Here is a 57,671-nt window from a genome sequence, read left to right as displayed (position 1 = left end):
TGCGCGAGGCGGGTCTTGGCGAGGCGCAGATCGCCGCGCTGCAGGCCAGCGGTGCCTGCATGCAGGCTTCATCATCCAACGATAAAAGAGAGACAGACATATGCCCCGCTATCTGATCCGCGAGCAGGACGTACAGGGCTACAGCCCCGCCAACCACCACGGCACGGTGAATCGGCGCCTCGTCAGCCAGGCCAATGTCGGCGCCCAGCATATGGAAGTGGTGCTCGGAACGCTGGGAAAAGGCGGTGGCGCGCTGCCGCATGCCCACCCGGGCATGGAGCAGGCCTGCTATCTGCTGGACGGCACGGCCGAGGTGGAGGTGCAAAGCCAGGGCCAGACCGAGCGCTTTGCCATGCAGGCGGGCGACACCTGCTTTTTCCCCGAAGACTGCATGCATGTGTTTCGCGTCACCAGCGACACACCCGTGCGTCTGCTGGTCATCTACAGCCCGCCCTATGGCGAGAACCCGGCGCGCGTGCGCCGACCTGATTGATAAAAAACAATAGCTGATAGCGCTTGTGAGACAGGCGCTTGAGGCGGATTTCATTGAAATTCAACCGATAGAGAGAAGCCGCCATGGATTTTTTATGGAGCGCCGAGCAGGAACAGATCCGGGACGCCGTGCAGCGGGTCTGCGCGCCTTTCGATGATGACTACTGGCTGAAGAAGGACAGGGCCGGCGGCTTTCCGCACGACTTCCACCAAGCCCTGGCCGAAGCCGGCTGGCTGGGCATTGCCATGCCTGAGGAGTTCGGCGGTGCGGGTCTTGGAATCACCGAAGCGGCGCTGATGATGCACACCATCTCGGCCACGGGTGCGGGCCTGTCGGGCGCCTCGGCCGTGCACATGAACATCTTCGGCCTGCACCCGGCCGTGGTCTTCGGCACGGATGAACAAAGACAGCGCTGGCTGCCGCCGCTGATCGCTGGCCGGGACAAGGCCTGTTTCGGCGTGACCGAGCCCAATGCCGGACTCAACACCCTCAAGCTGCAGACCCGTGCCGTGCGCGACGGCGATGTCTATGTGGTGCACGGGCAGAAGGTCTTCATCTCCACGGCCCAGGTGGCCAACAAGATATTGCTGCTGGCCCGCACCAGGCCCGTGGAGGAGTGCCAGGGCACCGAGGGCCTGTCGCTGTTCTACACCGACCTGGACCGCAGCCGCATCGCCGTGACCGAGATCGAGAAGATGGGCCGCAAGTGCGTGGACACCAATCAGCTCTTCATCGACGGCCTACGCATCCCGGTGCAGGACCGTATCGGTGAGGAGGGCAAGGGCTTTTCGTACATCTTGCACGGCCTCAACCCCGAGCGCATCCTGATTGCGGCCGAAGCCGTGGGCCTGGGCCGTGCGGCCCTGGCGCGCGCCACTCAGTACGCGAACGAACGCGTGGTCTTCGACCGGCCCATAGGCCAGAACCAGGGCGTGCAGCACCCGTTGGCCCAGGCCTGGATGGGGCTAGAGGCCGCACACCTGATGGTGCAGAAGGCCGCTTTCCTCTATGACAAGGGCCTGCCCTGCGGCGCCGAGGCCAATGCCGCCAAGTACCTGGCCGCCGAAGCCTGTGCCAAGGCCTGCGAGACCGCCATCTTCACGCACGGCGGCATGGGCTATGCCAAGGAGTTCCATGTGGAGCGCTATATGCGCGAGTCGTGGATTCCGCGGCTGGCACCTGTGAGTCCGCAGCTCATCATGTGCTTTATCGCCGAGAAGGTGCTGGGCTTGCCCAAGTCGTATTGATCGGCCTAGCGGCAGGGGATGGTAGGTCAAGCAAACGAAGTGGTGCTGTTTCTGATAGCTACTTGCGCTTTCTGTGATTGGGCTAGAGGCTGATTTGCCTTGAAATCTGTGTTGCGCCTGCCTGGCAAGAGGAGATGGTGAGCGAAGCTAATGACCTGCTTGGTTTGTTTGCAGAGGGCGGGTCTCGGCCCGCCTGCCGCCTCACTTTCTTGCTTGTGCAAGAAAGTAAGCAAAGAACACAGTCCCTGCTGCCCCCGTCCCGCCGGCTGTGCCTGCGGGCAACCTGCGTCGTCAAGCTCTTGCGGCTGTGCGGCCCAACTCACTTCGCGGCAAGCCGCTTCGCTCAGACAAACGGCCGCAAATTTGATGACGATGCAGCTGCACTCTGCGGTGCAACTGCGCGCCACAAGAACTTGCCGCCGCAGGCGTGGGCACAAGGGGCAAGACCGGATGCGGGATAGCTTCTTTGGAAAACTAGTAGGTGCTATCGCAATCTTTAAAGCGCCAGAGGCCGGCTTCGTCGCAACTCATGCAGGCCGCCCGTATCTACCCGTGTGTCTGCGCCTGCGGCACGCGGTTCGGGCTGCGGGCAACGCTGCCGTAGGACAGCGTTGCATCGTGAACGGACTTGCCGCCGTCTGTCTGAGCGAAGCGGCGTGCCGCGCAGCGAGTTGGGCGGCAGAGCAGCCCGAATGGCGTGACGCAGGTTTGCCCGTAGCGAAGCGCAGGGACGCGGACAGTCGGGGCGTGTTCTTTTGCCTTCTTTGCTTGCACGAGCAAGAAAAGAAGGTCGCCCGCCGGGGCGAAATCCCGGCGTGGCCGGCAAGGCCTCTGTCGCTGGCGACAAAGCAATGCGGTTTTTGATAGCTGCTTACACTTTCTGTAATTGGGATAGAGGCTTATTTCACATGAAGTTTTTGTTGCTACGGCCTGCGGTGGAAGATGGAGGCCGAAGCAAATGATCGGCTAGGGTATGGTCTTGGCCAAACTTAGCGAAACATGATGAAAACCCATTTGCTGCGTTACTTTGTGGTCCTGGCCGAGGAGCTGCACTTCGGCCGGGCCGCCCAGCGCCTGTGCATCACCCAGCCGCCGCTGAGCATGGCACTCAAGGCGCTGGAGCAGGATCTGGGCACGGTACTCATGGAGCGCGATGCCAAGAACGTGAAGCTCACGCCGGCAGGCGAGGCCTTTTTGCATGAGGCGCGCAAGGTGCTGGCTCAGCTCCAGCATGCGGCCGAGGTGGTGCGTGGCGTGGCCCAAGGGCTGCAGGGGCGGCTGGACATCGGCATCACGGGGTCCATGGTTTACCGCCAGGTGCCGGGGTTCTGCCGGGCCTTTCGCGCCGAGCGCCCGCTGGTCGAGCTATGCCTGCACGAGATGTCCACGCGCGATCAGCTGCAGGCCATTGCCAGGGGGCAGATCGACTGCGGCTTTCTCAACATCGGCACGCCCCAGGACGATATACGCACGCTGTCCATAGGCGAGGAGGCTTTTGTCTGCTGCCTGCCCAGCGACCATGCGCTGGCCCAGCGCGGCGAAATCGACCTGCGCGAACTGGCCCAGGATACCTTTGTCATGTTTGCGCGCGAGGTGGCGCCGGCCAACTACGACAACGTTATCGCCTGTCTGCAGCAAGCCGGCATCCATCCCCATACACGGCATGCCGCGCGCCAGTGGCTGACCGTCATGGCCCTGGTCTCTGCCGGTCAGGGCGTGGCCCTGGTGCCGGCCTGCATGCAGACCGTGGGCATGAACGGCGTGCGCTTTGCGGCGCTGCGCGGCAGCCGGGTGACCACGCCGGCAGTTCTGGCCTGGCGGCCACGGGGCATGCCGGCCGTGCTCGAAGCCTTTGTGGCCAGCGTGCAGAACCTGGTGGAAGCCGGGCAGCGAACACTTCCAGCCGCAGGCAGCTAAGCCCGCAACGGTGGCGCCTCTTCGGCTGCTGAGCGAGAAAACCTGTTCCTTAAGGGTCGGCGCTCCTTGGTCATCAAGAATGGCAATGCCTGTGGCTCAGCCGAACTGAATGCCCTGGGCCAGCGGCAGCTCGCGCGAGTAGTTGATGGTGTTGGTCGTGCGGCGCATGTATTGCTTCCAGGCGTCGGAGCCGCTCTCGCGGTCGCCGCCAGTCTCCTTTTCTCCGCCAAAGGCGCCGCCGATCTCGGCACCGCTGGGGCCGATGTTGACATTGGCCATGCCGCAGTCCGAGCCGGCCGCGCTCAGAAAGACTTCCACCTCGCGCAGATCGTTGGAGAAGATGCAGGATGACAGGCCCTGAGGCACATCGTTGTTGAGCGCAATGGCCTGCTCCAGCTCGTCGTAGCTCAGCACATAGAGCAGCGGGGCAAAGGTCTCGTGTCGCACGATGCTGGTCTGGGCCGGCATGTCCACAATGGCCGGTGCCACATAAAAGCCCTGCGGAAACTGATGCTCCAGCTGGCGCTGGCCGCCCGTCAGCAAATTACCTCCGTCTTTCAGTGCCTGACTCAGCGAGTGCTGCAGCGCCTCGAACGATGCCTGGTTGATCAGCGGGCCGACCAGCGTATCCGGCTGCAGCGGGTTGCCGATGCGCAGGCTGCGATAGGCGGGCAGCAGCCTGTCCAGCAGCGGCTGTTTGACATCGCGGTGCACGATCAGGCGGCGCAGCGAGGTGCAGCGCTGGCCGGCCGTACCCACGGCGCTGAAGACGATGGCGCGCACGGCCAGATCCAGATCGGCTGCTGGCGTGACCACCATGGCATTGTTGCCGCCCAGCTCCAGAATGCGCTTGCCAAAGCGCGCCGCCACCTTGGGGCCCACGGTGCGGCCCATGCGGCTCGATCCCGTGGCCGATACCAGCGCAATCCGGGGGCTGTCCACCAGGGCCTCGGCGGCAGCCGCGCCGCCCAGCACGATCTGCGCCAGACCTGCCGGAGCCCGGTCGCCAAACCGGGCAATGGCGCGCTCCAGCGCCTTGAAGGTGGCCAGGCCCGACAGCGGCGCCTTGTCGGATGGCTTGAAGATCACCGGGTTGCCGCAGACCAGGGCAATCGCCGCGTTCCACGCGAAGACGGCGCTGGGAAAGTTGAAGGCCGTAATGACGGCCACCGGCCCCAGCGGGTGGTATTGCTCCATGATGCGGTGGCCGGGACGCTCGGAAACAATGGTCTTGCCATGCAGCTGACGCGACAGGCCCAGCGCGAATTCGCATATGTCCACGCCTTCCTGCACCTCGCCCAGGCCTTCCTGAGCTATCTTGCCGACCTCGCAGCAAATCACATGGCCTATATCGGCCTTGGCGCGGCGCAGCTCCTCGCCCCAGAGCCGCACCAGCTCGCCACGCACCGGGGCGGGTACCAGGCGCCACTGCTTGAAAGCCTGCACCGCATGGTCTATGACCTGAGGCACCTGGGCACCGGGCAGGGCGGCCAGACTGGCCAGTTCCGTGCCGTCGATGGGCGAGTGCACGCTGATGTCCTTGCCCTCAAGGGCCTGCAGCTCTATGCCGCAGCGGCTCAGCACGGTCTGGAAGTCGGTTGCGGAGATGGCGGTCATGGCATTCCCTCCTGATTGGTGTGAGATACAGGCCTCAGCCGAGCAGGCTGTCGAAGTAGGAGGCCACGCGGGTGTTCGAGAGTGCGGCCAGCGTGCATTGCTCCTGGCGCACAAAGCCCTGCTGCGGCAGCTGGCCTGTGGCGAACAGCTCCACGGCGGCCAGCATGCCGGCCGAGGTTGTCAGCTCAATGGCCGTGCGCTGTCTGCCGCGCAGTGTGGCGCCAAAGATGCGGGTGCCGCGCATCAGCTGCTCCAGCCGGCCGGCACGCATGCCGCTGGCCATGGCGGCAATCACCACCATGTCTTCGCGGCTGTGAGGCACCGCGCCTTCCAGCACCTGGCGCAGCAGGTCGCGGCGCTCTATCAGGCGCAGGCCGTGCAGCAGCAAATGCATGGCATCGCGGTGGCCGGGGTGGCGTATGGTCTTGTAATTGAGGTTGCGCACCCGGCCTTGCAGCGTCTCGCACAGCGTGCCCAGACCGCCCGAGGTGTTGAAGGCCTCGAAGTTCTCGCCGTCCAGGATCAGCGGCTCGACCCCCTCCAGCGGCGGCACCAGCATGGGCTGTCCATTGACGATGGTGTTGCAGGGCTTGCAGTACTCGTTGATGACGCCGTCCACGCTCCAGGTGAAGTGGTAGCGCAGCGCATTCGTCGCATGGCGCGTGAGCGCGCCCACGCGTAGTTGCAGATCGAACAGCTCGTCGAACTGCTGGGCCAGATGGCCGCCCAGCATGCCGATCAGGCCCGGTGCCAGTCCGCACTGCGGCATCAGCACCGAGCGCGCCTGAGCCGCCATGTCCTGTATGGCGCGCATGGCCGCCACATCCTCGGTCAGATCGAAGTAATGCACGCCCTGCCGCGCCGCAGCCCGGGCCACGCGCTCGGCACAGAAGAATGGCAGTGCATTGATGACCAGCGAGTGCTGCTGCAGCGTGTGGGTCAGCGCCGCATCGTCGTCGATGTCCAGCTGCAGCGGGCGGATCTGCGGGTCGTTGCCGGGCGGGGGCTGCATATCGGCCAGCGTGACGGTGGCTTCATGCAGCTCGGCAGCCATGTCGGCGATCGTTGAGCCGATCTTGCCGGCGCCGAGGATGAGAATGTTCTGTCCAGTCAGCTTCATCATGGAGAACTCCTTGAGAGCAACGCAGCGATCACTTCCTCTGGGGCCATCTTAAACACAGGGCAGCGATTTGCACCACTGAGAAAAGCGTCAGCAGGAGTCGATTTGCGTGGGCAGACAAGGAGTCTTCAGCAGGAGCAGTCCGCTTCGGAAAGAATAGCTGTCAGCGCTTGCGGAGTCAGAGCTGACAGCTTGACAGGCTTCAAGCCCGGAGGCCAGCTGTGACACCCGCTGCAGCAGAGCGGGGTCAGCTGGCCGGTGACCGGGTCTGGTGGTTAGTGCTTGTGCAGCACGATGGTGATCAGGGCCGAGGAGTCGTCCTCGGCCTCGACCTCATGCATGGTTTGGGCGGGAAGAAACAGCAGCTGCCCCGCGCTCAGTGTCTGGCGGCTTGCGCCCTGGATGACGGCGAGCCGTCCCTCCAGACATTGAATCGTCAGTTCGCCCTGCACCTGATGCGCAGGCAGGCGCTTGCCTGCCGTCAACACCAGACGGATCACTTCCAGAGTGTCGGACTTGAACAGTGCAGCGGTCTTCTGGTTTCCCAGCGAAGTGCCGTAGGGCTGCACTTCGACGGGAACCCCGGGTTGGGCGTGGGGCAGGGCCATGGTCTCAGGCCTTTTTCTGCAGCATCTTGATGATGCTGGAAAAGTCTTCGCCGCCATGGCCGGACAGGCTGTGCGCCGCATAGATGGAACGCGCCATGCCGCCCAGCGGCGTGCTGGCGCGGTTGGCCGTGGCGTTGTCCTGCGCCAGGCCCAGATCCTTGAGCATCAGGTCCGTGCCGAAGCCGCCTGCATAGCCCTTGCTGGCCGGCGCGTTCTCATGCACGCCGGGAAAGGGGTTGTATTTTTCAAGGGCCCAGTTGCCGCCCGAGCTGCGACGCATGATTTCGGACAGCACCTTGGGGTCCAGGCCGTTGGCCACGCCCAGAGCGATTGCTTCGCTGGTGCCCACCATCAGAATGCCCAGCAGCATGTTGTTGCAGATCTTGGCCGTCTGGCCCGCGCCGACACCGCCCGCGTGGAAGATATTGGCGCCCATTTTTTCGAGCAATGGCTGGGCGCGTGCCAGCTGCGCGTCGCTGCCGCCCACCATGAAGGTCAGCGTGCCGGCAATGGCACCGCCGGTGCCGCCCGAGACCGGGGCGTCGATGAAGTCTATGCCCGCTGCCTGGGCCGCCTTGGCCACCTTCTGGCTGGTGGCCGCGGCGATGGTGGAGCTGTCGATCACCAGCGTGCCCTTGGCGATGTGCGCGAGCAGACCGGCCGCGCCGTCGCGGCCCAGGAACAGGCTCTCTACATGCTGGCTTGCGGGCAGCATGGTGATGACGGCTTCGGCGCCTTGCACGGCTTCCTGGGCACTGGAGGCCGCCTGTGCCCCGGCGGCCACGACCTTGGCGATGGCCTCCTGGCTCAGGTCGAAGGCTTTGACACTGTGGCCGGCTTTGGCCAGATTGACGGCCATGGGCGCACCCATATTGCCCAGACCGATAAAAGCGATTTGCATGTCTGTCTCCTTGCTGTTGTTGAATTGATAGCGTCTAGCGATTTATCCATAAGCGATTGATTGGTTTTTCGCTTAATTCTTGAGAATGGCACCCTTGTCAGCGAGCAGGCTGCGCAAGATGCTGCGGTGGCAATGCGCCTCGTCGTCGCAGTAGCAGCCCAGAGAAAAGGCGGAGCTGTGCGACAAGGCTGCGAGCAGGCCTAGGGTGCGATCGGCGGCGGGCTCGCTCAGTTGCTTGCGGAACTGCTTCTCAAACTGCTTCCAGAGCTTGTCGGCCTGTGCCTCCTGGCCGGCCGTGCGCAGCTTGATGGCCTCCAGGGCCTGCTGCATCAACTCCACCTCGGGCGAGAGCTCGGGATACCAGCAGTCGTAGTAGTTGCGGCTTGCGAACTCGGCCTTGGGCACGCCGCGCGGCGGTCTGCGCACCGTACCTATGCGCAGACCCTCGTCGGGGGCGCGTTCGCTGCCTAGCTGGACTATGCGTATGGCCATGAGGTCAGTCCTTTGTGCTTATTCGCTGTCGAAAATAGGATGTTTTCTGGGGGCGTCTGCATCAGCCGGTTTCGGGGCAGCCCTGGTGCGCTTGCGCCCGCTGCCGGTGCCTTGGCCGGCAGGACTTTCTCCCTCGCCCGGCTTCTTGCTATCGGTCTCGCTGCTGGCCTTGCTGCCGGTCTTGCGTTTTGGTGTGGCCTTTGCCAGCGGATTGAAGGCCAGGGCTTCGCTGATCCAGTGCTGCCACTGTTCACGCCTGGCGTAGGCCGTGGGGCCGACGAGAAAATAGCCGTCCATCAGTCCGCGCGAGGACAGCGGACGCACGCCCGGCATCTCCGCAATCTGCGCATGACTGGCGGGGGGCAGGCGCACCAGCAACTCGTCGTTTTCCACGCCCAGGCACATCTTGCCGTCGACCATGAACACATGGCAGCCAAACATGGTCTTCTCTTCCACGGCTGTGCAATCCTGCAGCGCATCGCGCACGGCATCTATGAGCTGCAGGGTTTCAGGGGCGATGGGCTTGGCGGGCATGACGATCCTTGCGTTGCGTGATGGCAGCAGCTTAGCGAATGACCTCCGGAGCATCGCCCTCCAGCATGCGCCTGGCAATGATGACGCGCATGATTTCGTTCGTGCCTTCCAGAATTTGGTGCACGCGGGCATCGCGCATCAGGCGCTCCAGCGGGTACTCGCGGATATAGCCATAACCGCCATGCAGCTGCAGGGCTTCGTTGCAGACCATGAAGCCGGCATCGGTGGCAAAGCGTTTGGCCATGGCGCAGTAGGTCGATGCATCACGCGCACCGGCGTCCAGTTTGGAGGCTGCCAGGCGCACCATCTGGCGTGCCGCGACCAGCTCGGTCGCCATGTCGGCGAGCTTGAACTGCAGGGCCTGGAAGCTCGCAATGGACTTGCCGAACTGCTTGCGCTCTTGCATATAGCTTTGTGCCTGGGTCAGTGCCCCCTGGGCCGCGCCCACCGAGCAGGTGGCGATATTGATGCGCCCGCCGTCCAGGCCCTTCATGGCGATCTTGAAGCCTTCGCCTTCGCGGCCCAGCAGGTTGTGCGCGGGAATGCGCACATTGTCGAAGCTGATGACGCGCGTGGGCTGGCTGTTCCAGCCCATCTTCTCTTCCTTTTTGCCATAGCTCACGCCGGCCGCATCGGCAGGCACGGCAAAGGCCGAGATGCCCGAAGCCCCGGAGCCGGCATCGCCGGTTCTTGCCATCAGCACCAGCACATCGGTGCTGCCCGCGCCGCTGATGAAGGCCTTGCTGCCGTTGACGATGTACTCGTTGCCGACCAGCTCGGCCCGGGTCTTGAGCGAGGCCGCGTCCGAACCCGCGCCGGGCTCGGTCAGGCAGTAGCTGGCCAGCTTGCTGCCGCTGGTGAGCTGCTCGCCCCATTCGGCGCGCACGGCGTCGGTGGCCCAGGTTCCCAGCATCCAGGTCGCCATATTGTGGATGGTGATGAAGGCCGTGGTCGATGGATCGACGGCCGCCATTTCTTCGAAGACCAGCGTGGCATCAAGTCGTGGCAGGGCCAGGCCGCCAATGCTTTCCGGAGCATAGAGGCCGCAGAAGCCCAGCTCGCCGGCCTTGGCAATCGCATCGCGCGGGAAGATGTGCTCGCGGTCCCATTCGGCCGCATGCGGCGCCAGCTCGGCCTGCGCAAAAGCACGGGCGGTATCGGCAAAAGCGCGTTGATCTTCGCTGAGTTCAAAGTCCATTTCATGTCTCCTTTTTTGTTCTATTCGTCTTCTGGCCCCTGACGGCTTTGCAGCTCAGTCCGGCGGCCCCTGGTGCAGCCAGCGCTTGAGCACCGCATTGCGGGTCGTGATCTGCTGCACCAGACAGCCGTGGTAGCGGCTGGGCCAGTCGGGCTGCGCTTCAAAGGCCTTCGTGGCCTGCTTGCACTGGGTGATGCGATGGCGGCTCCATTCGCCTTGCTCCTTGCGCAGAGCGGGGCGCTCATGAGCCGATAGCGCGCGCATCACATCGCCGTAGAGGATCTGGTGGTCGGTGTCGGCTTGTTGGAAATCCTTGATGGCGCAGGCATTGGTCTGGGCCGTGGTGCCGCCGGGCACGCAGTCGGCTCCGGCCTGGGCCAGTGCCTGTTGGCTCAAGCTTGCTGCAATAAGAAGAGCGGCAAGCGATTTGGTGTCAATGGTCGCAGGCCTAGCTTGCCTGAATTTCTGGATGCGGATCGTCATGCCCGCATCATCGCAGTCTGTGGTGGCCTGCAGGCGCAATCGGTGTGGGGTGAGCCTGTTCATGGCTGTTTTTCACCTTGAGCCTGTTTCGCCAGCGGAGACCAGTTGTTCTTGAAGTCCTTGACCCGGCTCAGCGCCATGCCGATGCGGCAAGCCGCCATGTCTTCGGCTTCATGGACATAGCCATTGGGCTGGCAGCGCCGGTCGCGCCGCTGTGTCCAGTCGTCTTGCTCGGTTTGCAGGGCCTGGGCGCTGGCCTGCGGCAGTTGGCGCTGCAGGTACAGGTAGAGCACCTGCATGCCCCGTTCCAGGACCTGGGCCTGTTGCTCAAGGCAGGCAAGAGACAGTGGCTGATCTGAGGGGCAGTGCAACGGGGTCGGTTCGTTGTCCTGGGCCGAGGCCACAGGCAGATGGGCAATCAGCAGACTGCCGGCTGCCAGAGCGCACAGACGAGCCAGCCGCCGTGCGGGGCTGTGAGATGTGTTTGCGGCTGGGCGCAGGGGCGAGGAGCGTGACAATTCGTACATGCCTGCCATCATCGGCAAAGCCGCACAGTGCGGCCCGGGCCTGGCAAGAGGCAGGGCTGCACTGTCGGGTTTCATGGCCGGCTTACTTGAGGCTGATGGTGGTGTTCACGCCGTGGCTGGTGGTGCTGTCGTCGAACCAGCGTGCCGTGATGGTCTTGGTCTGGGTGTAGAACATGACCACCTGCTTGCCGTAGGGGCCCAGGTCGCCCAGCTTGGAGGCCCGGCTGCCCGTGAACGAGAACAGCGGCACGGGAACGGGGATGGGCACATTGATGCCGACCTGGCCCACATCGATATCTTCCTGGAACTTGCGCGCGGCCGCACCCGATTGGGTGAAGATGGCCGTGCCGTTGCCATTGGGGTTGGCGTTGATGAACTCGATGGCCTGATCGATGTCCTCGGCCGCGACCAGGCACAGCACGGGGCCGAAGATTTCCTGCTCGTAGATGCTCATGCCGGGCTTGACGCCGCTGAAGATGGTTGGGCCGACAAAATTGCCCTTGGCATAGGCTGCCACCTCGGGTTTGCGACCGTCCAGCTCCAGCGTGGCGCCGTCGGCCAGACCGCGTTCGATCAGGCCTTCGACACGCGACAGGGCTGCGCAGCTCACCAGGGGGCCGACATCGGTGCCGGGCTCGGTACCTCCATTGACCTTGAGGGTCTTGGACTTGGCCACCAGGTCGGGAATCCAGTTGCGGGCCTCTCCCACCAGAACGGCCACGGAGACCGCCATGCAGCGCTGGCCGGCCGCACCGAAGGCAGCGCCCAGCAGGGCGTTGAGCGACTGCTCCTTGTTGGCGTCGGGCATGACGATGGCGTGATTCTTGGCGCCCATCATGCATTGAACGCGCTTGCCGTTGAGGCTGGCGCGGTTGTAGACATGGGTGCCGACCTTGGTCGAGCCCACAAAGCTGATGGCCTTGATATCGGGGTGGTCGCAGATGGCGTTGACCACGTCTTCGCCGCCGTGGATGACGTTGAGCACGCCAGGAGGCACGCCGGCTTCCAGTGCCAGCTCGGCCAGGCGCATGGTGACGATGGGGTCCTGCTCGGAAGGCTTGAGGATGAAGGTATTGCCCGTAGCGATCGCCATGGGGAACATCCACAGCGGAATCATGGCTGGGAAGTTGAAGGGCGTGATGCCTGCACACACGCCCAGCGGCTGATTCAGCGTATAGGTATCGACACCGTTGGCCACATTGTTGGCCAGCTCGCCCAGTTGCAGATTGCCGATGCTGGCCGCGTGCTCCACGACTTCCAGGCCGCGGAAGACATCGCCTTCGGCGTCGGGCAGGGTCTTGCCCTGTTCGGCCGTCAGCAGGGCGGCCAGCTCCTTCATGTTTTCGCGGATCAGCTGCTGCAGCTTCAGAAAGATGCGGGCGCGTGCGCCGATGGGCGTCTTTTTCCAGGTCTTGAACGCTTGCTTGGCATTGGCCACGGCGGCGTTGACCTCGTCGGGCGTGGCGAACGGTACGCGCGCCAGCACTTCCTGCGTCGCGGGGTTGACCACATCGCGCCACTGGGTGGTTTTGGATTCGACCATCTGCCCGTTGATGAGCAGCTTGACCGTGGGCGCCAGAACCTTGGCGGAAGTCGGTGCGTTCATGAGGTGTCTCCGTTGGTGAATTCGTTCCTCATGGTATGTGTGCGGATTTGCTGTAGCAATAGCAAACACTGCACATAGGGTGTGCAAATGTGCACAAGTGGGTGCTATGTCTGCCAGCGCTTTGGAGCTTGTCGTGCAGGCATGACTGCAGTACCTGCGGCGGCAAAATGCAAAAGGGCCCACCCGGGCCCTTTTGCCGTTCTCAGGTGCTCTTAGAGCTCGCTGAACATCTCGTCAAAGGCTTCGCTCGCGAAGTCGTTGCGCCAGGCCTTGTCCTTGTCCTTGGGCACCATGCCCAGGGAAAGTACGCCCTCGTAGGTGTAGCTGGCGGGGGCTGAGTATGCTGCTTGCAGCTTCTTGAGTTCGCCCTGCACCTGATCCAGGCTGAGCTTGTTGCGCACCATGCGTTGAATGCCCTCGGCCCAGGTCTCAGGGGTCTTGACCAACTGGCAGCTGAACTTCACATCGGTATTGAGCACGCCATGCTTGTCGAGCTTGGGCTTGGTGGCCGAGACGGTCTTGCACTGCGATTGCTGACGCGCCTGTTGCACCGTGCTCATCAGGCTTTCCACGGGCGCACGCAGGGCGCTGCGCTGTGCCTCGGGGAACAGGGGCAGGGCCACGTCGGTGACTTCACGTGGGAAGTCCTTGTCGGCTTGCTTGAGTTCGGCGGCGTTGGCGTAGTCCGCGCTGCGGCCCGAGCGCAGGCGGTCCGGGCGCAGATAGTCATTGAGCTGGCTAATGGCCTGCTCGTCGTGATTGACCAGGGTGCGGATGTACAGCTCGGCAGCAGCAATGGGCGAAGGCGGCTCGGCTGCCTGCGAAGCTGCGGCCAGGGGAAGCAGCAAAAAAGCGACGGCAGTCTTGATGGAATTGTTCATATTTTTATAACGATTTGAAGGGGCTGAATCACGTGGAGTCACGTGAACACAGCATGGGGCCCTGGCAGACAGACGGCGCTGCGGCTTGGGCGGGAAGCTGCCGAACAGCCCTGGCGCTTATCAGCGGGGGCTCATGGCATGCGGGCGTTCTAGAGGTGGGATGGAGATCCGGAGAAACGCCTCGCAACAAGTGTAACCCCTGGTCGAGGTCGTTTTTGCGCGCTTTGGGAGCTCTGCTGTCTTCGTGCAGCTCCTCTTGATCTGGAGCGCAGATAGGCATTGCATCAATGAAAAAAGCCCCGTGCAGCCTGTGCTGACGGGGCTTTGCCGGCTGCGGGCGTATGCCTGTGCCGTGATCTATTTGATGGCCGCAAGCGGCTCTCAATCCAGGCTGATCTGGGCTTTTTCAATCAGCAGCTTGTATTGCTCGGACTTCTTCTTGGCAAATTGCTGCATCTCGGGCACGGTGAAGCTCATGGGCTGGAAGGCGAAGGTGGAGAACTTCTCTTTGACCTGCGGGTCCTGCAGCACGGCCACCACATCGCTGCGGATCTTGTCGCGCACGGCGGCGTCCACGCCCTTGGGGCTGAGCAGGGAGACAAAGGAGTTCACATCCAGCTCGGCTGGGCCGCCGGCTTCGGCGACCGTGGGCACGTCCGGCATTTGCGCAATGCGCTTGGGTGCGGCCACGGCCAGATAGCGAATCTTGCCGCTTTTGTAGATGCCCTGGCTGGAGGGCAGGCTGGCAAAGCTCCAGCTCGGGTCGCCGTTGGCCACCGAGGTGAACAGCTGGCTGACCTCGCGGTAAGGCACATGGGTCATCTTGCTGCCCGTCAGATAGTCCAGCCATTCGCCGCCCAGGTGGCCGGGACTGCCCACGCCCCAGGAGCCGTAGCTGATCTTGCCGGGCTCGGCCTTGGCGGACTTGATCAGGTCGCCCATGTTCTTCCACGGCGAATTCGTGGGTACGGCCACAAAGAAGGGTGTCAGGAACAGTGGGGCCACAGGGTCGAAGTGGCTCAGCGTGTTGAAGTTCTTGTTCTTGTAGAGATAGGGCAGGGCCGAGATATGCTCGCTGTCCAGTTGCAGCAGGGTATAGCCGTCGGGCTTGGCGCGGCGCGCGTACTCAATGGCGACAAAGCCGCCGCCACCGGGGCGGTTGTCCACGGTCACGCCCTGCTTCCAGCGCTGGGCCAGCTTTTCGCCCACGATGCGCAGCACGGCATCGGGGCCGCTGCCCACCGCAAAGGCCGTGACCACGGTCACGGGACGGTTGGGATAGCTGGAGGCATCACCCTGGGCCAGAGCCTGGCCGGCTGCGGCCAGCATAGCGGCTGCGGAAACTATTGTTTTAATAGCTGCTAGCGTATGTGTGGATTGGTTTTGGTCCTGATTTTGCTCGTATTTCACAGTTTGTCTCCGGTGGGTGTTTTTAGGGACTGCAAAGCGTTGCTGGGCAGCCGCGTCCGGGGCGGCTGCAGTGGCGGGTCTATTGCGGAGCGTCGGGCTGGGCCAGAGGCGCAGCCTGGGCAAAGGCGGGCAGGGCGCTGCATGCCGCATCGACGGCGCTGATCAGCGGCCAGCGGGCCAGATCCACGCCAAAGCGGCGTGCGCTCTCGACCTGCGGAATCAGATAGATATCGGCAAGGCTCGGTGCATGGCCAAAGCAGAAGTGCCCGCGTGTGTCGTCCCGGGCCAGCAAGGCTTCGATGGCGTCAAAGCCGGCCGTGATCCAGGTGGCGCACCAGGCGTTGATGGAGGCCTCGTCGGCACCGAACTGCTGGCGCAGGGTCTGCAGGATGCGGCGGTTGTTGATGGGGTGCACATCACAGCCCACGATGGCCGCCAGGGCGCGCACATGGGCGCGTGCCTCGGGGTCGGCAGGCAGCAGTGCAGGCGTGGGGTAGCGCTCTTCCAGCCATTCGATGATGGCCGGCGACTGGATCAGCGTCTCTCCGCTGTCCAACACCAGCGCGGGCACCAGGCCTTGAGGGTTGATACGCTTGAACGGCGCTTCGGCCTGCTCGTCCACGCGCAGATCGACAGGGAGGTAGTCGGGCGTGAGGCCCTTGAGATTGAGAGCAATGCGCAGGCGGTGCGAGGTGCCGCTGCGAAAAAAGCTGTAGAGCTTCATGGTCTGTGCGCCTTACTCGGGCTGGCCCACGTTCAGGGCAATCTCGCCCACGCCTTCCACACGACCTGTGATCCGGTCGCCGGGCAGCACGGCGCCCACGCCTTCGGGCGTGCCCGTGTAGATCAGATCACCGGCTTGCAGGTGATAGAACAGCGACAGGTCGGCAATGATTTCGCGGATGTTCCAGATCAGCTTGTTCACATCGGACTGCTGCTTGACCTGACCGTTGACGCTCAGCTCGATCAGCCCGGACTCGATCACCTTGCCGGGCATGGGCACAATTTCGCTGGCGATGGAGGACTGCTCCACATCCTTGCCCAGATCCCAGGGGCGACCCTTGTCGCGTGCCACCAACTGCAGATCGCGGCGTGTCATATCAAGGCCGCAGGCATAGCCGTAGATATGTTCATGGGCCTGGCTGGCAGGAATGCGAAAGCCCGGTTTGCCGATGGCCACGACCAGCTCCATCTCGAAGTGGTAGTTGGCGGTTTCAGGGGGATAGGCCACGGTGGCGCCCGATTCGGTCAGCGTCTGCGGAGCCTTGGTGAAGTAGAAGGGACGCTCTGTGCTTTTGTCCACGGGGCGGCCCATCTCCAGCGCATGGGCGTGGTAGTTGCGGCCCACAAAGAACAGGCGGTTGACGGGCAGGCGCTGCTCGCTGCCGCGCACGGGCAGGGACTGCACGGGGGACGGAGCCCAGAGATAGTTGTCGTTGTAGTTGGCTTGGGTCATATGTGATTCCTGATGGGTATCGGTGACTAGGTGCTTGAAAAAGAGGCGTTCCATGTGTGAGGCAGCCAGCAAGGGCCTAGGCGGCCCCGCCGCCCTGCAGCAAAGGCTGTCGTCCCCTTTGAGGGGGAAGACACGAAGCGGCTCAGGGGGTATCCGCCCTGTACGCGTGGACGGCCTCGAAAATCGGCGTATCGGCAAAACGGAACAGATCTAGCTGCGGTTGGTCGGCATCGCATTGCGCGCTGAACAGCTGCCAGGAGGGCGCGACAAACATATCGCCGCGCCGCACCTGCCATTGGCGCTCGCCCACAGTCACCGTTCCCTGGCCGTCAAAGACCTGGAAGACGGCAGAGCCCACTTCGCGCTTTGGCCGGGTGCTGGCGCCACAAGCCACGCGGTGCATTTCGCAGCGAATGGTGGGCAGCACGTCGCGGCCATTGCTGGGGTTGGTGTAGCGCACGGCGGCATGGCCGGGGCTGACGGTGGCGGCATGGCCTTCGGCTTCGAGCGCCAGTTGCTCGCTCAGCGCGCGGTCGGTATCCACCCAGCGGTAGGCCAGCAAAGGCGTGCTCGGGCTGTTCTGCAGATGCGCCACAGGGCTCAGCCCGGGATGGCCCCAGAGGCGCTCGGAGCGCGAGAACTCGGGCGTGGCCCGCTCCTGCGGGTCCAGATGCAGGCGGCCATGCTCGAAGAACTGGGACTCGGTGTAGTAGGCAAACGGAATATCCAGCCCGTCTATCCAGGCCATGGGCTGGCTGGCCGCATTGTGGTGGGCGTGCCAGTTCCAGCCGCCCTGGGGTAGAAAGTCGCCGCGCGACATGCGGATCGAGTCGCCGTTGACCACGGTCCACACGCCTTCGCCTTCGACCACAAAGCGGAAGGCATGCTGGGTGTGACGGTGCTCGGGCGCATCTTCGCCGGGCATCAGGTACTGGATGGCAGCCCACAGCGTGGGCGTGGCAAACGGGCGGCCGCCCAGCGCCGGATTGGCCAGGGCAATCGCGCGGCGCTCGCCGCCCCGGCCCACGGGGACGATGCGGCCGGCTTCATCCGCCAGCTTGAGCAGATTCTCCCAACGCCACAGATGAGCGGCGGCCTGGCTTTTGGGGTGGGCAGGCATCAGGCCGCCGATCTCCGTCCACAGCGGCACCAGCATTTCCTGCTCGAAACCTCGGTACAGCTGCTCAAGAGCAGCTGTGGGCTCGGGTTGGCCGGGGGCTTCAAGGGCCGTGAGCTTTACCGGTGAGGGCTGGGCTTGCACAAGGCTCATGGTTTGTCTCTTTCTTTGGTATCTGCTTGGCAGTGCGTTGCTGCCTTGTCTGTCGGCTTGCGGCCTGAGATGGGGGCAAAGAGAGGCTGTGAACTAAATCAACAGCACACTGATGATTAGCATAATGTTGATCTGCATCAGCGATGATTGGGTTAAACCCGGTAGCAGGCCTGATTCGAATAGGGGTGGCAGTCGTGCGAATATCGGGGTCTTTCAGTCATGGCCCTTCAACTGCTGCGCGGCAGGGCGGGCCAGGCACCGGCCCTCAAGACATGCAATACCAACCCGCAGAACTAGAAAACTATCCCGGCTATCACATCCGCAGGCTGCAGCAGATCGCCGTAGCCGTGTTCATGGAAGAGACCGAGGAATTCGGCGTGACGCCCGTGCAGTACGCGGCCCTGTCGGCCGTGCTGCGTCAGCCGGGCATCGACCAGCGCACGCTGGCACGCAATATCGGCTTCGACACCTCCACCATAGGCAGCGTGATCGACCGCCTGGAAGCACGCGGCCTGATGGCGCGTAACGCCAGCCCTGCCGATCGACGCGTGCGTTTGCTGAGCCTGACCGACGAGGGGCGCAGCTTGCTGGTGGCGGCCGAGCCTTCGGTGCTGCGAGCCCAGCGCCGCATGCTGGAGCCTCTTCCTGACGACAAACGGGCACAGTTCATGGAAATGCTGTCGCTGCTGATTCACGAGAACGACGAGTTCGCGCGCGCCCCGAGTGCGGTGGCCCAGCGCAGTGCCGAGCGCAAGCGCAGTGCTGCCGTCAAGGCGGTCAAGGGCCTCACGGGCAAGGCGCAGGACAGCGTGAACGACTGAACCACAAACCGAGACCGCAAGGAAAGACATTGGACTGGGACCATCTGCGTTTTTTTGGCGAACTGGCTCGCAGCGGAAGCATGGCGGCGGCTGCGCGGCGCATGGGGGTCGAGCACACCACGGTGTCGCGGCGCATTCAGGCGCTGGAAAAGCAGCTCGGTGCCGTGCTGTTTGCGCGCGAAGGCGGCCAGTGGCGGCTGACCGAGGCCGGGCGGCAGCTGCAGGAAGTGACCAACACCATGCAAAGCGCGGTCGACGGGCTGGAGCGGGGCCCCCTGGCGCATGCAGCGACCGCCGAGGGGCTGGCCGGGCTGGTGCGGGTGGGTGCCACCGAAGGCTTTGGCACGCAGATGCTGGCCTCCGAGCTCGCCAGGCTCACGCTGCGCTATCCGCTGCTCAGTGTTGACCTGCTGGCGCTGCCGCGCATGCTGCATCTGTCCAGCCGCGAGGCCGATATCGTCATCTCGCTGGAGCGGCCCAAGCGGGGCTCGGTCGTGGTCACCAAGCTGACCGACTATCGGCTCTATCTGTACGGCCAGCGTGAATATCTGGCGCGCAAGCCCTTGGTGGCCAGAACCGAGGATCTGCGCCATCACAGCTTTGTGCACTATGTGGACGATCTGCTGTTCACGCGCGAGCTGCAATTGCTGGATACCTTGCACCGGCCCGAGCGCTTTGCGCTGCGCAGCACCAGCATCACCGCTCAATACGAGGCCGTGCGTGCCGGTGCGGGTCTGGCCGTGCTGCCGGCATTTGTGGCCGACAAGGACCCGATACTGAGCCGCGTGCTGCCCGAGCAGGCTTGTTTCACTCGCACCTTCTGGATGAGCATGCCCGTGGAGTCGCGCCAGATTCCGCGCATAGCCACGACCTGGAGCTTTCTGCGCGATGCCGTGCAAGGCATGCAGAAGCTGCTATTGCCGGATGCATGATTTTTGATGGCGTCTTGCGCTTCATGAGGGGCGGCCTGACTTCTGATTTGACCCTGCATCTTGCGCTGCATGGAGGCTGATCTGCGCTGCCAGACCCGTTGGGAGTCAGTCATGAGACGCCCTGAGCGCCGATGGATGCCGCCGCCATCGCCTTGATAACAGCGCGGATTGCACGCATATACTGGTCCGACCGAATGACTCGGCGCCTGCGGCAAGGTCAGGCCTGTATCTGCCTCTGCCGCGCGCAGCGCTATGACCAGAGCGTATGGCGGCCAGTCTCCTTGCGCTGATTTTTAAGAAAGCAAAGCATGATCGTCACAACCACTCCCTCCATCGAAGGCAAGCGCATCACCCGTTATTGCGGCGTGGTGGCAGGCGAGGCCATTCTGGGCGCCAATGTGTTCAAGGACTTCTTTGCCGGAATTCGCGACATCGTGGGCGGGCGTTCTGGAACCTATGAGCGCGAGCTGCAAAAAGCGCGTGAAATTGCCCTCAAGGAACTGGAGCAACGCGCTGCCGAAGCGGGAGCCAATGCGGTGGTCGGCGTGGACCTTGACTTTGAGGTGCTGGGCCAGGGCAATGGCATGCTCATGGTCTCGGCCAGCGGCACGGCTGTCGTCGTGGAATAGGCAGCTCAGCGACTGAGCTGGCTTGACGCCAGGAAGGCTGCAAACCTATTCCATGTGCAATTGCACATTTTTGGACTACTTCGAAATTTATAGCGAAAAGTCGTTGTAGAATTCGTTCCATCGTAGGGGAGTCGCCAAGCTGGTTAAGGCACTGGATTTTGATTCCAGCATGCGAAGGTTCGAATCCTTCCTCCCCTGCCAAAATCCAAAACCCTGCTCATTGCAATGAGCAGGGTTTTTTGTTTGTGAGCTTGGGGTGCATGCAAGCGAGCCCAAAGCTTTCAGTCATGCGCGATTGGGGCACTCAGGGTGCGTTATCGTGCATTCAGTCTTGCTGGGCAGCACAAGGCGCAGTTGTCGGTGATTGGAGGCTGCTTGCAGTCTGGTGGCTCAGGCTTTGCCGAAAGCGACGCACCAGGTCAAGGGATGACCTAGGGTAAGCACTTACCTTTTGCAGATATTTGCAGCAAACCAGCCAAACTTACCGAGTGTTTTCGCCGTATCGTCGGTGGCATCGATGGGTGCGGGAAAACAACCATTAGACTCTTCGCTCTTTTGTGTCGCTGTTACTCGACGAGCGCGCTTGGGTCCTTGTGAACGAGTTTGACTGCTCACTCGCAACAGAGGCCTGGTTTCGGCCGGGTCCACTCTGATGTACCGCAGTGCACCCTTGCCATGGTCACAAGCGCAGGCAAGTGCAGATATGTTGATATATCTTGCCTGATTGAAACAAATGTATACATATTTGCCATCTGAAAAGACAAGCTCACTACCAGGCTGGGTTAGCTGACACAATGATTGGCTGTTAGGTGTCGCTGAGGTTCGCTCCACGCGTTTGGCTGAGGGCGAACAGCATCAGAAGTCGCTCGGCGCAAGGCATGGCTGCAGGTGGTGGCAGAGAGTTCTTGGGGTTTGTGTTTAACGCAGCGTTTGCGTAAGTGCACGGCAAGATTTGGATAGACAAGGTATGGAATATCGACTGGATGAAACGGACCGCCAGCTGCTGCGCCTGCTGCAGACCAACGCGCGTGCCTCGACCGCGCATTTGGCTCGGCAGATGAATCTGGCTCGGACCACGGTGGTCGCTCGCATCGCCAAGCTGGAGCAAGAGGGCGTGATCGCCGGCTATGGCGTTCGCCTTGGCTCGCGCATGGAGCAGTCTGCCGTGCGCGCCTATTGCGGTATCCGTGTTCAGCCCAAGACGGCAACTTCGGTGATGCAGGCGCTCAACCGCTTCACCGAGGTGGAAGAGGTGTCGGCCGTCAGCGGACAGTACGACTACATGGTGTTTGTGCGCTGCGAGAGCAATGAGAAACTGGACGCGCTGCTTGACCGTATCGGCCTGATCGACGGCATCCAGCAGACCTATACCTCGGTGGTACTGAGCCGCAAGATCGACCGCCGTACCACGGCCGAGGTTGTGGGAGAGGCTTAGAGGCCCAGAGTCACAATCTGACGCTCATATGCAAAACGCCCGGTTCAAACCGGGCGTTTTGCATTCTGTGGTGGAAGGAGAGCAGAGTCGCGCTCCTTCTCGACTGCCTGGTGCGCTCAGTCCACAAAGACCTTGGGCGCGCCTGCCTCCATGCGGCCAATCACTGCCGCATCGCCAAAGCCGCTGTCGGCAAAGACCTTGAGCACTTGCTGGACAGCATCTGCCGCGCAGGAAACCAGCAGGCCGCCAGAGGTCTGAGGGTCGGTCAGCAGTGCTTTCTGAGCGTCTGTCACGGTCGATGCCAACTGCATGTGCTCACCATAGGATGCCCAGTTGCGCCCCGATGCGCCCGTGAAAATGCCTTGCTCTGCAAGCGCCTGAACACCGGGCAGCACGGGTAGCTTGGCGCTTTCAATGCGTGCACTGAGCTGGGCGCCACGGGCCAGTTCCAGGCCGTGGCCCAGCAGGCCAAAACCGGTCACGTCGGTCAGCGCGTGCACGCCGTCAAGCTTCGCAAGCTCGGCGCCGGGGCGGTTGAGCTTGGTGGTTGCATCCACCATGGCACGGTAGCCTGCATCATCCAGCAGATTCTTCTTGAGTGCCGCCGAGAGAATGCCCACGCCCAGGGGCTTGCCCAGAATCAGCACATCGCCGTCCTTGGCATCGGCATTGCGCTTCATCTGTTTGGGGTTGACGATTCCGATGCCGACCAGGCCGTAGATGGGCTCTACCGAATCAATCGAGTGCCCGCCCGCCAGAGGAATGCCTGCATCGCGGCAGACCGATTCGCCGCCTTCCAGAATCTTGGCAATCACATCGTGCGGCAGCACATTGATGGGCATGCCCACAATGGCCAGCGCCATCAGCGGCGTGCCACCCATGGCATAGATATCGGACAGCGCGTTGGTGGCGGCAATGCGGCCAAAGTCATAGGGGTCGTCGACGATGGGCATGAAAAAGTCCGTCGTCGCCACGATGGCCTGCTCGTCATTGATCTTGTAGACGGCCGCGTCGTCTGCGGTCTCTGTGCCTACCAGCAGGTCAGGAAAAAACTGCTTGGGCAGATTGCTTTTGGCCAGCAACTCCGACAGCACGCCAGGCGCAATCTTGCAGCCGCAGCCGCCGCCATGGGAGAGAGAAGTCAGGCGCGGGGTCGCGGGGGAGGCGGTTTCTTGAGTGGTGTTCATGTCAATCCAGACGGCAAGCAGCACTTATGTTGCTGCGGTAGTGAGAGAGATGCTTGTGCTCTGCCGGAAGTTCATCCCGAATGCACAGTAGGCTCTCATTATTGACTGTCTGGGGTCTTGGTCTGCAGTCTATTGTCGATTCTCTTGGGGGAGTGCTTGGAGAGGCATCAAGATGGCTCCGCTGTGTACCAGGCGCTGTGGAATATTGTTTTTGAATATTCAATAACTAAAGTTTTTAATGGTCAGACTCCAGGGATTTAGGCTTTGTAATTCTTGACTGATATTTCTCGAAATCGGTGTGAGAGATGAATGGCATATTCATGCGTTAACGTACTCCGTAGATTGAAAAAACTTCAGTTAACTACCTTTAACATTGAAATAATTAAATAGTTAAAATAAATTGACTTGATCTAATCAATAGATTATTTGTAATGTAATTGAGTGTGAAACGAGTGTGATGACCGGTTGTAATAAGGTTTTGCTTATGTTTTCCTTTACAATCAGTCGATTGGATTTCAGTGCGTCTTGAGTCCAAAAGAACGAGGATTTATTTTGGACTCAGCCCCGTCTTCTGGTGAGATCACCGCACCACGTAGTTCACTTTCCGTTACTTTTGCGGTATGGAACGCACTTTTCCTGCGCGAAGCCGTTGCTCGCCTGAGCGCAACGCGCGGAGCCTGGGTGCTCATCGTGCTGGAACCAGTGTTGCATACCTGCTTCATGTTGCTGCTGTACACCGTTCTGCGTACGCGTTCTGTTGCTGGCGCGGATGTGGCCGTTTGGCTGGTCTTGGGTTTGACTGGCTACTTCACTGTGCAGAACGTCTTTCAGCGTGCAATGGGGGCGGTTGATGCCAACAAAGCCTTGTTTGCCTATCGTCAGGTTCGCCCCATTGATACCGTGATTGTTCGAGCGGGACTTGAAGCACTTTTGGGTTTACTGATATTGATCGTGCTTCTCGGTATTTTGGCTTTTTTGGGGCACTCCGTTATTCCGGATTCGCCAATGGAGGCTATGCTTGCCTTTATTGGGCTGATGCTTTGTGCTTTGGGGGTCGGACTTACTTTATCCGTTCTCAGTGATCTCGTTCCCGAGGCAGGGAATTTGATGGTTTTCCTATTTCGACCATTGTATTTCTTATCGGGTGCTATATTTCCATTGTCTGCAATTCCAGTTCAATATAGGGAATGGGCCTTTTATAATCCATTTGCGCATGGGCTAGAGCTACTGAGAGCAAGTTTCTTTCCTGTTTATCACGCAGCCCAAGAAGCAAATTTTAAGTATATTTTCTGGTTTGCGGTGGTTTCTATTTTCTTCGGCCTGGCATTACAGGTTCGGTTTGCTCGGAGCTTGAGAGCACAATGATTATTGTCGATAATGTTCAGAAACGCTACCAGACACCTCATGGCGCGGGGCGCTGGATTCTCAAGGGGGTAAATCTTACCATTCCAAATAAGGTCAGTGTGGGTTTGGTTGGACGTAATGGTGCAGGTAAATCTACCTTACTGAATCTGATTGGCGGTATTGATACACCCACGCAAGGGACAGTGGAGAGGCGCTGTCGGGTTTCATGGCCTATGGGGTATGGCGGCGGCCTACAAGGCTCTTTGACAGGCCGCCAGAACGCCAAGTTTGTTTCACGTCTGCATGGATTCGATTCGACACATGCCATGACTGAAAAAATTGCCTATATACAAGATTTTGCCGAATTGGGCTCATCCTTTGATGAGCCCGTTCGCACTTATTCATCCGGTATGAAGTCACGCCTGCAGTTTGGATTGTCGCTGGCATTTGACTTTGATGTTTATATATCGGATGAGGCGACATCAGCCGGCGATGCTTCATTCAAAAAGAAAGCCTCCGATGCATTTCAGAGAATTGCCGATCGATCGGGTTTAATTATGGTCTCGCATAGCGATGGCACTTTACGCCAGTTTTGTCAGGCTGGGATTTGGCTACACGAAGGTCAAGCGCATTGGTTTGATGATATTGAAGATGCCCTGAAAAATTATAAAGATAGTATTAAAAAATGACTGAGTTATTGAAAAAAGAACGTTTTACGGGAATGCTTCGAGTCATTTGGCGTATGAAGGCCTTGGCTATTGCGCTATGCGCATCTTTATTGGCGGCATTTTACTGGGGGGTAATTGCCTCTGATCGCTATGTTTCCGAAGCCCGTGTGCTGATTCAGCGTACTGACATGGTGGCTTCGCAGGCGTTGGACTTTGGATCATTACTGGCCGGTGGGGATGGAATATCGCGTGCAGATCAGATGTTGCTGCGAGATAGATTGCAGTCGGTTGATATGTTGCTGCAACTGGATAAAGACCTGAATCTACGCGAGCATTACAGCAGCCACGATCACGACATTCTTTCTCGCATGTTCTTCCATGATGCATCGCTGGAGTTCTTTCACAAGCATTTTTTGTCGCGTGTAAGCGTGGAGTACGACGAATATGCAGGGGTGCTGGTCATCCAGGCTCAGGCCTATGACGCAGAAATGGCCCAGAAGATCACCAAGGCACTGGTGCATGAGGGCGAGCGCTATATGAATGCGCTGGGCCACCAATTGGCCCAGGAGCAGGTGAATTTTCTCGAAAAGCAGGTCAAGGAACGTAGTGAGCATGCGCTGAACGCGCGCCAGCGCGTGCTGGCTTTCCAGAATGCCAAGGGGCTGATTTCTCCTCAGTCTGCCGCTGAGAATTTGGCCGGTGTGGTCAACAAGCTTGAAGAGCAGTTGACAGAGCTTAGCGCGCGCAAGACAGCGTTGCTGGGCTATCTCGCCCCCACGGCACCTACGGTCGTGGAGGTCGATTTGCAGATCCAGGCTGTGGAAAAGCAGATTAAAGCGGAAAAAGCACGTTTGACCAGCGCCAAGGGGCAGTCACTGAACAAGACAGTGGAAGAATACCAACGCTTGGAACTGGAGGCCCAGTTCCAGCAGGATGCTTACAAAAGCGCCCTAGTAGCACTGGAAAAAGGCCGCGTGGAGGCAACGCGTACCTTGAAGAAGGTGCTGGTACTGCAAAGCCCATCGATGCCTGAATACCCTCTACGTCCCCGCCGACTCTATAACATCGTCACCTTTATCCTGGGGGCCTTGCTGCTGGCCGGATTGGTGCAATTGTTGGCATCTATCGTCCGCGACCACCGCGACTGATTATTCTGAATTTTTTAATTTTCACCATGCAATGTTTTATCGCGCGTACCTGTATCAGTTCGGCAGTCGCGGTGCTGCTGGTTGGTGTGTCACCGACTCAGGCACAAATCTCTCAAGCCGGTTCACGTCAGGATACATCGTCCGCCTCCAGTGCTGATATTCTCCAAATTAACCAGGCATTGGGGGGGCTGCCTTCTGGCGGTACTTCCAGCGATGCTTCGGCGAGCCGTTCTGGGGCTGCGGTTCCAATGCAGACACCAGTGTTACCACAAGCGCCGCAGACGGCCGATTACACAGCCAATCTCAAGAGCGATGTCTTTGGCGCGAACCTGTTTACTGGCAACTTTGCACGTGCAGGGGCAACGCAGTTCAACCCCGATTATCTGGTAGCAGTAGGCGACCGCATTCATTTACGGTTGTGGGGAGGCTTTACCTTTGACAGCGTGGCTGCTGTTGACCCGCAAGGCAATATCTTTTTGCCCCAGGTAGGGCCGATCAAGGTGCTGGGCATTGCCAACAAAAATCTTCAACAGCAGGTAGAGGCCGCAGTACGCCGTGTATTCCGCGCCAATGTCTATAGCTATGCCAGCCTGGCTGCTGCGCAGCCAGTGCGTATCTTTGTGGGCGGTAATGTCATGCGTCCGGGCCTTTACAACGGCACCAGCATGGACAGTCTGCTCAACTATTTGGACCAGGCAGGTGGCATCGATCCGGAGCGCGGCAGCTTTTTGACTGTGCAAGTCAAGCGCGGCAGCTCCGTGCGTGCTACTTTCAATCTCTATGACTTTCTACTCCAAGGCCAGTTGCCGCTGCTGCAACTCAATGATGGGGATGTGATTTTTGTCCCCCCCATTGCCAACCGGGTGCGCGTATCCGGTCTTGTGAATAACGCCAAGCGCTTTGAGTTTGCCCAGGGCTCGGAAACCGTGGCTCAGTTGATGCAACTGGCCAAGCCACAGGCCCAGGCAACCCATGTGCGTATTGCACGCAATACCGGCACAGTCAAAAACACGGAGTACTACCCGCTGCAAGAGGCCAATGCTTTGGTGCTGCAAAACGGTGATGAGCTGGAATTCACTGCCGACAAAAAGCCCGGCACCATTACTGTGCGGGTCGAGGGCGAGCATATGAATGCTCAGGAATATGTGTTGCCCTATGGAACGCGGCTGGGCATATTGATGCAGAGCATTCAGACCTTGCCGGATGCTGAACCCGAAAGCATTCAGCTCTTCCGCCAGAGTGTGAAGGAGCGTCAGAAGGAAATGTTGGCCACTAGCTTACGCAGCTTGGAGACAGCCTTGCTAACCGCTCGCAGCGGCAGCACCGATGAAGCCCGCCTGCGGCAGGAGGAAGCCAACCTCACGTTGCAATGGGTAGAGCGTGCCAAAAAGATTGAACCAACGGGTCAAGTTCAGATTGCTCAAGCAAGTCAGCGCGACAACATGCTGCTGGAAAACGGCGACGTGGTTCGCATACCGCGCAAGGATGCTCTGGTGCTGGTCAGTGGGGAAGTGCTGTTCCCGAATGCAGTGGCGTTTGAGGGCTCGCTCAGCCTCAAGGATTACATCGACCGTGCGGGGGGCTTCACCCAGTCGGCTGACAATGCGCGCGTGGTGGTAGCCCACCGCGATGGGGCATTTGAGCAGGTTGATACCAGCAAGATGTTTGCCGATGCACGCATCAAAGCAGGCGACCAGGTGCTGGTCTTGCCCAAGGTGGATGAGAAGAAGCGTCAGTTCTGGAAGGACATGACGCAAATCATGTACCAAATTGCCATTAGTGCGAAGGTCGTTCTTGGTCTGTAACGCTCTCTAAAGTCAAAAGTCATGAAAAAAATTATTGTGGTGGGGCACCCCCAATCGGGATACGAAGGTGTGGAGGAGCTACTGCTTGCCTGTGGAATGGCGGAGGCCCAGCCTTCGCGGCGTGAGGGCTTTACGCCCGTGCAGATAAGCGAAACCTTAGCCAAAGTGCATGGCGCCGTACCTGTGCAGTATGTGCGCGTGGCAGAACAGCTTGAGCAAATCAATGTGGCTCCTGTTTGGCAGGGGCTGGCGTTGGACTTGATGCTAGCTAATATGGAACTGCCGCTGTGGGGATGGGCCGATACCCAGGCGGTATATTTGCTGGATTACTGGAAATCTCAAGACCCGCAAACAGTATTTGTGCTGGTGTTTGACGAGCCGCTGAGCGTTTTAACCCGTCAGACACTAGAGCAGGCGGATGCTGGGCCAGAAGAACTTGAAGCCAAAGTCAATGCCTGGATGGCATACAACTCTGCTGTGCTTCATTTTCATCTGTGCAATCCTGACCGCAGCCTGCTTGTTCATGCAGCGCAGGTGCAGACATCGGCGAAGAGCTATTTACAGCAAGTCAGCTCGCGCATCAATACCCAGCTTCAGTTGCCCGGCGAAGCAGAATTGCAGGAAGCTAGCGAGAACCCGCAATCAGTGCTGCTAAATGGCCAGTCAAGGCAAGGCCTTGAGAGCAATGTCCTAGCCCAATGGCTGGCGCGGCAGTTATTGGAGGAATACCCTCAGGCTACCGAGTTGTATGAGCAACTGCAGGCAACTGCATCGTTGCCACAGCATGCCCATGGAGAGGCGGGCAGGCAACTTCTGGCTACTGATGTACAGGCTAGTCGTCGTTACCAAGCTTGGTACAGCTTTGTGGCGCAGCAAATGCTAATGCAGGAGCATGCTCAGCGTCTGGAGCAACAGGATAAGACGCTGAATGAGCAGGAGCAGCAAATAGAGGCCTTGCGCCAAACTGATACTGCAGCGCAATTGCTGCTGGCTCAGCAGCAGCAGCTATTGGCTAATAACGCGAGCACATTGCAGGCCAGTGCGCAGGAAAATCACATGCTGCTGGAGCAACTGCACAAAGTGCAGGAAGAATTGGAAAATCGTTATTTGCAAAGCAAGCTGCAAGGAAAAGCCTTGGTGGAGTTGCCAAGAGTCCAGGCTGATTTGAAAGCTGCGCAAGAAAAAGTCAGCAAGCTCGCGCAAACGGAGGCTTTGGTTGGCGAGCTAAAAGCAGAGCTTCAAATATCTCAAGGCAGAATTCAGCAGTTGCAGCAAGGTGTCACTCATTTGAAAGCTGCGCAGGAAAAGGTAATAAAGCTTGAGCAAACAGAAGCTTTGGTTGGTGAACTAAAAGCAGAACTTCAAACTGCCCATAGCAGAATTCAGCAGTGGCAGCAAAGTGGAACATATTTGAAGAAAAACTTGCAGCTTGATAGGGCCGAGACATCGGTTACTGATCTGCAGAGTGAAAATGAGCTACTGCTAACACAGCTTCATAAAGTCCAGGAAGAACTGGAACGCTACTACCTGGAGAATCGGCAACTCAAAGCCAGCGAAAAACCTCAATCCAAGGCATATTATGGCGCTGCTGATCGGGTTAGGCAGCAACTTTCTTACCGTCTGGGGGCGACCATGATTGCCCAGTCACGTAGCGTAGGCGGCTGGTTTGGTATGCCGTTTGCGCTGCAGGCCGAGGCTAAACGCTTCAAGCAAGAGCAGGCTGCACGCTCAAATCAAAAACTCCCTCCCATCACGCAATACCGCGATGCTCATGAAGCTGAACGCATTAAACAGCATTTATCGTACCGGCTTGGCGCCCGCATGATTGCCAATTCCAGATCACTGGGGGGCTGGGTATCTATGCCTTGGTTTTTGTTGGTTGAAGTCAAAGCATTTCGCCAGGCACGCCGCTAATACCTAACATTATTGGCAGCGGCTTGTACGAAATTTAACAAAGAACAATGCACACTCGTCACTATGAATAGCTCTACTAGTACTTTGACCCAGTGGCTAGATAACTTACAGATATTACTGCCGCCAAGCCACATCACATTGGTAGGAGCTGGTAATGGCGTGGGGGCTTGGGTGCGGTGGCTGCAAAAACAGGCGGGAACTGCGACCTTGGTTGAAGCAGATGCCCAGCAGTTTGCGACCCTTCAGTGCCTGCAAGCAGCGGGCTATTTGGAGCGAGCAACATTGCTGAATACAGTGCTTGCCCCTGAGGCGAAAGAGCCAGTAGAGTTTTTTACGGCCAGTTTGGCGTCAGAAAATGGCCTACTGCGTCCTGAAGAACTGCGTCAATGTTGGCCCAACCTGTCAACCTTGGCCGTTGAATCTTTACAAGCCAAAGCTTTGACTTCATTGCTAGAAGTAAAGCCGAGCCAGCAATGGCTATTGATCGATTGCCTGCCCGCCGCCACGCTATTGCACAGCGCCAAAGCTGTGTTATTCAAAGTGGATGTCGTTTTAGCACGTGTATTGTTGGGAGTAGACCAGCCTGCTGGAACTGGTCTGACTGAACTGATTCAAGCTTTGCCGGATTTCATACAGTTAGCGCGACAATCAACTCGTCATCCAGCTATTGTCTATGTGTTATTTGTACGCGACTATCGCAATGCGTTCCAACGCGCTAATCAAGCAAAGCATGAAGAAGAGAATGAAAAAAAAGCTATTTTAAAAGCTCAAAATGATATTCAAAATAAACTTGCAAAGTTCCAAGAAGATAATTCGGAGCTTTTGAAAAAACAAAAATTGCTAATAAACTCCCAGAGTCTATTGCAGACTGAATTGTTGGAGGCTGTTAATGCAAAAAATACAGAAACCGTTGCTAAGAAAATTGCTCAGAAAGCCCAAATCGAATTGCAGACTCTGCTCGACAGAGTCCAAGCAAGTCAAGCGGAACAATTGATACAACAAGAGCTGCAAGTGCAAGCTCGGGAAGCATTGAAAATTGACTTGGTTGCAGCTAATCAAGCCCTTGATATTGAGTTGAAGGCAAAGATTGAACTGCAGGCCAAGTACCAAAAACTCGACGCTGAACAACAAGAAACCAAGTGTCGGCAGCAACTACTAAGAAAAGAATTAATCAAAGCAGAATCTCAGTTGAATTTATTAAGAGATTTTTTATATCAAGATGAGAAAGATAATAAATAAGCAGTACAGCAGGATTTTATAATATAGATTTTTTAATGGTTGAATTTAGAACTACGAAATTATGCAAGAAAATATACCTAATCCTAGGGCGTCCTTATATTATCATGAATTGCTGCAGCATGCTAAATATTCTTGGATACAAGGTGATTGGGAAGCCTTAATTAGATATAACGTAGAAGATATTCAACACCATACCGAACGTGCTCAGTTGGCTCTTTTGATTGCTGCTGGCCATCATTCCAGTGGTAACAATGGAAGAGCACATTATTTTATTCAGCATGTGCTGCAATGGGGGGGGGCTGAAACTGAGATAAGTAAAGTGTTACTGTCAGGGGTTTTTGATACTTTAGGGCGTGCGGCAATTATTAATCAGCAAGAAGAAATTGCAGAGGAATTTTACAAAAAATCAATAAATATTTTCTATGAAGATAAAGATCTGGAATTGGTAACGCATAAATTCAGAAAAAGCAAAGAATCGGTAAATTACCTTCTTGAGATAGAGCGAAGATTTCATATTAATTCTAAATTAAATTTTTTCTTGAAGGATAATTATAAGTCAAGAACAGAGTACGTTCATTATGATGATATGAATGAGTCAGATGAATGGCAATTGGAGGTTTATCTTTATGCCTATGGCCTGATGAAAAAAAATGGATGGAACTCTGTTGCTGATATAGGGTGCGGTTCTGGATATAAGTTGATAAACTATTTGGGGGATTTTCATACGATTGGCTATGAGCTTGATATTAATTTGCCTGTTTTGTTTGATAAGTACCCTAATAGGGATTGGAGACCATCTAATTTCAACATGGATGGCGATATAAATGTTGATTTGATAGTATGCTCAGATGTTATCGAGCATTTAACCAATCCGGATGATCTGATTAGATATTTTCTAAGGCAAAAATTCGAGAAATTGATATTATCAACTCCCGATAGAGATATTTGCCGAGGTGTTGAGGATTTTGGTCCGCCGAAAAATAAAGCTCATCAGAGAGAATGGAATTTTCTCGAATTCTATAAATACATAAGCAATTATTTTAATGTAACACACCATGCAGTAACAAACTCCAAGCAAGGAACACAAATGATTGTTTGTGAAAAATATAAAAATTTTTAAAGTTAATGTAGAGTTTATTAGGTAATTGGAGTTCTAATGCAAAGTTTAAAGTTAATTATTGCTGAAAATATTTTATCCGAGAATAAAAAATCACTAATATCTTCACTTAAAAATAAATTTTTAAAAATTGACATCAGCTTTATAAGTGAAAATTTCACAAACGAAGAATTCATAGAGAAATTTTCACAGAATGAATGTGCTAAATATACTTGGACTTTGGTCTTTAGTTCAAATACTAGTATTTTGAATTTATCTGAGTCATTGGGCTATCAAAATTCAATTATTTTTAATAATCCTTATAACTTTGATGAGGATGTATTTTTCTTTCATGAGAATATGAAATTTGTCATAGTTTCTAAAGATGAAAAAAATATTATTGCCTATAAAGAAAAAACAGAAATAATTGACTATATTGACAGTAAAATAATAAATAGCATATGTGAATTAACTGGGGTTAACAAAACGCCATTGGAGTATATTTCTTCCTATAAAAGAACTCCTAATAAAATATACGGATTCAATCCAATAAAGAATAAGTCAAAAGTTAATGATGAGTTTATAAGGAATTTTTCTAAAGATGTGTTGGTTGTAGTAATACCAACAAAAAACTATCCGGTCTCAGGTGAGAATTTTAAAAAAAGAATTAATTGGTTTAATGAGATTTTCTCGAGTTCGGTAAATTTTTTATTCTCGAATGAGCTGAATTTAATAGATATTGATTTTAGTAACGTGATTTTAGATGACTGTATGTCAGTAAAAAAAACACGCGCAGAAAATATAAATTCAGTTTATGAAAAACTAGGAAAATCCTATAAATTATTCTGTTTTATAGATGATAATATAATTCCTGATGCATCGATTATTGACGCGATCGTGCTTTGTGCCAAGCGGTATGAGGTCGTTACGCCATATTCTCATTCGGTAAGTATACCTATTGGTGAGTTTGAGGCTATTTTTGAAAAAATGTGGATCGCTCCGCGTGATCTGAGAACGGTTGACATAAAGAAAAGTATTTCAGAGGGTTGTTTTGTTGTTCGGAGCTCATTTATTGCATCAATTGCTAATTTCCAAACATATAAAAACACTGACCTAGAGAATAATGCAATTGATCTTCTTTCCTTGTATCGATTAAGTGAATACGGGATTTATGCTGCATTTGCACCATGGTTTCAATACAAGAATAGCCGAGAAAATAAGCATGATGCAAATGACTTGCTTCATTCTAAAATATTTTTCTCTTCTGGAGCTGACAGTGGTGTAGAAGATAAATATAGAATATATGAAAATAATAAGCACTATCCTACTTACTCGAGGATAACTGAAGTAAAAAAAATAAAAAAAAATCATGTGTATTTTTCAAATACAGACTTAACGATAAAAAAAATCAATAGATCAATAATAGATGGGAATTTAGATGAATTAGTGTTTCATATGGATTCTGGTATTTACGGGGAGGTTTCAAGTTCTTTGCTAAGAAATCAATTGGTTTCTAAGTTTTCTGAATATGACTTGATAAAAAATAGAAAAAATATAGAGAAAATCGATTGCTCTGCTTTGATAAAAAGCACTGGTCGAATACCTCAATTGGCACGACTAATTTCAAGCTTAAAAGCTAATAACCCAGATTTTCCAATATTGATATTAGATGATTCGGGAGTTGACCTATCAGGGATTAAAAGTATTTTAAGAGACGGAGACCGGTTAATAGAGATGGGGGATGTCGATGTCGGTCTGTCTGAAGGAAGAAATATTCTGGTCGAGAGTTGCAAATCAAAATTTCTTTTATTATTGGACGATGATTTTTTAATCATGCCAGACTCTAATATAGAGAATGGGTTAATCAATCTGATTGAGGAAGGCCTGGATATTGTGGGGGGGGCAGTCTTCGATTATGGATATGCAGCAAATGTTCGAGAAATGCCAAGAGATTTCAGAGGGTTTCTGCATAAGGAATCTAGAGTTTTGAATATTACGTCATTACCTTTGACTGTTGAGCATGAAGAGCTATCTGTGTCCCGAAATGTTGATTTGGTAATGAATTTTTTTGTAGCCAGAAAAGAATCTATTTTGAAGAATCTGTGGGATAAAAGTCTAAAACTAGGAGAGCACTTAGATTTCTTTTTGCGAGCAAAAGAAAACGGCTTAAAAATATCCTATCTTCCTCAGATGTATACACTCCATTACAGGCCTTCTGGTGATGCGGATCCTTTATATCAGATTAAAAGAAGTAGAGCCGAAAAGTTTATTGAGAAAAATTTTGAAAAACATGCAATTGACATTGTTCTTAAAAATGGCGAAGTCATTAAAGGTTAAATCATATTATGAATAACATTACAATAAAATCAGCACGAAGCGCAGAATCTAATGGAGATTATTCAAAAGCATTGGAAATCTATGCCAAACTCTCAAGGGAGATGAGTACTGAGGCTTTTGATTATGATATTTTTAGAATTAAGAGTAAATTAAAGAAATCTGAAAATATTGATCTAAGGAAATTACTTGAAACTATTGAAGTTGATAAGATTTATGTGCTAAATCTTGCTTCTGATTCAGAGAAGAAGCTACGTGTAGCTAGAGAATTGAGCCGAGTCGGATTAGATTTCTCGTTTGTCAGCGGCGTTTATGGTCGATACTCTGATGAAGCGAAAAAATACTTCAATGAATATTTAATGCGTTCTCCGGGATCAATGAAGTCATCACGGCACATTGAGAATAATGTTCAGCTTATTTTAAAGAAGAACGCTACAATTGGGGCATTTGGATATTTGCTATCGCAGCGTAAGATATTTAATGATGCATTGGATAATGGGTATAAGAGGATATGTGTTTTTGACGATGATGTAATATTTTCTAATTTTTCCAGTTCTCATGTTCGAAATATAGAAAAACGTTTATCTTTTAATTCCGATTGGAAAATATTGCATTTAGGTGCATCGGAGTATTCGGAAGATCATCCCGGAGATAATGTCTCGGAGGGGGATGCGTTTTATTCTGCCATTCCTCATAAAACATGTGGATCTTTTGCAACTATCTATGATGAATCTTCTTTCAAAGAAATTTTAGAGGCCATTTGTGAGATGGATGGGCCTTATGATAATGTAGCGTTGGGATCTATTTATAATAAATATCCAGATTCATGTCTGGTTGCGTACCCTAATATTTGTTTGGCTGATGTTCATTCTTCAAATATAAGGTCTAAAAGAGATCAATTTACTCATTCGGAAAAAATGAGATGGAGCCTTGAAAAGGATGATTATTATAAATATAAGAATAAACATGTCATCAATTTAATAGTAAAATTCCCCGAGGCAGCTAATTTTGTTGTAAATTATCCGCATCACGCAGATGATCTGAAAATAAGATTCTTCTATATGTCTGATGATGGGATTAGGCCTATTCACGCGGGGGGGGCAATTCTAAAAAACAATAGCCATCTTGAAGAATTTGATCATCTTTATGATGAATTAAATTCAAAAATAAATATTCATGAGTTCTCGCTTCCATTGGCAGATAAAAATATTTTCTGGCCAAATAAGACGGTATTAAATTTTGATATTATAAGAAATATTGTTATCGGAGAGTATTCTAAGAATTACGATGAGTCCTCCTTAGAATTTCCATATAGGGTATTGGATGGTGACCATTTTCATGAATCTGAAAAAGGATTGGCTTCTGTTATAGTTCCAACATATAGAGATTTTGGATTCGTTACTGCATGTATAGATTCTGTTATACAACAGGATTACGAGAATATTGAATTAATTTTGGTTTTTGATAATCCGGATAAGCAGCCTGAAGAAAGTGACATAATTTCATATGTCCGAGAATCTGAGAGGAAAGCAGGTCGAGTAAACCCTGTTAATTTAAAAATTGCTTTTCACAAAAATACAAGATATGGGTGTGGAGCAAGAAATACAGGTATTTTTCTCTCAAGGGGAGAATTTATTTCCTTTTTGGACGACGATGATCTATATACTAAATCTAGGATTAGTGAGTCTATTTCCACTTTGAATAATGACGTCGCTAATGAGTTTGGTGCTTGTTATTGTGCATACGTTGGGCTATGGGATGATGAGGAAAATATTGACCATTCAAGAATGAGAAAAGGTAATTTTCTTAATGAAATTATTTGTTTGAATTATCTATCTCATTACATCCATACAGGAACTGTTACTTATCGACGGGATGTTATTATGGACATCTGTGGATTCGATGAGAAATATATTCGTCATCAAGACATAGAGATGAATGCTCGTTTCTTTAGGCTAAATAATATAACATTTTCTCCGATGATTGGGATGAAATTTAAGCCAAGAAAAAAGCAAACCAAGGCCACATTTAGCAATAGTCTTGAGTTACTGTTGGATGTAAAAAAGAAACTGACAGAAGACTTCTCTGATGTTATTGAAAAATATGATGAAGATATTTTTAATATGTATGTTTCAGGACATGTGGCGGACTTGAAGTCATATTTTTCCGAAAAATTAATCGATGAAAATTTAAGAAAAGTCCTGATAAATTTCTTGCAAAAATGATGAGAATATCTATTGTCGGCACCGGTTACGTCGGTCTTTCCAATGCGATGCTGTTGGCACAGCATCATGAAGTAGTGGCTCTTGATATTGATGAGCGTAAAGTAGCTTTGCTCAATGATAGGAGGTCTCCCATTGTGGATGCAGAGATTCAGAGTTTCCTGGCGGAAAAAAAGCTGAATTTCCGCGCTACTCTGAATAAGCAGGATGCCTATATTGGTGCGGATTTTGTCATCATCGCCACGCCTACGGATTACGATCCGCAAACGCAATACTTCAATACGAAGTCGGTAGAATCGGTGGCTCGTGAGGTGATGGCCGTCAATCCGAACGCGGTGATGGTGATCAAGTCGACAGTGCCTGTAGGTTTTACCAAGCGTTTGAAAGAACAGCTCGGCTGCGAGAACATCATTTTTTCGCCGGAGTTTCTGCGCGAAGGCAAAGCCCTGTATGACAACCTGCATCCCAGCCGCATTGTGGTGGGGGAGCGCTCCGAGCGCGGTCAGCAGTTTGCCGATCTGCTTTGCGAGGGCGCCATCAAAAAGGATGTGCAGATATTGCTGACGGACAGCACCGAGGCTGAGGCCATCAAGCTGTTTGCCAATACTTATTTGGCCATGCGCGTTGCGTATTTCAATGAACTGGATACCTATGCGGCTGTGCATGGGCTGGATACGCGCCAGATTATTGAAGGGGTCAGTCTCGACTCGCGCATTGGCGGGCACTACAACAATCCATCGTTTGGCTACGGCGGTTACTGCCTGCCCAAGGATACCAAGCAGTTGCTGGCCAACTACGCCGATGTTCCGCAGAGCCTGATGCATGCAATTGTGGAATCGAACCGCACGCGCAAGGATTTTGTGGCGGACGATATTCTGAAGCGTAATCCCAAGTTGGTGGGTATCTACCGTCTGGTGATGAAGGCTGGCTCGGACAATTTCCGTGCTTCTTCCGTCCAGGGTGTGATGAAGCGCCTCAAGGCCAAGGGCGTCGAGGTGGTGGTGTACGAGCCTGTGCTAGATGCTCCGGATTTCTTCCATTCCCGGGTCGTCAAAGATTTGTTGGAGTTCAAGCAAATTTCTGATGTAATCGTGGCGAACCGTGCGGTGGATGAGTTGGCTGATGTATCGCAAAAGCTTTATACGCGTGATTTATTTGGTGGAGATTCCTGATTATTAAAGGGTATTAAAAATGAAGGTGAAGAAAGCAGCTTTCAAGCTAAAAGCATGAGAACTCTTTTTTCGCCAATAGTAAGCGAAAAATTCTTGGTATAAAACTCCTCAAGCTATAATATTATTTAAAGATATAAATTTGTTATGAACTCCCTGAAAATAGGGGATTTATATATAGATTGATTTTTTCATTAACATGAAGCGACTAATAAGATTTAAAGAGTGGGGGCAAAATGTCGATATTTTGCAAGTTCCTGATGAGGATTATATCGAGCAATCAGATGGGTCACTTGAAAAAAAAGAGTATAGAGTAAGAACAGATGCTGATGGAAATATATCCACAGGCAATGATTTAGATGATGAAGGTGAAATTATCCTAATGCTCGGAGATTCTTTTGTTGAGAGTCTTTATGTTGATGAGCAGAAAAGATTCCCATCTGTTGTTGAGAGGCAATTAGTCGATAATGGACTGAATTTAAGGGTTTGGAATGGTGGTTATTCAGGTGCAACTTCATTGCATCTTTATATAAATTTGGTCGCTAAATATCTAAAATTTAGTTCTAAGATAAGGGCTGTTCTGTATTTTCAGCCATCATGTGATAGTGGACCGCTACATCATTCTAACAGTTACTGGAATCAAAATAAATTTTTCGCACCAATTATTGAATCTAGAAATAATAAATTAAACTCTGCACTTTTTGATTCGAGTTTGAATTTCGAGGGCCTGTATAGAATTCATAGGGTACTGCACGGAACATGTATTGAATATGGAATTCCAATCGTGACAGTTAAAACTCCATCTAAGAACATAAATTGGGGAGCTGATCCGCTGCAGGACAAAATTTTTAGAAATAAAAAATACTGGGAATATAGAAAGAATTTTCTTCAATCTATAGCTGATGTAGCGGAAGAAGTTGCAAATGAGTTTAAATCTGCCGTCTTCGATCTAAAAGCAGAGATGAACGAATATCCATTATATTTTTATGATGAAGTCCATCTTAATGAAGCTGGCTCAGAGAAGGTTGGAAAAATAATATCCGATTATCTAATAAAAAATATAATTAAATAAATAATGAAAATTTAAAAATGAATATTAGAAAAGCTGTATTTCCCGTGGCTGGTATGGGCACCCGATTTCTTCCTGCCACCAAAGCCAGTCCCAAGGAGATGCTGCCGGTGGTTGACAAGCCGCTGATTCAGTATGCGGTGGAAGAAGCCCTGGCTGCGGGCATCAAGGAGATGGTGTTCGTGACAGGCAGAAGCAAGCGCAGCATCGAAGACCATTTCGACAAGGCTTACGAGCTGGAAAATGAGCTGGAGCGTCGCGGCAAGACCGAGATGCTCAACTATGTGCGCAGCCTGATGCCTGCAGACATGAAATGTGTCTATATCCGCCAGCCGGAGGCCCTGGGCTTGGGCCATGCCGTCCTGTGCGCACAGCCTGTAGTAGGCAATGAGCCGTTTGCCGTGTTGCTGGCTGATGACTTGCTGGATGGCGAGCCGGCGGTAATGCGTCAAATGGTGGATGTGTACGACTACTACAAGTGCTCGGTACTGGGTGTGCAGCAGGTGCCGCGCGAAGATACGCGCAGCTATGGCATTGTGGATAGCAAGCCGATCAAGGTTGACCTCGAGACTGTGCACGCCATTGTGGAGAAACCAAAGCCTGAAGAAGCGCCTTCCACCCTGGCTGTGGTGGGGCGCTATGTGCTGACGCCACGCATCTTCCATCACTTGGCTCGCCTGGGTAAAGGGGCAGGCGGAGAAATTCAGCTGACGGATGGCATTGCGGCCTTGATGGCGGAAGAGCAGGTGCTGGCCTATCGCTATCAAGGCAAGCGCTATGACTGCGGCTCCAAGATCGGCTACCTGGAAGCTACTTTGGCAATGGCACGCAAGCACCCTGAGGTGGGGGAGCAGTTCGAGGCGCTGCTTCAGTCGCTGCGCAGCTAGGAAGCGCCTGTACAACCCTTGTGAGGCAGTCCGAAGTACGGCGGTAGCCGTGTCTTTGTCTACGGCTGCGGCTCGTTCGGGTTCGGGTTCGGGTTCGGGTTCGGGTTCGGGTTCGGGATTGTGCCGCTTGCTCTAAAAGCATAGCTACTGGCGTTTGTACTTGATGGGTTTCATATAACAAATCGTTTGAAACCATTTTTGGAAGTGCGCAGAAAGCTACTTTTTCAAGAGCTAATGCAGGCAAGACCTGCAAAATGTGATTTGACAAGGATGAAGTTTTGAGTGTGGATACACCCATTTGGCAGGCGCTGAGATCCAGGGCTGCCGTTTGCGAGCAAACGCTGAATCTGCAACAGGCACTGGGCAGCCCTGGCCGGTTTGAGTGTTTGAGCTTGCAGGCACCTCATGTTTTGCTGGATTGCTCCAAGTCCTTGTGGGATGAGGCTGTGTTGAAGGCCTTGCTGCAATTGGCCAGGGAGGCCGGTTTGGCGCAGCGGCGCGATGCTTTGTATGACGGGGCTGTGGTGAACGAAACAGAGCAGCGCCCGGCCTTGCATGTGCGTTTGCGCGCTCCTTTGGCGCTGCAGGGTTGCTCCATGCCTGAGGACGAATGCCATGCAGGCCTGCGCGCCATGCTGACGTTGGCGCAGCAGTTGCGTGAACAGGCCCGTTTTACGGATGTGGTGCATATCGGCATTGGTGGCTCGGGCCTGGGGCCTGAACTGTTGCTGCAGGCACTGCAACCCTGGTGTCACGGCGGGCCGCGTGTGCATGTGGTGTCCAATATGGACGGCCATGATCTGCAGCAGGCGCTTCAAGGGCTGGAGCCCGAGCGGACATTGTTCATCGTGGCTTCCAAGTCCTGGTCCACGGCCGAGACACAGCGCAATATGGCATCGGCCAAGGCCTGGGTATGTGCGGCTGGTGACCTGCATTGGCCCGATCATTTTGTGGCCGTGTCTTCGCGCGAAGATATTGCCCGCCAGAATGGCTTTACGCAGACGCTGCATATCCCGGAGGGGATTGGCGGGCGCTTTTCCATCTGGTCTGCAGTGGGATTGCCGGTGGCTCTGGCCGTTGGGCCGGCGGTTTTCGAGCGTTTGCTGGCCGGTGCAGCGGAGATGGATGCGCATTTTGCCCAGGCACCGCTGGAGCGCAATGCGCCGGTATGGCTGGGTTTGCTGGATGTGTGGTACGGCAGTTTTCTGCGTATGCCGGGGCGCTGCGTTGCGCCATATCACCATGGCTTGCGCCGACTGCCGGCTTATCTGCAGCAGGTGGAGATGGAGAGCAATGGCAAGCAGGTGCGTGCAGATGGCGCGCCTGTGGGCTATCCAACAACCGGCATGGTGTGGGGTGAGCCCGGCAGCAATGGCCAGCATGCTTTCTTTCAGTGGCTGCACCAGGGAACCCAGCGTATTCCGGTGGAGTTCATTGCCGCGCGCACGGCGACCCATGGCTTGCCCGAGCATCAGGAGGCCTTGCTGGCCAATGCACTGGCCCAGGCTCAGGCGCTGATGCAGGGAAGCAAGGCAGGGCCGGGGCAGTTGCCGGGGCATCAGGACTTTCCGGGCAACCGTCCCAGTACTTTTATGTTGCTGGATGCATTGACCCCCGAGTCGCTGGGTGCCTTGCTGGCTTTGCATGAGCACCGGGTGTTTGTGGCAGGCACGGTATGGGGCATCAACAGTTTTGACCAGTGGGGGGTGGAGCTGGGCAAGACACTGGCCAAGGACTTGCGCGCGCGCATGGATTCTGGCGATCTGTCGGGGCTTGACGTTTCCACGGCGGGATTGATGGCGTATTGCTGCCCGGAAACGGAGCAAGTCTGATGAAGGCCTTGCGTGGTTTCCTGCATCTGCTGCGCGGCGATTTTGCCCGAGCCCTAGTGGAGGCTGGAACTAGCTCTTTGAATGGGCTCAATAGCTGGTTGCCCTGGGCTTATTACCGGATGGGCATGTATGCCACAGTGGCGGCACTGCCGCTGCAGCCGGGTCGCAGGCGCCATGTCATGCCTGCCGTGGTTTCTCTGGCCGCATGCGGCCAGCATGACCGCGCGCGCAAGATGCTGGCGGCGGCGCAATGGCGGGGGACTCCGGCGCGCTTACGCGTCGCATTGGCCGATGCCTTGGCGCCTTTCATGCCTGTAGAGGCTCTGCAATTGCTGGAGTCTGTGCAAGAGGCCGCATCTCCAGCTCTGCATGCCGCGCTTTTGTTGCGCACGAACCAGATTCAGCGCGCGCGCGAGCTGTTGGCCGGTGCCCGAAACAGCGGCCTGGCAGCACGTTATCCAGAGTTGTTTCTCTATCAGACGATGGCGAGTCCTGACCGGCCAGAGCAGCAACTGGAACGGCTCAATCTTTTTTTTGCTGCTTATGGCCTGCCGCCGTTGGCATTGCGCAACCCGCATGAGGCACCCGGCCCATGCAATGTGAAATTGCCCGACTTGCCGGCAGCGGCGGATGGTCCTTTGGTTTCGGTCTTGATGACGACGTTCCAGACTGGCGCGAGAGCATCGGTGGCGATCGAGTCCCTGTTGAATCAGACCTATCGCAATCTGGAGATCATCGTGGTGGATGATGCCAGCACTGACGACACCCCTGAGTTGGTGGAGAGGTGGGCACAAAAGGACGCACGCGTGAAGCTGCTGCGGCTGCAAACGAATGGCGGTACTTACCTGGCCAAAAGCATGGGTCTGCAGCTTGCACGCGGAGAGTTTGTGACATGCCACGATTCTGACGATTGGTCGCACCCGCTGAAGATAGAAATGCAAGTGCGCCCCTTGTTGGAAGACGCTTCGCTGGTGGCAACAACTTCGCATTGGGTGCGCATGCAGGATGACGGCGTTTTCTATGCCCGTCCCGTGCATACCTTGATGCGCCTGAATCCCTCTTCACCGATGTTTCGGCGTGAGCTGGTGTTGCAGCGCATGGGTGCCTGGGACTGCGTGAGAACGGGAGCGGACAGTGAGTTTCATGCACGGCTGAGGCTGGTGTTTGGAAAAGCTGCTGTCAAGCGCATTGCGAAGCCGCTGGCATTGGGTTCGCACCGTGTGGGTTCGCTGATGACGGCAGAAGACACAGGCTATTCGGATGCAGGTGTTTCGCCGCAGCGGCTGGCTTACTGGGAGGCCTGGGCGAGCTGGCATCTGGATTGTTTGCACCACGGCAAGACGCCTGGCCTGTCCTTGGATCTGGAGGCATTGTCTGCAGGCCGTCTCTTTGCCGCGCCTGAGGAGATCTGTGTCAAGCCAGAGCAGGTCAGGGCTGCGCAGGATCAGGTCCGGCAACAGGTGCTGCGTGCCGGCGGCAAACAGTAAACCCGCTTTTATGTGAGAGCCTGGTGTCGGAAAGAATTGGCATTTTTTCGAGAGGAATACTTCGTCTTCCTCTGCTTGCGGTGTTGCTAAAGGCCACACCGGTGCGCTTACGCGCGTGGCACGCCGCCCCAGTTGATGTGGTGGCCGGCTGGGGCCTGCGTCCTACCACTCGAAAGGCTGTGGCCTATGCAGGCAAGCATGGTTTGCCTTATGTGGCGCTGGAGGATGGCTTTCTGCGCTCCTTCGGCACGGGAGAGCATTTCCCGCCGTTGTCATTGGTGGTCGATGATGCAGGCATTTACTACGATTGCACGCGACCCAGTGCATTGGAGCACCTGCTGAGCAGCGATGCAGATGTGCTCGCACCGGATGCCGCGCTGGTGCGGCAGGCCCGCGAGAAATTGTTGTTCGCTGGGCTAAGCAAATACAACCATGCACCGGATCTGCCCACAGGTGTATTGCGCGCTGATGATGTTCAGCGGGTTCTGGTGGTGGATCAGACGGCTGGAGATATGAGTGTGGCCAAGGGTGGGGCGGATGCCGCCACGTTTGAAGCCATGCTGGCGGCAGCGCTGGACGAGAATCCGCAGGCCACTGTCTATGTCAAGACCCACCCCGAAGTGACTTCGGGCCGCAAGAGTGGTTATCTGACGGGCGTGCAGCCCGATGCGCGTACGGTGGTGTTGCGTGATGCGGTCAACCCGATGAGCCTGATTGCTCAGATGGACAAGGTCTATGTGGTCAGCTCCACCATGGGCTTTGAGGCCTTGCTTGCCAGCAAGCCGGTGGTCTGCTTTGGCGTTCCCTGGTATTCGGGCTGGGGTGTGACGGATGATCGCCAGCCGCAGCATGCAGCCATGGGGCGCCGGGCCGGGCGCAGCCGCTCGGTGGACGAGTTGTTTGCCGCCGGTTATATGCACTACACCCGATATCTGAATCCTGAAACAAGGCAGTTGGGTTCCATCGCAGATGTGACGGTCTGGCTGGATAGGCAGCGGGAGATGGCCGAGCGTTACTCGGGTCGAATGATTTGCGTAGGTTTTCCGCGTTGGCGTGCCTGGAATTTTCGGCAGATGCTGTCCTTGCACGCAAAGCGAGTTGTTCACGCACGCAGCGCGGATGCCGCTGCTGCGCTGAAGCTCGAAAGAGATGACTGTCTGGTCTGCTGGGGCCGTGTTCCACCCGAAGGAGTGCAGGAACTGGCTGCGGCATCGGGCGTGCGCCTGCTTCGCATGGAGGATGGCTTTGTGCGCTCCGTGGGGTTGGGCTCCGACCTGATCCCGCCGCAGTCCTTTGTGCTGGATGCCAAGGGCATTTATTTTGATCCGGGCCAGCCTTCGGAGCTGGAGTATCTGCTCAATACCCGGACATTCACGGCGCAGGACCTGGAGCGTGCGCGCAATGTGCGCGCCTTCATCGTCGAGCACGGCATCACCAAGTACAACCTGGAGCCCAATTGCCCGGTGGACTGGTTCAGCGATGAACATCCGCAGGCCGGTCGGCAAGTGGTGCTGGTGCCGGGTCAGGTGGAGGACGACGCATCCATTCGCTTTGGTTGCGACGCCGAGGGCGTCTGCACGAACCTGGGTCTGCTCCAGGCAGCACGCTCTGCATTCCCCGATGCTTTCATTGTCTTCAAGCCGCACCCTGATGTGAGCAGCGGCAATCGCAAGGGGCGTGTAGAGCCGGCTCAGGCTTTGCTGTATGCCGATCACGTGGAGCAAGGCGCTTCGGTGGTGAGCTGTATTGAGGCCTGCGATGTGGTGGTGACCATGACCTCGTTGACCGGCTTTGATGCCTTGCTGCGCAACAAGCAAGTGGTGGTGCACGGGCGGCCGTTCTACGCTGGTTGGGGCCTCACGCAGGACTGTCTGCCCGTGCCGCGCCGCAGCCGCTCGCTGTCTCTGGATGAGCTGGTTGCCGGAGCACTGCTGCACTACCCCTTGTACTGGGATCCGGTGCTCAGAGGCTACACAAGCTGCGAAGCGGTGCTCAGGCGTTTGCTTGAGCAACGTACCGCCCTGGAGCAGTCGGGCAGTTTGCAGGGCCTTAAGTCCGGCTGGTTGAGGCGGCAATGGCGCAAATCCAAGGTATTGCTTCAGTCGATTTTGTCGGATTGGTGATACTTACCTTTTTTTGCAATTATTTTTCATCGATTTGTTGTCAACGTGCCGTGATGTGCACAGGTCTCTCTCGGTGAAACCCCTAAAATAGGGCGGTCATGCTTCATGACGCCTCCATAAAGATACCAAGCGGCCTGACAGCCCGCAGTTCCTACCGCATGAAGAACAAGAGTGGATTTGCGTCTAAACGTGTTTTGTTGCTACAAGGCCCGGTAGGGCCTTTTTTCTGGAACCTGGCCAAGGACTTGCGCTCGGTGGGGGCGACTGTTTTCAAGTTCAACTTCAATGCAGGGGATTGGCTGTTCTATCCCCGCAAGGCCCATTCGTTTAAGGGGGAGTTGGCACAGTGGCCCGAGGTTCTGGAGGCCTTCATCATCAGACACCGGATTGACGCTGTGCTGCTGTTCGGCGATTGCCGGCCTGTGCATGCGTGTGTGCGCTCCATGACGGAGCGTCTGGGCTGTGCCTTAGGCGTGTTTGAAGAAGGCTATCTGCGGCCCGACCACATCACCTTTGAGCCCATGGGCGTGAATGGGCATTCTCATTTTGAAAAGAGACTGGCCATATGGCTTAAGCAGAGGGCACAGCAAGAGACTGCGCCACAGCCTTCTCATCCGAATGGACCGATGACGGAGTCATGGAAGAAGGTCGGGAACTCATTCTGGCATTCGGCCATGTGGGGCATGCTGTATTTCTTTGCTGCCTGGCTGGGGCAGTGGTTCTGGAATAACGCCCTGCATCACAGAAGCATGACCGTGCGGGATGCGCCTTGGTGGTGGCTGAGTTATCTGCGTAAATTCTGGTATCGCCGCACGGAAAAGGAAATCGAAGAGCGGTTGCTCGGCGATTTGCGCAAGAAGTTCTTCCTGGCTCCGCTGCAGGTATATAACGATGCCCAGATCGTGGTTCACTCGAACTATGATTTCGTGACGGATTTCATCAATCACGTTTTGCATTCATTTTCCAGGGCGCAGGCGCTGGAGCGCACGAATGGCGTGCCCGAAGGTGGAAAGTCGATTGCGAATGACGTGGTGGTGTTCAAGCACCATCCCATGGACCGGGGGCACCGGAACTACGCCAATATCATCAGCCTGTTGGCAAGGCGCCATGGTTTGCAGGGCAAGGTCTTATATATCCATGACCAGCATCTGCCATCGTTGCTCAAGAATGCCAAGGGGGTGGTGCTGGTCAACAGCACAACCGGTCTTTCGGCTTTGGGTCATGGCGCTCCCGTCAAGGTCTGCGGCAATGCCTTGTATGACCTGGAAGGCTTGACCTATCAGGGCAAGATGCGCGACTTCTGGTTTCGGGCCCATCAGGCCGTTCCTGATCAGGATATGCTCTCGCGCTTTCGCAGGGCCTTGATAGAGTGCACGCAGATCAATGGCAGCTTCTATCGCCGGCTTTCGGCGGTCTCATGGCGTTGCGGGGCCGCGCTGGATGGCCAGATGGCGCAGCGCCTGTGGGGAGGCGGTTCGTCGGTGGATCCCTTGCTTTGGCCGGAAGAGGCTGTGGAGCCGGTATTCGTTTCCCGGCAGGAAAATCAGGCCAATGCCATGCCTTCTATGCTGCAGGGGGTTGCCTCTGTCGAATAAGCCTTGGTATGGAGAGGGGGCCGTTTCCCGGAGTGCAATGACTAGCAGCGAAAAGAATATCTCATTCGAGTCTTCCGGGAAGACAAGTGATTGCGAGCGCCTGGTGATCTTCATGGGTGGCTTTGATCCCCGTGGGGCAAGGCATTATCACCAGTTGATGCGCGCCGAGTCGCAAAAGCAGCCGTCTGTTTCCGAGGATAGAAAATACGCGATTGGCAGCAGAGAGAAGTGGAATGAGAGCGAGGCCGCGCAAGAAAAATCACTGCATTCTCAATGGCGGGTCTCTCAGACGGATTCCGAAAACACTACATCTGCCGATTTTGTTTTCTTTGACTGGCATGATCAGGTTCGTCTGCACTGGCCTTCGAGCCGGGCAGAGGTTTTCCGCCAAGCAGTGGGCACCTATGTTTCCATCTGGAATCTGAGGCAGTGGCTCAAACCCGTGCGGGAGCAGGCGCGCTTTACCCTGTGGGCGCTGATGTATCCGCTGTTTTACATGCTGCTGGTGCTGCTGGCCGGATTGGGCATGGGCTCTATGCTTGTCAGTGCTTGGGACGGCTTGCCGCCAGTGGCTGCAGCCGTGCTGATGATGGCGGCGGTTGCTGTCGTCGGCTGGGGCGGCCTGGTGCTGGATGGCTATCTGCATATCAGCTGGCTTCTGAGAATTTTGAACTTTGCCCATGCCAGTTCCGGGAAAACGTTTCCCGTGCTGGATGCGCGTATCGAGGCGATGGCCGCCGAGGTGGCGCAGGCCATGCAGCAGCAGCGTTGGCGCGAGGTGGTCGTGGTCGGCTTCAGTGTCGGCAGTGTGCAGGCTCTGAAGCTGACTCAGGCGCTTCGCCGTAAGCTGGCTGAAGATCCGTTATCCTCACACGCTTCTCGCAAGCCGCTGGTGAGCTTGGTCACCCTGGGCAATTGCATTCCGTTGTTCGGGCTGTTTCCCGGCGCTGGCGCGTTGCGGCAAACCTTGCGTGAGGTCGCCATGGACGAAGCGGTGTACTGGGCCGATATTTCTTCTCCCAGCGATAGCGTGTGTTTCGGCATGTGCGATGTAGTGGGGCTGTCGTTGCGCGAAGATGGGCGCAAGGATGAGGCCTCGGCCGTCAACTCCGTTGCTGATTCCAGCAAGCGCCGGCCGCAGTGGGGATTCAATCCGCAAGCGATATGCTCCCCGCGCTTTCACAAGCTGTTTTTGCCGACAACCTACCGTTGGTTGCGCAGGAACAAGATGCGCATGCATTTTCAGTATCTGATGGCCGGCGAAGTTGCCGGTGCCTATGATTATTTCGAGTTACTCACCAGCGCCGGTCCGATGCGTGACTACATAGAGAGGAAATTGGTGCGATGAGTCGTTTCTGTCCCGTTTATCCCAAGCCCCACCCCGAACAGACATCGAAGCTGCGCATGTTCTGGCATGCGCGGCGCTCCTGGATGGACGCCCTGTTCGAGCGCAGCTACAGCATGCAGATGGGTGAGGTTCATCTGCCCGGCGTGGATCTCTACATGCTCAATGACATCAAAGAGGTCAAGAGAGTCATGCAGAGCGAGGCGCAGCAGTTTCCCAAAAGCCATCTGCTGCATGAATCGCTGGAGCCTTTGCTGGGAGACAGCATCTTCACGACCAATGGCGAGCAGTGGCAGCGTCAGCGCACCATGATGAACCCCGCGTTTGCCCAGGCGCGCGTGAACGTCGCTTTCCCGCGCATGCTGGGAGCCGCGCAATCCATGCTGGAGCGCCTGGATGCCGTGGAGGAGGCGCAGCCGTACGACATCGAGATCGAGATGACCCATGTCACGGCCGACATCATTTTCCGCACGATTTTCTCCAAGCCCATGCAGGGGCCGGATGCGCATCGCATCTTCGAGGCATTTGCCCGCTATCAGTCACTGGCACCCAAGCTCATGCTGCCCGCGCTGTTCGGTGCTCGCTGGTTGACCATGCCCTGGTATCGCTGGCAGAGCAACCAGGCCGCCAGGGAGATTCGTGGCTTGCTGCACGCCATGATCAAGCCGCGCTATGAAGCGCATCTGAAGGGGGAGGCCGAGGAGCAGGAGGATATTCTTGCCGCTTTCATGCAGGCCAAGGATCCGAACACCGGCGAGCCTTTCAACGAGGAAGAGCTGGTCAATCAGGTCGCCATGCTGTTTCTGGCAGGGCATGAAACTTCGGCCAGCGCGCTGACCTGGGCCAGCTATCTTCTGGCCCAGTCACCCGACATACAGCAGCGTGCCTACGAGCAAGTGGTGGAGGTGGTTGGTGATCGTCTGCCGCAGCAGGCGGACATGAAGAGCTTCTCTCAGGTCTGGAATATCTTTCGGGAGACCTTGCGCCTGTTTCCCCCTGTGGGCTTCTTCGCCCGGGAGAATGTGCAGTCCTGCCCTATCAGGGGCAAGCAGCTGAGGGAGCGCAGCACGGTGGTGGTGGCGCCCTGGCTGCTGCAGCGCCACCGAAAATGGTGGAAGAACCCCGATGCCTTCGACCCGGATCGCTTTGACCGTGAGGAGGACAAGGAAGCCATCAAACACGCCTACATGCCTTTCAGTATGGGCCCGCGCGTCTGCCTGGGGGCTGCATTTGCCTTGCAGGAGGCGGTCTTGATTCTGGCCTGCCTGCTGCAGCGCTATGAAATCCTGCCGGCGGCAGGCCATGTGCCGCAGCCCGTGGGGCGGCTGACGATTCGCTCCGAAAATGGCGTACGCATCAATTTGCGCAAGAGAGAGGCTGCATGAAGGAGCGCCTGGCAGGTTTTGCGCTGATGTGTGCAGTCGTCCCGCTGGCGGTCGTGGGCTGGCTGATTCTTTGCTGGGTCGGTCTGTTCGGCAAGACGGAGCGGGGCAGGGCCGGAGTGCGGGCGCTGGACCATTTTGTCAATGCGGCAGTGCTCAATGGCTATGCCTGGGAAAGCGTGTCATCGCATGCCTGGCGCGAACGCGAGAACAAGCGTTGGGCGCGTTGGGTCATCCGGATCACCGATCACTTCCAGAAGGATCACTGCATGCGTGCCAACAAGCGCGAGCAGCCCGTGGTGGATCTGATTCTGAAAAAAGGTCTGCAGGGCCAGACGATCAGGTGACGGGGCTGCAGGCCATCCAGCCCATGAGCCGGATGAGCTCATTACGCCTCATTACGCTTCATGCACGGTCCGGGTCAGCGAGATTCGGCTCTGGCGCGTTAAGGACTGAAGCGTTTCCGGGACGAAGCGCGATCTCGCCGGCCCACGGTGATCTATATCGAGCATGGAGACATATGTCCAATCGCACTTCACTCATCCGCAGCCTGGCAGTCTTGGCGCTGGTTTGCGCAGCGGGTGCCGCCCAGGCGCAGGCCTATATCAGCGGCTCCATCTCGGGGCAGCTGGCGCCCGGGGTTTACGGTCAGGTCAATATCGGTAATGCACCACCGCCGCTGCTGTATGCCCAACCGATGTGGGGCGGCCCGGTAGTGCCGCAGGTGCAGCCCATCTATATGTGGGTGCCGCCCGGCCATTCGCGCAACTGGCGCCGCTACTGCGGCCGCTACCACGCCTGCGGCCAGCCGGTCTATTTCCTGCGCAATCCGCCACCCCATTGGCGTGCAGGACCTCCGCCGCGCCACCACCACGAGCGACGCGACTGGCATGACGACCGCCGGGATCATAGGCACTGGGACAGAGACGATCGCCGCGATCGACGTGACTGGGACAGGCATGATCGCGATGACCGGGGGCGTGGTCATGGTCACGGGCGTGGGCATGGACGCCATGATGACTGAATTAGGGGTTAACCACTAAATTCACTGTTGCTTATGCGCAGCAATAAAGGCTGAGTGCTATTAAAAAAATAGCATTCAGCCTTTTCCTTTTATTGGCTTTGCGCTTTGTTTGTAGGTATTTATACGTGTTATGAGCAGGCACTTTGCTATGCCTTTGCGGCATAGCTGCTAGCGGAGGGCTTGCCTAGTGGGAGGGCGCAGGGCTGCCGACAATAGTCTTATTCGTTTTGACTAGATGGTTGCCCTGATGCACGCCCTGTCGAGCGCCCCGTCCTGCCGGTGCAGTCTGCCCGCAGCGTGACGGGAGTGGCTTGAAAGGCCTCGATGGCCGGGACGCGGCATTCGAGATCGCGGGGCAGCCATGGCATCCACTTCAGGAGTCTTCCGGCATGAGCGCAGCACTCAATGGCATTTCTTCCATGGCAACCCGCCAGGTCCTGGCGGATCTGGTTGCAGCCTGGCAGGCCCAGGGCGGCGAGCCGGTGCAGATCGAATCCGTGGGCGGTGTGGATGCCGCGCAGCGTGTGCAGTCCGGTGAAGAGGCCTTTGATGTGGTCTTCCTGGCCTCCAACGCCATCGACAAGCTGCAGGCCGCCGGCCGTGTGGTTGCAGGCAGCAAGGTGGACTTGGTGCTCTCCAGTACTGCCGTGGCCGTGCCTGCTGCTGCGGAGCAGCCCGATATCAGTTCTGAAGAGGCCGTGCGCGCTGCCGTGCTGGCCGCGCCCAGCATTGGCTATTCCACCGGCCCCAGCGGTGTGGCACTGCAAAAGCTGTTCGAGCGCTGGGGCATTGCCGACGAGATCAAGCCCCGCATCGTGCAGGCCCGGCCCGGCGTTCCCGTGGGCTCCATGATTGCTTCGGGCGAAGTTGCGCTGGGCTTTCAGCAACTGAGCGAGCTGATCCATGTTGCGGGCATACAGATCGTGGGCGGCCTGCCTGCCGCGATTGCCATCGATACGGTATTTTCTGCCGGCGTTGTGACGGGCTCGGCACATGCGGATGCCGTGCAGCGTCTGCTGGCCTTCATGGCTTCGCCTGAAGCCGAAGCGGCCAAGCGCCGCCAGGGCATGGAGCCCGCTTGAATTGATTCGTGTCCAGGCGGGGGCCTGGCACTGACACCCCATCCAGCAAAAGGGCAGTCATAGCCCTTTCGTGACGGACGTACCAGATGCCTTTGAGGCTTTGGCGCCAGCCGCGAGACAGGAGATAGAGGCGACAAAGAGAGGCAACTGAGATTCCAAATATGACTTCGCAAACTAGCAAACAGAACACCGGCCCTGCGGTCGTCAATGTGCAGACCGTGCTCAACGAGAGCCCGTTTTCACGCTTCCAGTGGGGAATTTTCTTCCTCTGTTTTTTGATTGTTCTGCTCGACGGTTTTGATACCGCCGCCATCGGCTTCATCGCACCTTCGCTGCTTGGCGAATGGGGCATCGACAAGTCCCATCTGGGCCCGGTGCTGAGCGCGGCCCTGTTCGGCCTGGCGTTCGGCGCGCTGGGCGCGGGTCCGCTGGCGGACCGCGTGGGCCGCAAGACCGTGCTGATCATCGCTTCGGTGGTGATGGGCGGTGCATCGATTGCTTCCGGTCTGGTGCACGATCTGCAAGGTCTGACCATCTGGCGCTTCATCACCGGCCTGGGTCTTGGCGCCGCCATGCCCAACGCCATCACGCTGATGAACGAATACTGCCCTGACAGCAAGCGTTCCTTCATCACCAACTGCATGTTCTGCGGCTTCCCCATCGGCTCGGCCTTCGGCGGCTTTATCGCGGCCTGGATGATTCCGCATTTCGGCTGGCGCAGCCTGCTGATCGTGGGCGGCGTGGTGCCCCTGATCCTGGCCGTGCTGATGATCGTGATGCTGCCCGAGTCGGTGCGCTTCATGGTGCTCAAGAACTACTCGGCAGACCGCGTGCGCAAGGTGATGGTGCGCATCGCCGCCGGCACCCGCAATGCAGCGCGTTTTGTGCTGAACGACGGCGGCGAGGCGGCTGCCCAGGCACAGCAAGGTCCTCAGGGCCTGCGTCTGGTGTTCTCGCAGAAGTATCTGGTCGGCACGCTGGCCCTGTGGGTGACGTATTTCATGGGTCTGGTGATCGTCTACGGCCTGGTCAACTGGATGCCTGTGCTGTTCAAGGAGGCGGGCGTGCCCGCCAGCCAGGCGGCCGTGATTGCCGCGCTGTTCCAGCTCGGCGGCGTGGGCGCGATCTTCGTCGGTCTGCTGATGGACCGCTGGAATGCCAATCTGATCATCGCGACGGGCTACTTCCTGACGAGCCTGGGCGTGGCCTTCATCGGCCAGGTGCTCGGCGGCGGCGTGGGCATGCTGGTGGCTTCGGTATTCATTGCCGGTTTGCTGATGAATGCGGCACAGTCGTCCATGCAGGCGCTGGCTGCCGAGTACTACCCCACGGAATGCCGCGCCAGTGGCGTGTCCTGGATGCTGGGCATCGGCCGCTTTGGCGGCATTGCAGGCTCTTTCCTGGTGGCTGAGCTGTCGCGCCGTCACCTCGAGCTGCCGCAGGTCTTCATGGTGGTTGCCATTCCCGGCGTCATCGCCGCGCTGGCGCTGCTGGTCAAGAACCGCTATGCCGGCGGCGCACCGCGTACCTCCATGCTGGGCCTGGGCGGCGCGCACTGAACTTTTTGATAGACGAATTATTTTTTAACGGAGCTTGAAGATGATCATTGACGTACACGGTCACTACACCACGGCGCCTGCGGCTCTGGGCGCATGGCGCGATCTGCAGATCGCCGGCCTCAAGGACCCGAGCAAGACCCCGTCGGTGGCCGATCTGAAGATCAGCGACGATGAAATCCGCGAGACCATCGAAACCAACCAGCTGCGCCTGATGAAGGAACGTGGTTCCGATCTGACCATCTTCAGCCCCCGTGCCTCGTTCATGGCGCACCACATCGGTGACTTCCAGACCTCCAGCACCTGGGCCGCCATCTGCAACGAGCTGTGCTTCCGCGTCAGCGAGCTGTTCCCCGACCACTTCATTCCCGCCGCCATGCTGCCCCAGTCGCCCGGCGTGGACCCTGCAACCTGCATTCCCGAGCTGGTCAAGTGCGTTGAGCAATACGGCAACGTGGGCATCAACTTGAACCCCGATCCCTCGGGTGGCCACTGGACTTCGCCCCCGCTGTCGGACAAGAGCTGGTACCCCATCTACGAAAAGATGGTGGAGTACGACATCCCCGCGATGATCCACGTCTCCACCAGCTGCAATAGCTGCTTCCACACCACGGGCAGCCACTATCTGAATGCCGACACCACGGCCTTCATGCAGTGCCTGACTTCGGACCTGTTCAAGGACTTCCCGACCCTGAAGTTCCTGATCCCCCATGGCGGCGGCGCCGTGCCTTACCACTGGGGCCGTTTCCGCGGTCTGGCGCAGGAGATGAAGAAGCCGCTGCTGGAAGAGCATTTGCTCAACAACATCTACTTCGACACCTGCGTGTATCACCAGCCCGGTATCAATCTGCTGACGGAAGTGATTCCCACCAAGAACATTCTGTTCGCCAGCGAAATGATCGGCGCCGTGCGCGGCATCGATCCGCAGACCGGTCACTACTACGACGACACCAAGCGCTACATCGAAGCCACGCAGAACCTGACGGCCGATGAAAAGCACGCCGTCTACGAAGGCAATGCCCGCCGCGTGTTCACGCGCCTGGACAAGGCGCTGAAGGCCAAGGGTCTGTAACTTCTCAAAAAAGAGAGCTGCTAGCGCACGGTATGAAAGGTTTTCAGTAAGAAAACTATTCATATCTGATGAATGACAAGCGCTACCAGCTCACTTTTTGGATTCAATAACGTCAAAGCAAAGAGGTATTTCCATGTACGAACTGGGAGTTGTCTACCGCAATATCCAGCGCGCCGACCGCGCTGCTGCTGACGGCCTGGCCGCCCTGGGCTCCGCCACCGTGCACGAGGCCATGGGCCGCGTCGGCCTGCTCAAGCCCTATATGCGCCCCATCTATGCCGGCAAGCAGGTCTCGGGCACCGCCGTCACGGTGCTGCTGCAGCCCGGCGACAACTGGATGATGCATGTGGCTGCCGAGCAGATTCAGCCTGGCGATATCGTGGTTGCTGCCGTCACCGCCGAGTGCACCGACGGCTACTTCGGCGATCTGCTGGCCACCAGCTTCCAGGCACGCGGTGCCCGCGCCCTGATCATCGATGCCGGCGTGCGCGACGTGAAGACGCTGCAGGAGATGGACTTCCCGGTCTGGAGCAAGGCCATCTCTTCCAAGGGCACGATCAAGGCCACCCTGGGCTCGGTCAACATCCCCATCGTCTGCGCCGGCATGCTGGTCACGCCCGGTGACGTGATCGTGGCCGACGACGACGGCGTGGTCTGCGTGCCCGCCGCGCGTGCCGTGGAAGTGCTGGCCGCTGCCCAGAAGCGCGAAAGCTTCGAAGGCGAAAAGCGCGCCAAGCTGGCTTCGGGCGTTCTGGGCCTGGATATGTACAAGATGCGCGAGCCCCTGGAAAAGGCTGGTCTCAAGTACATCGACTAATCGGAACATCGGTCCTCAAAAATCATTACAACAGGAGCAACCGCATGTTCTCTTCCTTCAAATCTTCCGTGAACCTCTCGCGCCGTCACTGCCTCGCCGCAGCGGCCAGTCTGGCTGGCGCCGGCGCACTGGGTCTGGGCACTGCCGGCAATGCGCTGGCGCAGGCTGTCAAGGCCGCTGCCGGGAACAAGGGCACGCAGCTCGTGCTGCTGGGCACCAAGGGTGGCCCGCGCGTGGGCGGCGAGCGCTCCAACCCGGCCAGCGTGCTGCTGATCGACGGCGAGCCGTTCGTCGTCGATTGCGCCTATGGCGTGGCGGCCCAGCTGGTCAAGGCCGGCATTGCGCTGCCGCGTCTGAGCAAGGTGTTCATCACGCATATGCACTCGGACCACAACCTGGAGTACGGCCCCTTGCTGTATTCGGCCTGGGCTGCCGGCCTGCGCAACCAGGTCGATGTCTGGGGGCCGCCGACGCTGGATGCGATGACCAAGGCCTTCATGGAATCCATGAAGTTCGACATCGATATCCGCATCCCCGACGAGAGCAAGCCCGATCTGCGCAAGATGGTGAAAACGCACGAGTTCTCCAAGCCCGGCGTGATTCTGGAGAACGACAAGGTCAAGGTGACGGCGGTGCGCAATATTCATCCGCCCATCGCGGACTCCTTTGCGCTGCGCTTCGACACCAAGGACCGCTCGGTGGTCTTCTCGGGCGACACGACCTACTGCCCGGCCGTGGCCGAGCTGGCCAAGGGCGCCGATGTGCTGGTGCACGAGGTGATCTATGTGCCCGCCGTGGACGCCATGGTCAAGCGCGTGCCCAATGCCGCCACGCTCAAGGAGCATCTGCTGGCCTGCCACACCACCTCGGTGGATGTGGGCCGCATCGCTGCGGCTGCCGGCGTTAAGAAGCTGGTGCTCTCGCACATCGTGCCGGGCGACGACCCCAGCATCACCGACGAAATGCTGCTGTCCGATGTGCGCCAGCATTTCAAGGGCGATGCCGTAGTGGGCAAGGATTTGATGGTGATCTGATCACTTTTTCAAGATAAGGACTGGATTGATATGAGCCAATTTGAAAAGACCCCCGGCTGGCTGGACTGGTATGCCAACCCCAGCAAGCCCCAGTTCAAGCTGCCTGCCGGCGCTGTGGATGCGCACTGCCATGTGTTCGGCCCCGGCAACGAGTTCCCCTTCGCCCCCGAGCGCAAGTACACCCCCTGCGACGCCAGCAAGGCCCAGCTGTATGCACTGCGCGACCACCTGGGTTTTGCGCGCAATGTGGTGGTGCAGGCCACCTGCCACGGTGCGGACAACCGTGCCATGGTCGATGCCTGCAAGTCCTCGGGCGGCAAGGCCCGTGGCGTGGCCACGGTCAAGCGCTCTATCAGCGATGCCGAACTGCAGGAGCTGCATGACGCCGGCGTGCGCGGCGTGCGCTTCAACTTCGTCAAGCGCCTGGTGGACTTCACGCCCAAGGACGAGCTGATGGAGATCGCCGGCCGCATCGCCAAGCTGGGCTGGCATGTGGTGATTTATTTCGAAGCCGTGGATCTGCCCGAGCTGTGGGACTTCTTCACTGCGCTGCCCACCACCGTGGTGGTCGACCATATGGGCCGTCCCGACGTGACCAAGGGCGTGGACAGCGAAGAGTTCGCGCTGTTCCTGAAGTTCATGCGCGAGCACCAGAACGTGTGGAGCAAGGTTTCCTGCCCAGAGCGCCTGTCCGTCACCGGCCCCAAGGCCCTTCATGGTGAGCAGAATGCCTACCAGGACGTGGTGCCTTTCGCGCGCCGCGTGGTCGAGGAGTTCCCCGATCGCGTGCTCTGGGGCACGGACTGGCCGCACCCCAACCTGAAGGACCATATGCCCGACGACGGCCTGCTGGTGGACTTCATTCCTCATATCGCTCCCACCGCGCAGTTGCAGCAAAAGCTGCTGGTGGACAACCCCATGCGTCTGTACTGGCCCGAAGAGGTCTGACGGAGTTCCGGCGACACATACACCCGGAAACAGGCCGCAGCCTTGTCGCATGGGCTGCGCCATCCGTAACGAGGAGAATTTATGGCTTTGGAAAAACCGTATCTGGACGTGCCCGGCACCATCATTTTCGATGCCGAGCAGTCCCGCAAGGGCTACTGGCTCAACCAGTTCTGCATGAGCCTGATGAAGGCAGAGAACCGTGAGCGCTTCCGCGCCAACGAGCGTGCCTATCTCGACGAGTGGGCGATGACCGAGGAGCAGAAGCAGGCCGTGCTGGCGCGCGATCTGAACTGGTGCATGCGCACCGGCGGCAATATCTACTTCCTGGCCAAGATCGGCGCCACCGACGGCAAGAGCTTCCAGCAGATGGCTGGCTCCATGACCGGCATGACCGAAGAAGAGTATCGCGCCATGATGATGGGCGGCGGCCGCTCTGCCGAAGGCAATCGCTATGTGGGCGAGGACGGTGATGCGCAGGCACACCATCAACCCCAGGGCAGCGCAGGCAACCAGAACAAGGAAGGCAACTAAGACATGGCACGCATCACCGCATCCGTTTTCACCTCGCATGTGCCTGCCATCGGCGCCGCCATGGACATGGGCAAGACCCAGGAAGCCTACTGGGCGCCCCTGTTCAAGGGTTATGACTTCTCGCGCCAGTGGATGAAGGACAACAAGCCCGATGTGATCTTCCTGGTCTACAACGACCACGCCA

At 56.5% G+C, this 57,671-nt stretch carries 51 protein-coding genes, 1 tRNA gene and 1 pseudogene (1 of these 53 running past the window's edge); 37 read left to right on the top strand and 16 right to left on the bottom strand.

The features are described from left to right. The 4 genes from EIC84_RS14720 to EIC84_RS14705 form a co-directional block, all read left to right on the top strand. Nucleotides 1-116 carry the 3' portion of a CaiB/BaiF CoA-transferase family protein gene (locus tag EIC84_RS14720; RefSeq protein ID WP_080554201.1) on the top strand. Its footprint begins 1,207 nt before the window's first position, so 116 of the gene's 1,323 nt are visible here — the last part of the coding sequence; its start codon lies beyond the left edge, outside the window; the stop codon is at nucleotides 114-116. Beyond that, the gene (locus EIC84_RS14715; RefSeq protein ID WP_003067467.1) at nucleotides 101-493 is read left to right on the top strand and encodes a cupin domain-containing protein; all 393 of its coding nucleotides are present in this window, start codon (nucleotides 101-103) and stop codon (nucleotides 491-493) included. Before EIC84_RS14720 ends, EIC84_RS14715 begins: the two co-directional genes overlap by 16 nt. Nucleotides 494-576: 83 nt before the next feature. Beyond that, complete coding sequence (locus tag EIC84_RS14710) at nucleotides 577-1,740, top strand: acyl-CoA dehydrogenase family protein (protein WP_003067468.1); 1,164 nt, start codon at nucleotides 577-579, stop codon at nucleotides 1,738-1,740. Between the two features lie 999 nt (nucleotides 1,741-2,739). Continuing rightward, nucleotides 2,740-3,657, top strand: a complete 918-nt coding sequence (locus tag EIC84_RS14705; protein WP_034362649.1) for a LysR family transcriptional regulator — start codon at nucleotides 2,740-2,742, stop codon at nucleotides 3,655-3,657. A gap of 96 nt (nucleotides 3,658-3,753) precedes the next feature. Here EIC84_RS14705 and EIC84_RS14700 read toward each other — a convergent pair whose 3' ends face one another. The 15 genes from EIC84_RS14700 to EIC84_RS14630 all read right to left on the bottom strand — a co-directional run bounded on the left by EIC84_RS14700 (nucleotide 3,754) and on the right by EIC84_RS14630 (nucleotide 17,760). After that, complete coding sequence (locus EIC84_RS14700; protein ID WP_003067474.1) at nucleotides 3,754-5,274, bottom strand: aldehyde dehydrogenase family protein; 1,521 nt, start codon at nucleotides 5,272-5,274, stop codon at nucleotides 3,754-3,756. A gap of 34 nt (nucleotides 5,275-5,308) precedes the next feature. After that, nucleotides 5,309-6,397, bottom strand: a complete 1,089-nt coding sequence (locus tag EIC84_RS14695) for a saccharopine dehydrogenase family protein (RefSeq protein ID WP_003067476.1) — start codon at nucleotides 6,395-6,397, stop codon at nucleotides 5,309-5,311. A 272-nt stretch (nucleotides 6,398-6,669) separates the two neighbouring features. Next, nucleotides 6,670-7,002, bottom strand: a complete 333-nt coding sequence (locus EIC84_RS14690; RefSeq protein ID WP_003067478.1) for a cupin domain-containing protein — start codon at nucleotides 7,000-7,002, stop codon at nucleotides 6,670-6,672. Nucleotides 7,003-7,006: 4 nt separating this feature from the next. After that, entirely contained in the window at nucleotides 7,007-7,903 is an 897-nt protein-coding gene (gene mmsB, locus EIC84_RS14685) for a 3-hydroxyisobutyrate dehydrogenase (RefSeq protein ID WP_003067480.1), read from the bottom strand. 72 nt (nucleotides 7,904-7,975) lie between these two features. After that, nucleotides 7,976-8,395, bottom strand: a complete 420-nt coding sequence (locus tag EIC84_RS14680) for a DUF488 domain-containing protein (RefSeq protein WP_003067482.1) — start codon at nucleotides 8,393-8,395, stop codon at nucleotides 7,976-7,978. A gap of 18 nt (nucleotides 8,396-8,413) precedes the next feature. Further along, complete coding sequence (locus EIC84_RS14675; RefSeq protein WP_003067484.1) at nucleotides 8,414-8,929, bottom strand: TfoX/Sxy family protein; 516 nt, start codon at nucleotides 8,927-8,929, stop codon at nucleotides 8,414-8,416. Between the two features lie 31 nt (nucleotides 8,930-8,960). After that, entirely contained in the window at nucleotides 8,961-10,127 is a 1,167-nt protein-coding gene (locus EIC84_RS14670) for an acyl-CoA dehydrogenase family protein (RefSeq protein ID WP_003067486.1), read from the bottom strand. Between the two features lie 54 nt (nucleotides 10,128-10,181). Then, nucleotides 10,182-10,649, bottom strand: a complete 468-nt coding sequence (locus EIC84_RS14665) for a lysozyme inhibitor LprI family protein (protein ID WP_370456511.1) — start codon at nucleotides 10,647-10,649, stop codon at nucleotides 10,182-10,184. A gap of 20 nt (nucleotides 10,650-10,669) precedes the next feature. Continuing rightward, on the bottom strand, nucleotides 10,670-11,137 hold the full coding sequence (locus EIC84_RS14660; protein WP_237704481.1) for a lysozyme inhibitor LprI family protein: 468 nt from the start codon (nucleotides 11,135-11,137) through the stop codon (nucleotides 10,670-10,672). A gap of 82 nt (nucleotides 11,138-11,219) precedes the next feature. Then, entirely contained in the window at nucleotides 11,220-12,743 is a 1,524-nt protein-coding gene (locus tag EIC84_RS14655) for a CoA-acylating methylmalonate-semialdehyde dehydrogenase (protein ID WP_003067492.1), read from the bottom strand. A 212-nt stretch (nucleotides 12,744-12,955) separates the two neighbouring features. Further along, nucleotides 12,956-13,624, bottom strand: a complete 669-nt coding sequence (locus EIC84_RS14650; RefSeq protein ID WP_003067496.1) for a hypothetical protein — start codon at nucleotides 13,622-13,624, stop codon at nucleotides 12,956-12,958. Between the two features lie 381 nt (nucleotides 13,625-14,005). Next, on the bottom strand, nucleotides 14,006-14,953 hold the full coding sequence (locus EIC84_RS14645; protein ID WP_003067498.1) for a tripartite tricarboxylate transporter substrate binding protein: 948 nt from the start codon (nucleotides 14,951-14,953) through the stop codon (nucleotides 14,006-14,008). Between the two features lie 160 nt (nucleotides 14,954-15,113). Continuing rightward, nucleotides 15,114-15,758 (bottom strand): maleylacetoacetate isomerase, encoded by a 645-nt coding sequence (gene maiA, locus EIC84_RS14640; RefSeq protein ID WP_003067500.1) that lies wholly within the window; start codon nucleotides 15,756-15,758, stop codon nucleotides 15,114-15,116. A gap of 12 nt (nucleotides 15,759-15,770) precedes the next feature. Next, entirely contained in the window at nucleotides 15,771-16,490 is a 720-nt protein-coding gene (locus tag EIC84_RS14635) for a fumarylacetoacetate hydrolase family protein (protein WP_003067502.1), read from the bottom strand. A gap of 142 nt (nucleotides 16,491-16,632) precedes the next feature. Further along, on the bottom strand, nucleotides 16,633-17,760 hold the full coding sequence (locus EIC84_RS14630; RefSeq protein ID WP_003067504.1) for a cupin domain-containing protein: 1,128 nt from the start codon (nucleotides 17,758-17,760) through the stop codon (nucleotides 16,633-16,635). Nucleotides 17,761-18,032: 272 nt separating this feature from the next. Here EIC84_RS14630 and EIC84_RS14625 point away from each other — a divergent pair, with 272 nt between their 5' ends. The 5 genes from EIC84_RS14625 to EIC84_RS14605 all read left to right on the top strand — a co-directional run bounded on the left by EIC84_RS14625 (nucleotide 18,033) and on the right by EIC84_RS14605 (nucleotide 21,577). Further along, a complete protein-coding gene (locus tag EIC84_RS14625; RefSeq protein WP_003067505.1) occupies nucleotides 18,033-18,581 on the top strand; it encodes a MarR family winged helix-turn-helix transcriptional regulator in 549 nt (182 codons plus the stop codon). Between the two features lie 29 nt (nucleotides 18,582-18,610). Then, on the top strand, nucleotides 18,611-19,513 hold the full coding sequence (locus EIC84_RS14620; protein WP_003067507.1) for a LysR family transcriptional regulator: 903 nt from the start codon (nucleotides 18,611-18,613) through the stop codon (nucleotides 19,511-19,513). Between the two features lie 308 nt (nucleotides 19,514-19,821). Then, entirely contained in the window at nucleotides 19,822-20,142 is a 321-nt protein-coding gene (locus EIC84_RS14615) for a heavy metal-binding domain-containing protein (protein ID WP_003067510.1), read from the top strand. A 124-nt stretch (nucleotides 20,143-20,266) separates the two neighbouring features. After that, nucleotides 20,267-20,343: transfer RNA gene (locus EIC84_RS14610), tRNA-Gln, on the top strand. Between the two features lie 766 nt (nucleotides 20,344-21,109). Beyond that, nucleotides 21,110-21,577, top strand: a complete 468-nt coding sequence (locus EIC84_RS14605) for an Lrp/AsnC family transcriptional regulator (protein WP_003067511.1) — start codon at nucleotides 21,110-21,112, stop codon at nucleotides 21,575-21,577. Nucleotides 21,578-21,693: 116 nt separating this feature from the next. Here the strand turns inward: EIC84_RS14605 and selD are convergent, their stop codons facing one another. Next, nucleotides 21,694-22,764 (bottom strand): selenide, water dikinase SelD, encoded by a 1,071-nt coding sequence (gene selD, locus EIC84_RS14600; protein WP_034362679.1) that lies wholly within the window; start codon nucleotides 22,762-22,764, stop codon nucleotides 21,694-21,696. 525 nt (nucleotides 22,765-23,289) lie between these two features. On the opposite strand from selD, the gene EIC84_RS14595 reads away from it, so the two are divergent. The 28 genes and pseudogenes from EIC84_RS14595 to EIC84_RS14460 form a co-directional block, all read left to right on the top strand. After that, the gene (locus tag EIC84_RS14595) at nucleotides 23,290-24,129 is read left to right on the top strand and encodes an ABC transporter permease (protein WP_237704483.1); all 840 of its coding nucleotides are present in this window, start codon (nucleotides 23,290-23,292) and stop codon (nucleotides 24,127-24,129) included. Next, nucleotides 24,126-24,797 (top strand): ABC transporter ATP-binding protein, encoded by a 672-nt coding sequence (locus EIC84_RS14590; RefSeq protein ID WP_003067519.1) that lies wholly within the window; start codon nucleotides 24,126-24,128, stop codon nucleotides 24,795-24,797. Before EIC84_RS14595 ends, EIC84_RS14590 begins: the two co-directional genes overlap by 4 nt. Next, nucleotides 24,794-25,924, top strand: coding sequence for a chain-length determining protein (locus tag EIC84_RS14585; protein WP_034362653.1), 1,131 nt, complete (start codon nucleotides 24,794-24,796; stop codon nucleotides 25,922-25,924). The genes EIC84_RS14590 and EIC84_RS14585 overlap by 4 nt, the downstream gene beginning before the upstream one ends. A 26-nt stretch (nucleotides 25,925-25,950) precedes the next feature. Then, nucleotides 25,951-27,729, top strand: coding sequence for a polysaccharide biosynthesis/export family protein (locus tag EIC84_RS14580; protein WP_080554205.1), 1,779 nt, complete (start codon nucleotides 25,951-25,953; stop codon nucleotides 27,727-27,729). 21 nt (nucleotides 27,730-27,750) lie between these two features. Then, nucleotides 27,751-29,643, top strand: a complete 1,893-nt coding sequence (locus tag EIC84_RS14575) for a hypothetical protein (protein WP_003067527.1) — start codon at nucleotides 27,751-27,753, stop codon at nucleotides 29,641-29,643. 63 nt (nucleotides 29,644-29,706) lie between these two features. After that, nucleotides 29,707-30,882 (top strand): hypothetical protein, encoded by a 1,176-nt coding sequence (locus EIC84_RS14570; RefSeq protein WP_131361355.1) that lies wholly within the window; start codon nucleotides 29,707-29,709, stop codon nucleotides 30,880-30,882. A 61-nt stretch (nucleotides 30,883-30,943) separates the two neighbouring features. Continuing rightward, the gene (locus tag EIC84_RS14565; RefSeq protein WP_134737324.1) at nucleotides 30,944-32,002 is read left to right on the top strand and encodes a methyltransferase domain-containing protein; all 1,059 of its coding nucleotides are present in this window, start codon (nucleotides 30,944-30,946) and stop codon (nucleotides 32,000-32,002) included. A 36-nt stretch (nucleotides 32,003-32,038) separates the two neighbouring features. Then, nucleotides 32,039-34,315, top strand: a complete 2,277-nt coding sequence (locus tag EIC84_RS14560) for a glycosyltransferase family 2 protein (RefSeq protein WP_134737323.1) — start codon at nucleotides 32,039-32,041, stop codon at nucleotides 34,313-34,315. Nucleotides 34,316-34,323: 8 nt separating this feature from the next. Continuing rightward, entirely contained in the window at nucleotides 34,324-36,537 is a 2,214-nt protein-coding gene (locus EIC84_RS14555) for a glycosyltransferase (RefSeq protein ID WP_080554208.1), read from the top strand. After that, a complete protein-coding gene (locus EIC84_RS14550) occupies nucleotides 36,537-37,706 on the top strand; it encodes a nucleotide sugar dehydrogenase (protein ID WP_003067539.1) in 1,170 nt (389 codons plus the stop codon). Before EIC84_RS14555 ends, EIC84_RS14550 begins: the two co-directional genes overlap by 1 nt. Before the next feature lie 196 nt (nucleotides 37,707-37,902). Continuing rightward, nucleotides 37,903-38,775, top strand: coding sequence for an SGNH/GDSL hydrolase family protein (locus EIC84_RS14545; RefSeq protein WP_134737322.1), 873 nt, complete (start codon nucleotides 37,903-37,905; stop codon nucleotides 38,773-38,775). Between the two features lie 17 nt (nucleotides 38,776-38,792). After that, complete coding sequence (galU, locus tag EIC84_RS14540; RefSeq protein WP_034362659.1) at nucleotides 38,793-39,659, top strand: UTP--glucose-1-phosphate uridylyltransferase GalU; 867 nt, start codon at nucleotides 38,793-38,795, stop codon at nucleotides 39,657-39,659. Between the two features lie 284 nt (nucleotides 39,660-39,943). Then, a complete protein-coding gene (gene pgi / locus EIC84_RS14535) occupies nucleotides 39,944-41,491 on the top strand; it encodes a glucose-6-phosphate isomerase (protein WP_003067542.1) in 1,548 nt (515 codons plus the stop codon). Then, nucleotides 41,491-42,978, top strand: a complete 1,488-nt coding sequence (locus EIC84_RS14530) for a glycosyltransferase family A protein (RefSeq protein WP_003067544.1) — start codon at nucleotides 41,491-41,493, stop codon at nucleotides 42,976-42,978. Before pgi ends, EIC84_RS14530 begins: the two co-directional genes overlap by 1 nt. 101 nt (nucleotides 42,979-43,079) lie before the next feature. Next, a complete protein-coding gene (locus tag EIC84_RS14525) occupies nucleotides 43,080-45,101 on the top strand; it encodes a capsular polysaccharide biosynthesis protein (RefSeq protein ID WP_237704484.1) in 2,022 nt (673 codons plus the stop codon). A gap of 158 nt (nucleotides 45,102-45,259) precedes the next feature. Continuing rightward, a complete protein-coding gene (locus EIC84_RS14520) occupies nucleotides 45,260-46,696 on the top strand; it encodes a capsule biosynthesis protein (protein WP_134737321.1) in 1,437 nt (478 codons plus the stop codon). Nucleotides 46,697-46,733: 37 nt separating this feature from the next. Beyond that, complete coding sequence (locus tag EIC84_RS14515) at nucleotides 46,734-48,044, top strand: hypothetical protein (RefSeq protein ID WP_034362666.1); 1,311 nt, start codon at nucleotides 46,734-46,736, stop codon at nucleotides 48,042-48,044. Next, nucleotides 48,041-49,426, top strand: coding sequence for a cytochrome P450 (locus EIC84_RS14510; RefSeq protein ID WP_003067548.1), 1,386 nt, complete (start codon nucleotides 48,041-48,043; stop codon nucleotides 49,424-49,426). Before EIC84_RS14515 ends, EIC84_RS14510 begins: the two co-directional genes overlap by 4 nt. Further along, nucleotides 49,423-49,770, top strand: coding sequence for a hypothetical protein (locus tag EIC84_RS14505; RefSeq protein WP_003067549.1), 348 nt, complete (start codon nucleotides 49,423-49,425; stop codon nucleotides 49,768-49,770). Before EIC84_RS14510 ends, EIC84_RS14505 begins: the two co-directional genes overlap by 4 nt. 173 nt (nucleotides 49,771-49,943) lie before the next feature. Beyond that, nucleotides 49,944-50,447 (top strand): hypothetical protein, encoded by a 504-nt coding sequence (locus tag EIC84_RS14500; RefSeq protein WP_012838741.1) that lies wholly within the window; start codon nucleotides 49,944-49,946, stop codon nucleotides 50,445-50,447. Between the two features lie 389 nt (nucleotides 50,448-50,836). Beyond that, nucleotides 50,837-51,529, top strand: a complete 693-nt coding sequence (locus EIC84_RS14495) for a substrate-binding domain-containing protein (RefSeq protein WP_003067552.1) — start codon at nucleotides 50,837-50,839, stop codon at nucleotides 51,527-51,529. 161 nt (nucleotides 51,530-51,690) lie between these two features. Then, nucleotides 51,691-53,088 carry an MFS transporter gene (locus tag EIC84_RS14490; RefSeq protein WP_003067553.1) on the top strand — a complete coding sequence of 466 codons (1,398 nt, stop codon included), beginning with the start codon at nucleotides 51,691-51,693 and terminating at the stop codon, nucleotides 53,086-53,088. Between the two features lie 40 nt (nucleotides 53,089-53,128). Continuing rightward, on the top strand, nucleotides 53,129-54,157 hold the full coding sequence (locus EIC84_RS14485) for an amidohydrolase family protein (RefSeq protein ID WP_003067554.1): 1,029 nt from the start codon (nucleotides 53,129-53,131) through the stop codon (nucleotides 54,155-54,157). 133 nt (nucleotides 54,158-54,290) lie between these two features. Further along, nucleotides 54,291-54,974, top strand: coding sequence for a 4-carboxy-4-hydroxy-2-oxoadipate aldolase/oxaloacetate decarboxylase (gene ligK / locus EIC84_RS14480; RefSeq protein WP_003067555.1), 684 nt, complete (start codon nucleotides 54,291-54,293; stop codon nucleotides 54,972-54,974). Between the two features lie 44 nt (nucleotides 54,975-55,018). Beyond that, nucleotides 55,019-56,008 carry an MBL fold metallo-hydrolase gene (locus tag EIC84_RS14475; protein WP_003067556.1) on the top strand — a complete coding sequence of 330 codons (990 nt, stop codon included), beginning with the start codon at nucleotides 55,019-55,021 and terminating at the stop codon, nucleotides 56,006-56,008. Nucleotides 56,009-56,038: 30 nt separating this feature from the next. Continuing rightward, the gene (locus EIC84_RS14470) at nucleotides 56,039-56,956 is read left to right on the top strand and encodes an amidohydrolase family protein (RefSeq protein ID WP_003067557.1); all 918 of its coding nucleotides are present in this window, start codon (nucleotides 56,039-56,041) and stop codon (nucleotides 56,954-56,956) included. An 81-nt stretch (nucleotides 56,957-57,037) separates the two neighbouring features. Continuing rightward, on the top strand, nucleotides 57,038-57,487 hold the full coding sequence (ligA, locus tag EIC84_RS14465; RefSeq protein ID WP_003067559.1) for a protocatechuate 4,5-dioxygenase subunit alpha: 450 nt from the start codon (nucleotides 57,038-57,040) through the stop codon (nucleotides 57,485-57,487). A gap of 3 nt (nucleotides 57,488-57,490) precedes the next feature. Then, nucleotides 57,491-57,671 (top strand): annotated as a pseudogene (locus EIC84_RS14460) (protocatechuate 3,4-dioxygenase); the annotation flags it as partial.

It is taken from the genome of Comamonas sp. A23 (assembly GCF_004522605.1).
Taxonomy (GTDB): Bacteria; Pseudomonadota; Gammaproteobacteria; order Burkholderiales; family Burkholderiaceae_C; genus Comamonas; species Comamonas thiooxydans.
Note: the sequence above shows the minus strand (reverse complement) of the source record. Positions and strands in the feature narration are given on the sequence as shown.

Bases quoted from the DNA above. Each gene is read 5' to 3' on its own strand.
- EIC84_RS14715 (WP_003067467.1), top strand. From the start codon at position 101: ATGCCCCGCTATCTGATCCGCGAGCAGGACGTACAGGGCTACAGCCCC.
- EIC84_RS14710 (WP_003067468.1), top strand. From the start codon at position 577: ATGGATTTTTTATGGAGCGCCGAGCAGGAACAGATCCGGGACGCCGTG.
- EIC84_RS14705 (WP_034362649.1), top strand. From the start codon at position 2,740: ATGATGAAAACCCATTTGCTGCGTTACTTTGTGGTCCTGGCCGAGGAG.
- EIC84_RS14700 (WP_003067474.1), bottom strand. From the start codon at position 5,274: ATGACCGCCATCTCCGCAACCGACTTCCAGACCGTGCTGAGCCGCTGC.
- EIC84_RS14695 (WP_003067476.1), bottom strand. From the start codon at position 6,397: ATGATGAAGCTGACTGGACAGAACATTCTCATCCTCGGCGCCGGCAAG.
- EIC84_RS14690 (WP_003067478.1), bottom strand. From the start codon at position 7,002: ATGGCCCTGCCCCACGCCCAACCCGGGGTTCCCGTCGAAGTGCAGCCC.
- mmsB (WP_003067480.1), bottom strand. From the start codon at position 7,903: ATGCAAATCGCTTTTATCGGTCTGGGCAATATGGGTGCGCCCATGGCC.
- EIC84_RS14680 (WP_003067482.1), bottom strand. From the start codon at position 8,395: ATGGCCATACGCATAGTCCAGCTAGGCAGCGAACGCGCCCCCGACGAG.
- EIC84_RS14675 (WP_003067484.1), bottom strand. From the start codon at position 8,929: ATGCCCGCCAAGCCCATCGCCCCTGAAACCCTGCAGCTCATAGATGCC.
- EIC84_RS14670 (WP_003067486.1), bottom strand. From the start codon at position 10,127: ATGGACTTTGAACTCAGCGAAGATCAACGCGCTTTTGCCGATACCGCC.
- EIC84_RS14660 (WP_237704481.1), bottom strand. From the start codon at position 11,137: ATGTACGAATTGTCACGCTCCTCGCCCCTGCGCCCAGCCGCAAACACA.
- EIC84_RS14655 (WP_003067492.1), bottom strand. From the start codon at position 12,743: ATGAACGCACCGACTTCCGCCAAGGTTCTGGCGCCCACGGTCAAGCTG.
- EIC84_RS14650 (WP_003067496.1), bottom strand. From the start codon at position 13,624: ATGAACAATTCCATCAAGACTGCCGTCGCTTTTTTGCTGCTTCCCCTG.
- EIC84_RS14645 (WP_003067498.1), bottom strand. From the start codon at position 14,953: ATGCTGGCCGCAGCCGGCCAGGCTCTGGCCCAGGGTGATGCCTCCAGC.
- maiA (WP_003067500.1), bottom strand. From the start codon at position 15,758: ATGAAGCTCTACAGCTTTTTTCGCAGCGGCACCTCGCACCGCCTGCGC.
- EIC84_RS14635 (WP_003067502.1), bottom strand. From the start codon at position 16,490: ATGACCCAAGCCAACTACAACGACAACTATCTCTGGGCTCCGTCCCCC.
- EIC84_RS14630 (WP_003067504.1), bottom strand. From the start codon at position 17,760: ATGAGCCTTGTGCAAGCCCAGCCCTCACCGGTAAAGCTCACGGCCCTT.
- EIC84_RS14625 (WP_003067505.1), top strand. From the start codon at position 18,033: ATGCAATACCAACCCGCAGAACTAGAAAACTATCCCGGCTATCACATC.
- EIC84_RS14615 (WP_003067510.1), top strand. From the start codon at position 19,822: ATGATCGTCACAACCACTCCCTCCATCGAAGGCAAGCGCATCACCCGT.
- EIC84_RS14605 (WP_003067511.1), top strand. From the start codon at position 21,110: ATGGAATATCGACTGGATGAAACGGACCGCCAGCTGCTGCGCCTGCTG.
- selD (WP_034362679.1), bottom strand. From the start codon at position 22,764: ATGAACACCACTCAAGAAACCGCCTCCCCCGCGACCCCGCGCCTGACT.
- EIC84_RS14590 (WP_003067519.1), top strand. From the start codon at position 24,126: ATGATTATTGTCGATAATGTTCAGAAACGCTACCAGACACCTCATGGC.
- EIC84_RS14585 (WP_034362653.1), top strand. From the start codon at position 24,794: ATGACTGAGTTATTGAAAAAAGAACGTTTTACGGGAATGCTTCGAGTC.
- EIC84_RS14580 (WP_080554205.1), top strand. From the start codon at position 25,951: ATGCAATGTTTTATCGCGCGTACCTGTATCAGTTCGGCAGTCGCGGTG.
- EIC84_RS14575 (WP_003067527.1), top strand. From the start codon at position 27,751: ATGAAAAAAATTATTGTGGTGGGGCACCCCCAATCGGGATACGAAGGT.
- EIC84_RS14570 (WP_131361355.1), top strand. From the start codon at position 29,707: ATGAATAGCTCTACTAGTACTTTGACCCAGTGGCTAGATAACTTACAG.
- EIC84_RS14565 (WP_134737324.1), top strand. From the start codon at position 30,944: ATGCAAGAAAATATACCTAATCCTAGGGCGTCCTTATATTATCATGAA.
- EIC84_RS14560 (WP_134737323.1), top strand. From the start codon at position 32,039: ATGCAAAGTTTAAAGTTAATTATTGCTGAAAATATTTTATCCGAGAAT.
- EIC84_RS14555 (WP_080554208.1), top strand. From the start codon at position 34,324: ATGAATAACATTACAATAAAATCAGCACGAAGCGCAGAATCTAATGGA.
- EIC84_RS14550 (WP_003067539.1), top strand. From the start codon at position 36,537: ATGAGAATATCTATTGTCGGCACCGGTTACGTCGGTCTTTCCAATGCG.
- EIC84_RS14545 (WP_134737322.1), top strand. From the start codon at position 37,903: ATGAAGCGACTAATAAGATTTAAAGAGTGGGGGCAAAATGTCGATATT.
- galU (WP_034362659.1), top strand. From the start codon at position 38,793: ATGAATATTAGAAAAGCTGTATTTCCCGTGGCTGGTATGGGCACCCGA.
- EIC84_RS14530 (WP_003067544.1), top strand. From the start codon at position 41,491: ATGAAGGCCTTGCGTGGTTTCCTGCATCTGCTGCGCGGCGATTTTGCC.
- EIC84_RS14520 (WP_134737321.1), top strand. From the start codon at position 45,260: ATGAAGAACAAGAGTGGATTTGCGTCTAAACGTGTTTTGTTGCTACAA.
- EIC84_RS14515 (WP_034362666.1), top strand. From the start codon at position 46,734: ATGACTAGCAGCGAAAAGAATATCTCATTCGAGTCTTCCGGGAAGACA.
- EIC84_RS14510 (WP_003067548.1), top strand. From the start codon at position 48,041: ATGAGTCGTTTCTGTCCCGTTTATCCCAAGCCCCACCCCGAACAGACA.
- EIC84_RS14505 (WP_003067549.1), top strand. From the start codon at position 49,423: ATGAAGGAGCGCCTGGCAGGTTTTGCGCTGATGTGTGCAGTCGTCCCG.
- EIC84_RS14500 (WP_012838741.1), top strand. From the start codon at position 49,944: ATGTCCAATCGCACTTCACTCATCCGCAGCCTGGCAGTCTTGGCGCTG.
- EIC84_RS14495 (WP_003067552.1), top strand. From the start codon at position 50,837: ATGAGCGCAGCACTCAATGGCATTTCTTCCATGGCAACCCGCCAGGTC.
- EIC84_RS14490 (WP_003067553.1), top strand. From the start codon at position 51,691: ATGACTTCGCAAACTAGCAAACAGAACACCGGCCCTGCGGTCGTCAAT.
- EIC84_RS14485 (WP_003067554.1), top strand. From the start codon at position 53,129: ATGATCATTGACGTACACGGTCACTACACCACGGCGCCTGCGGCTCTG.
- ligK (WP_003067555.1), top strand. From the start codon at position 54,291: ATGTACGAACTGGGAGTTGTCTACCGCAATATCCAGCGCGCCGACCGC.
- EIC84_RS14475 (WP_003067556.1), top strand. From the start codon at position 55,019: ATGTTCTCTTCCTTCAAATCTTCCGTGAACCTCTCGCGCCGTCACTGC.
- EIC84_RS14470 (WP_003067557.1), top strand. From the start codon at position 56,039: ATGAGCCAATTTGAAAAGACCCCCGGCTGGCTGGACTGGTATGCCAAC.
- ligA (WP_003067559.1), top strand. From the start codon at position 57,038: ATGGCTTTGGAAAAACCGTATCTGGACGTGCCCGGCACCATCATTTTC.